The sequence below is a fragment of the Streptomyces sp. LaPpAH-108 genome (assembly GCF_000373625.1).
In the GTDB taxonomy this organism is placed as follows: domain Bacteria; phylum Actinomycetota; class Actinomycetes; order Streptomycetales; family Streptomycetaceae; genus Streptomyces.
Map to the genome: position 1 here is coordinate 852,000 of NZ_KB891993.1, position 55,556 is coordinate 907,555.

Below are 55,556 nucleotides of genomic sequence, written 5' to 3' on the forward strand. Positions count from 1 at the left end.
GCGCGCGGTTCGCGGACCTTGGCGCGGTCGGCACCCGCCCAGCGCAGCCACGCGTCCTGGACCACGTCCTCGGCGTCGGCGACACGGCCGAGCATCCGGTAGGCGACTCCCATGAGGAGGGGGCGGTTCTCTTCGAAGACGTCGGTCGCGGTGTCGGTGGTCACCGCCTCATCCCAGCCGACCCGTCCGCCGGTGTCCAGACGGTATCGCCCGACACGCCCCGGGAGCCCGTCCGGAATCGGCCGCTCCGCCACCGGGGCGGGCGCGTTCACGGCCCGGCGCGGGTACTACCCGCCGGTAGCCATTGCTGACAAGCTGTCCACCGCGTCCGTCAGCAGCCCACCCGAGGAGCATGTCATGTCCGCCACCGCCTCCTTCCCGGTCACCGGCCCGCACGGCACGGGAGATGTGACCGTCTCCTACGAGCGCGTGGGACGCGGCGAGCCACTGGTCCTGCTGCACGGCATCGGGCACCACCGGCAGGCGTGGAGCCCGGTGATCGACATCCTGGCCACCGAGCGCGAGGTCGTCGCGGTGGACCTGCCGGGCTTCGGCGCCTCCCCCGCCCTGCCGACCGGCCTGGACTACGACCTGCCGACGACCAACGCCGTGCTCGGCACGTTCTTCCGCGAACTGGGCCTGAGCCGCCCGCACGTGGCGGGCAACTCGCTCGGCGGGCTGCTCGCCCTGGAGCTGGGCAGTGCGCGGCTGGCGCGTTCGGTCACCGCGCTGTCCCCGGCCGGGTTCTGGACCGAGGCCGAGCGGCGCTACGCCTTCGCGGTGCTGCTCGCCATGCGGGGCATCGCACAGCGGCTCCCGCTGCCCCTGGTGGAGCGGCTGGCGGGCAACGCGGTGGGGCGTACGGCGCTGACCAGCACCATCTACGCCCGCCCCGCACGCCGTTCACCCGAGGCGGTGGTCGCGGAGACGCTGGCGCTGGCCGGGGCGAGCGGGTTCGAGGCGACGCTGCGCACCGGCACCACCGTGCGGTTCACCGACACGGTGCCCGGGACGCCCGTCACGGTGGCGTGGGGCACCCGGGACCGGCTGCTGCTGCGCAGGCAGGGGGTGCGCGCGAAGCAGATGATTCCGCACGCCCGCCTGGTGCGGCTGCCCGGCTGCGGGCACTGCCCGATGAACGACGACCCGGCGCTCGTGGCCCGTGTCCTGCTGGACGGCAGCCGCTGACCGCTCGCGTCCCGTACCCTCGGTAGTGCCGCGCACCGGCGTCATCCCCCGGAGCGCGGCACCTCTTCGCCGGGGTCAACTCGCCTGTAGGGTGAGCACGTTGCGTGGCTGATGGGGCGGCATACGGGGCGTCGCGGCGGATCACGGCCGTAGAAAATGCAATGAAATCGACCCAATCAGCCTTTACCCATCGGTCACAGAGCGTTCGTGATCACGCAACACCACTGCGTCACAGTGGCCGCATGACACCAGAGACTTCTCGGACGATGCGCTCCCGGCACGGGCGCCCGGTGCACCACTGGCGGCGCGATCTCGTGGAACTGGCCGCGCTGTTCACGGCCGTTGCCGTCGCGGACGCGGTGGCGAACCTGATCGGACACGGTCCCGACGGTCCGGCGCTCCTGGTGGTCTCGGCGATCGCGCTGGCCGCGACCGCCGGTTTCCACACCTGGTGGTCCCGGCGCCATGGACACGCACCCCCGGTCCCGGACAGCGATACCGGCGCCCGGTCCGCCGCCACGGTGCGGTCGGCCGGGCAGTCCGACGACGAGGGCTCCTCGGTCGACGGGCCCGTGGGCGGGCCGGGCGCGCTGTGGCGGATGCGGACGACGGTGCGGGACGAACCGGGCTCGCTGGCCGTGCTGTGCACGGCGCTGGCCGAGGCGCGGGTCGACATCCTGAGCCTCCAGACGCATCCGCTGGCCGACGGCACCGTGGACGAGTTCCTGCTGCGGGCGCCGGAGACGCTGACGGCCACCGAGCTGACCCGGACGGTCGCCCGGGCGGGCGGCTCCGCCACCTGGGTGGAGCGGGCCGACGCCCACGACCTGGTGGACGGCCCCACCCGGGTCCTCGGCCTGGCCACCCGCACCGCTCTCGACACCGCCGAACTGCCGCTCGCTCTGCGTCAGTTGCTGGGGCGGTGCACCGTACGTTCGCTGCCGGGCAGGCCGGTGGACGAGGACACGGTGCCCGTCGAAGGCGTCCTCGAGGACACGGTGATGCGGCTCCGGGCCCCGGGCGGCGGGGTGTTGAGCGTGGAGCGGCCGTATCTGCCGTTCACACCCACCGAGTTCGCGCGGGCGCGGGCGCTGGTGGAGCTGGACGGCAGGCTGGGTCCGCGCATTCCGCGCGGCCGTGACGTGCTGACGCTGCCCGAGGGCAACGACATCACCGTGCGCCGGGCGGACACCGGTGACCTGGAGGCCGCCCGCGCGATGCACGAGCGCTGCTCGCCGGGCACCCTCGCGCTGCGCTACCACGGCCCGGTCGTCGACGCCGACCGCTATCTCAACCATCTGCTCAGCCCCCGCTTCGGCCGCACCCTGGCCGCGCAGACCACCTCGGGACGCGTGGTGGGCCTCGGTCATCTGCTGTGGGACGGCGACGAGACCGAGGTCGCCCTGCTGGTCGAGGACGACTGGCAGCGGCGCGGCGTCGGTGCCGAACTCCTGGGCCGTCTGGTCGCGATGGCGGTGGAGGCGGGCTGCGAGAGCGTGTACGCCGTGACCCGCTCCTCCAACACCGGGATGGTCGCGGCGATGCGGGGTCTGGACCTGCCGCTCGACTACCAGGTCGAGGAGGGCACGCTCGTCATCACCGCCCGGCTGGACGCGGCCCAGGTCCCGGTGCCGGTGGCGCGGGAGGACGGCCGGGTACGGCTCGGCGGCGCGCCCGAGCACGGCTGAGCATGGCTGATCACGGCTGCTCGCTGCTGAGCACGGCCGATACGGACGTACGGCCCGAACGGCGCCTGGAGACAGGTCCGTTCGGGCCGTACGCCGTTCACCCCACCGCCTCGCTCAGCGGCACCGGCGTGCGGGCGACCGTCCCCAGCGCGCCGTCCAGATCCGCCCACAGGTCGTCCACGTCCTCCAGGCCGACCGAGAGCCGCAGCAGCCGGTCGCTCACCCCGGCGCCGCGCCGGTCGTCCGCGTCGACGATGCGGTGGCTGATGGACGCGGGGTGCTGGATGAGGGTGTCCACGCTGCCCAGGCTGACGGCCGGGGTGATCAGCCGGACGCGGGAGATCACCTCGTGCGGGTCGCCGTGCGTCTCGAAGGCGATCATCGCGCCGCCCAGGCGGGGATAGCGGACGCGGGCCACGCGCGGGTCGGCGGCGAGCCTGCGGGCCAGTTCGGCGGCGCTCGCGGAGGCGGCCCGTACCCGTACCGGCAGCGTGGCCAGGCCCCTGAGCAGCAGGTATCCGGCGAGCGGATGCAGCACCCCGCCGGTCGCGAAGCGGATCCGGCGCAGCTGTCCGGCGAACTCCTCGTCGCAGGCCACCACCCCGGCGAGCACGTCCCCGTGGCCGCCGAGGTACTTGGTGGCGCTGTGCAGCACCAGGCGGGCGCCGAGCTGGGCGGGGCGTTGCAGCACGGGGGTCGCGAAGGTGTTGTCGGCGAGCAGCGGGACCGTGCCGCAGGCGTGGGCGACGGCGCGCAGGTCGGTCTCGGCGAGGGTGGGGTTGGCCGGGGACTCGACCATCACCAGGCCGGTGTCGGGGCGCAGCGCGTCCGCGATGCCCGCCGGGTCGGTCCAGGTGACCTCGGTGCCGAGCAGTCCCGCGGTCAGCAGATGGTCGCTGCAGCCGTACAGCGGCCGTACCGCGACGACATGGCGCAGGCCCGCCGCGGAGCGGGCGAGCAGGACCGCGCTGAGGGCGGCCATGCCGCTGGCGAACGCCACGGCGGACTCGGTGCCTTCGAGCCGGGCGAGCGCGGTCTCGAAGCGGGCCGTGGTCGGGTTGCCCAGACGGCCGTAGACCGGCGGCCCCACGAGGTCGGCGCCGTCGGCGGCGAAGGCGTCGATGCGGGCCGCCTCGGCGCGGCTGTCGTAGGACGGATAGGTGGTGGACAGGTCGATGGGCGGGGTGTGCAGGCCCTGGCGGGCGAGGTCGTCGCGCCCGGCGTGCACGGCCTCGGTGGCCAGAGCGCGGGAAGCGGTGTCGTCGAAAGCGCCGTTGCTCGCTGAGTCCATGGCGCCAGGGTGAACACCGGCCGGGTTCAGGGGACCAACGGCCGTGTTACGTTCGGCACATGGCCGATTCCGTCGTACTGGACCCGGTGGATCTGCGGCTGTTGCGGCTGCTGCAGAACGACGCCCGGACCACGTACCGCGACCTCGCCGAGCAGGTCGGGGTGGCGCCGTCGACGTGTCTGGACCGGGTGGCGCGGCTGCGCCGTTCGGGGGTGATCCTCGGGCACGAGCTGCGCCTGGACCCGGCGAAGCTGGGGCGCGGCCTCCAGGCGCTGCTCTCGGTGCAAGTACGGCCGCACCGGCGGGAGTTGGTGGGGCCGTTCGTGGAACGGGTGCGGGCGCTGCCGGAGTCGCGGACGGTGTTCCATCTGACCGGCCCGGACGACTATCTGGTGCATGTGGCCGTGGCGGACATGGCCGATCTTCAGCGGCTGGTGCTCGACGAGTTCACCTCGCGGCGCGAAGTGGCCCGGGTGGAGACCCGGTTGATCTTCCAGCAGTGGGACTGCGGCCCCCTGCTCCCGCCCGGCGCACCGTGATCCGAAACAGGGTGACGTGGCACGTCGGGGCGGCGAGGATGGGCGCCATGTCTGAGACGAAGAGCGCACTGCCCCGTCAGGTCGCCGACGCGTACGTCGACGAACTCGTCGCCCTCGACCCGGTCACCGGCACCTACCTCGGTATCGCGGAAAGCTCCGGCAGGCTTCCCGACTACTCCCCCGCCGGCCATGCGGCCCTGGCACAGCTGGCGCGCACCACCCTCGCGCGCCTGGACGAGGCCGAGCGCCTGCCCGGTGCGGACAGCGACGCCGAGCGCCGCTGCGCCCGGCTGCTGCGCGAGCGGCTGACCGCCGAACTCGCCATGCACGACACCGAGGAGCACCTGCGCGCGGTCGGCAACATGCACACCCCGGGCCACTCGGTGCGGGACATCTTCACCGTGACCCCCGCCGAGACCGAGGAGGACTGGGCGGCGCTCGTGGAGCGGCTGCGCGCCGTCCCGGCCGCCTACGCGGGCTATCGCGCCTCGCTGGAGCTGGGCCTTGAGCGCAAGCTGTACGGGGCGCCCCGGCCGACCGCAACCTTCGTCGAGCAGCTCACCGAGTGGGCGGACACCGGTGAAGGCCGGGGCTGGTTCGAGGACTTCGCCGCCGCAGGACCCGAGGCGCTGCGCACCGAGCTGGATGAGGCGGCCCGCGCGGCGACCGCCTCGGTGGCCGCACTGCGCGACTGGGTGCGGGACGTGTACGCCCCGGCGATCGAGGGCGCCCCGGACGTGGTCGGCCGGGAGCGCTACGCCCGTATGTCCCGCTCGTTCAACGGCACCGATCTCGACCTGGACGAGGCGTACGCCTACGGCTGGGCGGAGTTCCACCGGCTGCGCGCCGAGATGGCCGAGGAGGCGGAGAAGATCCTGCCGGGTGCCGAGACGCCCTGGGTGGCGCTCGCGCACCTGGACGAGCACGGGCGGCACATCGAGGGGGTCGAGGAGACCCGGCAGTGGCTCCAGGACCTGATGGACCGGGCCATCGCGGACCTGGACGGCACGCACTTCGAACTGGCCGAGCCGGTACGGAGGGTGGAGTCGCGCATCGCCCCGCCCGGCAGCGCGGCGGCCCCCTACTACACCGAGCCGTCGGAGGACTTCTCCCGGCCGGGCCGCACCTGGCTGCCGACCATGGGCGCGACCCGGTTCCCGGTCTACGACCTGGTCTCCACCTGGTACCACGAGGGCGTGCCGGGCCACCATCTCCAGCTGGCGCAGTGGGCGTACGTGGCGGACAGCCTCTCGCGCTACCAGGCCACCGTCGGCATCGTGAGCGCCAACGCCGAGGGCTGGGCGCTGTACGCGGAGCGGCTGATGGACGAGCTGGGCTACCTCACGGACGCGGAACAGCGGCTCGGCTATCTGGACGCGCAGATGATGCGTGCGCTGCGGGTGATCGTCGACATCGGCATGCATCTGGAGCTGGAGATCCCGGCGGACTCGCCGTTCCACCCCGGTGAGCGGTGGACGCCGGAGCTGGCCGAGGAGTTCTTCCGCGCCCACAGCAGCCGTCCGGCGGACTACGTGGCCAGCGAGCTGACCCGGTATCTGACCATGCCGGGCCAGGCGATCGGTTACAAGCTCGGCGAGCGGATGTGGCTGCTCGGCCGGGAGCGGGCGCGTGAGCGGCACGGCGACTCCTTCGATCTGAAGGCGTGGCACATGGCGGCGCTGTCGCTGGGCTCGCTGGGCCTGGACGACCTGCTGGACGAGCTGTCCCGGCTCTGACCTCGCGGGCCGTACGGAGGCAGGCGCCGCGCTCGGCCGTACGGCCCTCTCCCGCTGGCGCGGTCCCGCGCACCGGCTGCTTGCTGGTGCGGGGGCCGTCGCTCGGGAGGTGGGCCGCTCATGCAGGTCAAGGGGCGCAGGGGGCCGGGCCGGGAGGTGCTGGAGACCCCGCGCGCGGCCGGTCTCGCCGGGGTGGTGTTCGCGCTGCTCCTCGCGGCGACGATCGTGCTGATGCGGCTCGGCATCCCCGAGGGCGCGGGCGCGGCGGCGGCGCGGGGGTTCACGGACCCGGGGCGGCGCGAGGCGGTCCGGACGGCGCTGGCGCTGATCCCGTTCGCGGGCATCTTCTTCCTGTGGTTCCTGGGCGCGGTGCGCGCCCATGTGGGTGAGGTCGAGGACCGGTTCCTCGCGACCGTGCTGCTCGGCAGCGGACTGGTCTTCACGGCGACCCTGTTCGGCGCGGCAGCGGCGGCCTCCGCCGTGCTGGCGGTCTCGCACCCGGCGGGCAGCACCCCGTCGCCGCAGACCTGGGACTTCGGACGGCACTTCGCGTACGGGCTGATGACCGAGTACGCGATGCGGATGGCGGCCGTCTTCGTGTCGTCGATGTCCGTGATCGGCAAGCGGCTGGGCGTCCTGCCGCGCTGGCTGGTCGTACTGAGTTCGCTGACCGCCCTCGCCCTGCTCTTCGTCTCCTCGAACGTGCCCTGGGCAGAGCTGGTCTTCCCCGCCTGGTCACTGGTGCTGAGCACGCACATCCTCGTGGTGAGCGGACGCCGGCGGGCCTCGGGCACCCCCTAGGGGAACGGTCACCCGATCGGCGGCTCCCGGCGCGCGGCCCGGTGCCCCCGGCTCCCATGCTGGCGGGCGGGGGACGACCGCCGTCCGGGACCGCGCGCCGCGCAAGGGGGCGGGCACACCGGACCTGCCACCGGAAAGGGCGGAGCGTCGATGAGGATCGTCGTCGATCTCAACAAGTGCCAGGGGTACGCCCAGTGCGCGTTCCTGGCCCCCGACGTCTTCACCATGCACGGCGACGAGGCGCTGCTCTACAACCCGCACGCCGCCGACGAGGAGCGGGACGCGGTCGCCCGGGCCGCCGCCGCCTGCCCGGTCAAGGCGATCACCGTGGAGGGGCTGTACCAGGGCGCCCCCGCGGAGGACGCGTGGGTCGCCGCCGGAGCCGCCCGGGAGCTGTCCGATGGCCGCTGACTACGTGGACCGGCTGCGCCGCGAGGGCCGCATCGTCATCGTCGGTGCCTCGCTGGCCGGGCTGCACGCGGCCGAGACGCTGCGCGAGGAGGGCTTCACCGGCGCGCTGACCCTGATCGGCGACGAGCCGTACGAGCCCTACGACCGGCCGCCGCTGTCGAAGGCGGTGCTGCTCGGCAAGGCGTCCCCGCAACACACCGAGCTGCCCCGGCGCCGGGACCTGGACGCCGAGTGGCGGCTCGGCGTCCCGGCGGCCGGGCTCGACCTCACCGGCAAGCGGGTGCTGCTCGCCGACGGCGAGGAGGTGCCGTACGACCGGCTGCTGATCGCGACCGGTGTGCGCGCCCGGCCCTGGCCCAAGGAGGAGGAGGCCGAGCTGGACGGCGTGTTCGTGCTGCGCACCCGGGACGACGCGACCGCGCTGTGCGACCGGCTGCTGGCCGGGGCCCGGCGGGTCATGGTGATCGGCGCCGGGTTCGCCGGGTCCGAAGTCGCCTCCGCCTGCCGGGAGATGGGCCTGCAGGTGACCGTCGCCGAACGCGCGGGCGCCCCGCTGGTGGGCGCGCTCGGCGGGGTGATCGGGGCCGTCGCCGCCGAACTCCACGAGGAGAACGGCGTGGACCTGCGCACCCACGTCACGGTGACCGCGCTGGAGGGCGACTCGATGGGCCGCGTGCGTGCGGTGCATCTGTCGGACGAGAGCGTGGTCGAGGCGGACGTGGTGGTCGTCTCGCTGGGCTCGCTGCGCAACACCGAGTGGCTGACCGGGTCCGGGCTCGGGGCGGGGCCGCGCGGCATCGCGAGCGACGCGGGCTGCCGTGCCTTCGACTTCCGGGGCATCGTCACCGACGACGTGTTCGTGGCCGGTGACGTGGCCCGCTCCCCGCATCCGCTGTTCGGCTACCAGTTCCTGTCCCTGGAGCACTGGGGCAACGCGGTCGCACAGGCGGAGACGGCCGCGCACAACATGATCTGCCAGCCGTACGACCGGCGGCCCCACCTGTGGATGCCCGCCTTCTGGTCCTCGCAGTTCGGGGTGAACATCAAGTCGGTGGGCGTGCCGCCCATGGGCGACCAGCTGATGATCACCCAGGGCTCGACGGCGGAGCGCCGGTTCGTCGGTGTCTACGGCTACAAGGGCCGGATCGTGGCCGCGGTGACCTTCGACAACGCGCGCTGGCTGGAGTACTACCAGCGGCAGATCGAGCAGGGCGCCCCCTTCCCGGCCGACTATCCGACGATGGACCGGCGTCCCGAGGGGCGGCGGGCGGTGCCGTCCGACTTCCCCGACCCCTCGCTGCCGACGCACGGCCCGACCGTGACCCTCAGCGGCTACTCCCCGGCCGACCGCCGCCTGGTCTTCACCCCCGGCCACCACTGACCGCCGCACGCCCCAAGGACCTGCCATGACGCGAGCCTCGCTGGTGCGCCAGATCACCGACTTCGCCAACCGCGCGAACCCCTACCCCCTCTACACGGAGCTGCGCCGCACCCCGGTGCTGCACGAGGAGGAGGACGGGCCGTACGTCATCAGCTCGTACTGGGACATCGAGAGTCTGCTGCACGATCCCCGGATCAGCTCCGACGCGGCCAATCTGGCGGCGGCGGGGGCCGACGAGCTGAACCTGGCGGAGACCACGGGACTGCCGCCGTCCTTCATCCGGCTGGACCCGCCGGAGCACGACCGGCTGCGGCGCATGACCAACAGCGCCTTCGGACCGCCGGACAAGCCGCGCCGCATCGACGACATGCGCCCCGAACTCCACGCGATCGTGAGCGAGTTGATCGACGGATTCGGCGACGCCCGGGAGGTCGACCTGGTGGACCAGTTCGCCTATCCCTTCCCGGTGACGGTGATCTGCCGGCTGCTCGGGGTGCCGCGCGAGGACGAGCCGCGCTTCCGGGCCTGGGTGGACCCGCTGGTGGCGAGCCTGGACCCGGACACCCGGCAGGGCGCGGACCCGGAGTTCGTGAAGTCCGCGCAGGAGGCCCGGATGCAGCTGGGCATGTATCTGGCCGGGCTTGTGGAGGAGCGCACCAAGGAGCCGCGCGACGACATGCTGTCCGACCTGGCCACCCACCGGGGCCCGGACGGCACCATGACGATGATGGAAGTGCTCAGCACCGCCGTGCTGCTGCTGATCGCGGGCCATGAGACCACGGTCAATCTGATCACCAACGGCATGCTGACCCTGCTGCGCCATCCCGAGTACCTGGACCGGCTGCGCGAGGACCCGGACCTGGCCCCCAACATCGTGGAGGAGTTGCTGCGGTACGAGCCGCCCGTGCAGCTCGTGCCACAGCGCACCTGTATCACCGACATCGAGGTGCGCGGGGTGCGGATCCCGGCGGGCTCGCGGATCTGGCTGATGCTGGCGGCGGGCAACCGCGACCCCGAGCGGTTCAAGGACCCCGACCGCTTCGACCCGGACCGGGGCGACATCCAGCACCTGGGCTTCGGCAGCGGCATCCACAGCTGCTTCGGCGCGCCGCTGGCCCGTCTGGAGGCCCAGATCGCGCTGGCCGAGCTGGCCCGGCGGCTCGAAGGACCCCGGCTGGTGGAGGACCCGCCGCCGTACCGGCCCAACGCGGTGCTGCGGGGGCCGCGCCATCTGTCCGTCACCTTCGAGGGCGTACGACCCTGAGCCGAGGGTGCCTCAAGCCCCGCGCAGTCGCAGCGTGGACCCCGATCTCCCCTTCACGACCTCCAGTTGGGCGTGGACCCGGCGCCGCAGGTCGGCCACATGGCTCACGATGCCGACACTGCGGTCGCGTTCGCGCAGGGAGTCAAGCACGTCCAGGACCTCGTCCAGGGTCTGGTCGTCCAGGCTGCCGAAGCCCTCGTCGATGAACAGGGTGTCCAGCCGGACCCCGCCCGCCTCGTCGGTGACCACGTCCGCGAGGCCGAGGGCGAGCGCGAGCGAGGCGAAGAAGGTCTCGCCGCCGGACAGGGTCGCCGTGTCCCGCTCACGTCCGGTCCAGGCGTCCACGACATGCAGCCCGAGCCCGCTGCGCCCGCGTCCGCTGCGGTCGTCGGAGTGGACGAGGGTGTAGCGCCCCGAGGACATCATCCGCAGCCGGGCGGTCGCGGCGGCGGCGACCTGTTCCAGGCGGGCGGCGAGGACGTACGACTCCAGGCGCATCCGGCGCTCGTTGTCGGCGGAGGTGCCCGCGGTGAGGGCGGCCAGCCGGGCCACCCGGTCGTGCTCCTCGCGCAGCGGGGCGATCCCGCGGGCGCCGTCCTCCGCGCGGGCGGAGAGCCGGTCCAGCTCGGCGGTGGCCCGCTGGGCGGCGTCGCGCGCGGAGGCGGCCTCGCGCATCCGGCGTTCCGCCCCGGCGGCGCGCTGTTCGGCGGCGGCCGTGTCGGCGGGCGGCTGCTGGGCGGCCCGCGCCGTCTCGGGCTCGGCGAGCGCGACGCGTACGGCGGCCTCCTCCGACTGCCAGGCGTCCAGGCGGTGTTGCAGCGCGCGATGGGCGGCGGGGTCGAGCAGGGCGTCGGCAGCGGCGGCCGGGGTGTCGAAGCCCGCTCGGTAGGCGGCGTCGGCCAGGCGGGCGTCGGCCTCCTTCAGACGGGTGGCGGCCTCGTCGGCGGCGCGGGCGGCATCGGCGGCACCGGTCAACAGGACGGCGCGGCGCTCCAGTTGGGCGGCCCGGTCGGCCACGCTGGCCGCGCCTCCGCGCGCCCGGGCCAACTCCTCTTCGAGGGCGGCCTGTTCGCGCTCCAGAGTCTCACGCCGGGTGACCCGGGAGGCGGTGCGCACGGCGGCGCCCTGACGTGCCTCCAGGCGCTGTTCGCGTTCGCGCTCGGCCTGGCGGAGTTCTTCCTGGGCGGCGTGCAGGGCCGAGGCGTTCCGGCGGGCCTGCTCGAACTCGCCCTCCAAATCGCGGAGTTCGGACGCGAGCCGGTCGGCGGGGGTGTCACCGGCCTCGGTGGTGAGGGCGGTCAGGGCGGTCCGGAGCTCCACCGTCCGGCGCTGGTCCTTCGCGTGCTCCTCCTCGGCCTTCTGATGCGTCTCGAAGGCACGCTGCTCCGCCTCGCGGTCCACATGCCCGGTGTCCTTGCGCGCCGGGGCGGGGTGCTCGGTGGCTCCGCAGACGGCGCAGGGTTCGCCTTCGGTGAGGTGGGCGGCGAGTTCGGCAGCGATGCCGTTCAGCCGCTGTTCCTTGAGGTCGAGCCAGTCTCCCCGCAGCTCACCCGCGCGCTGCCCCGAGTCCAGCACACTGCGGCGGGCGGCCTCCAGCTCCTGCGTCAGCGCGTCCCGCCGCCGCGCCGCGTCCAGCCGCCGCCGGGCGGGCTCACGCCGCGCGCCGAGCTGCTCCGCCCGCACGGCCGCCTCCCCGGCGGCGTCGATCCGCCCCTGGAGCCCGCTCCGCAGCGCCTCCCATCCGCTGAGCCACGCATCCGCCTCCCGCAGCGCGTGCTCGTCGTCCCGCTCCTCGCGGTCGAGCCCGGCGCGCTCGGCGAGCAGACGAGTGAGCCGTCCCTCGTCGCGCCGGGCGGAGTCGAGCCCGCCCAGCTCCTCGGCGGCGCGGCGGGCGGCTGCCGCGAGCCCGGTCGCGTCGGCCCCGGCGTGTTCGGTGGGCAGCGGTCGCCGGGCGTGTTCCTCGGCGCGGGTGGCCTGCCGGTGGGCCGTCTCGGCCTCCCGGCGCAGTTCGAGGGCGGGGGCGACGGACTCGGCCTTGCGACCGCGTTCCATGCGCTGCTGGGCCGCCCGGTGTTCGCCGGAGCGCTCCTCCAGGCGTGCGGCTCGCTGCCGGGCCTCGGTGAACCGGGCCTGCGCACGGGCGAGTTCGCGCGTCTCGCCCCACTCCCGCTGGGCGTCCGCGTGGTCGGACTCGGCTGCGGTCAGTCGGCAGTGGGCGACGGTGAGGCGTTCGCGGGTGGCGCTGCGGGCGACGGCGGCGGCCTCCAGGACGGCCGCCGCGAGCCCCGGGTCGCCGGGGGCGAGGTCGGGCAGCTCCATGGCGTCGCCCGCGGCCTGCTGCATCCGGTGGGCGTCGGCGAGCAGCGCGGTGTCGGCCTCGCGCACCCGTGCCTCGGTGGTCCGCCTGCGTTCCGCGAGCCGCTTCTCCACCTCCGCGAAGCGCCGGGTGTCGAAGAGGCGCCCGAGCAGCTTGCCGCGTGCCTCGGCGTCCGCGCGCAGGAAGCGGGCGAAGTCGCCCTGGGGCAGCAGGACAACCTGGCAGAACTGCTCGCGGCTCATCCCGAGCAGCTGGGTGATCTCCTCACCGATCTCCTGGTGCGAGCGGCTGAGGTCCTTCCAGGCGCCGCGCCCGGCGTCGTACTCGCGCAGCCAGGTCTGGGCCTTGTCGAGCGTGGTGCCGGTGCCGCGCTTCTTGGGCCGCTCCCACGGGGGCTGCCGGGTGATCTCCAACCGCCGTCCCGAGACGGTGAGTTCGAGGCGGACCTCGGTGCGCGTGCCCGGCTCGGCGTGGTCGCTGCGCAGGTGGGTGCCCTGGCCGTTCTGCCGGGCGCCGGGGACGGAGCCGTACAGGGCGTAGCAGACGGCGTCCAGGACGGAGGTCTTCCCGGCGCCGGTCGGGCCGTGCAGCAGGAAGAGTCCGGCGGCGGAGAGGGCGTCGAAGTCGACGCTCTGGGTGGCGCCGAAGGGGCCGAAGGCGGTGATGTCGAGTCGGTGCAGCCTCACCGGGCCACCTCCCGCACGGTGTCGTCGGCGCGTACGGCGTCGAAGGCGTCGCGCAGGACGGCCGTCTCGCGCGGGTCGGGTCCGGCGCCGCGCACATGGGCGACGAAGTCCTCGGCGATCTGCTGGTCGTCGCGTCCGGCGAGGCGGCGGGCGTAGGAGACGGCGGGGTCGTCGGGGGCGCGCTCGGGGTCGAAGACGAGGCTGAGGGTGTGCGGGAAGCGGGCGGCGATGCGGGCCATGGGGTCGGCGGGGCGGATCGCGTCGGTGAGGGTGGCCTCGACCCAGGCGCCCTCGTGGCGCTCCAGACTCGGGTCGGCCAGGAGGTCGTCCAGGGTGCCCCGGAGGCGGGCGAGCGGGCGCGGGGCCGGGCAGTCGAGGCGTTCGGCGGTGACCGTGCCGTCGGCGGCGAGGTCGACCAGCCACATGCTCTTGCGGTGACCGGCCTCGGAGAAGGAGTAGGCGAGCGGGGAGCCGGAGTAGCGGACGCGCTCGGTGAGGGTCTGGCAGCCGTGCAGATGGCCGAGGGCGACGTAGTCCACACCGTCGAAGACTCCGGCGGGTACGGCGGCCACTCCGCCGACGGTGATGTCCCGCTCGCTGTCGCTGGCCTGGCCGCCGGTGACGAAGGCGTGGGCGAGGACGACGGAGCGGGTGCCGGACGGGCGGGCGGCGAGGTCGGCGCGGACCCGGTCCATGGCGGCGGCGAGCACGGCCTCGTGTCCGGCCTTGGTGACACCGAACTCGTCCTTGACCAGGGCGGGTTCGAGGTAGGGCAGGCCGTAGAAGGCGACCTCTCCGTGGGCGTCGGCGAGGACGACCGGGGTGCCCGTGGCGGCGGGTTCGGTGCGCAGGTGGATGCCCGCGCGGTCGATGAGTCCGGCGCCGACGCCGAGGCGGCGGGCGGAGTCGTGGTTGCCGGAGATCATCACCGTGGGCACGCCGAGGTCGGCGAGGCGGTGCAGGGCGTCGTCGAACAGCTCGACGGCGGCGAGCGGCGGGACCGCGCGGTCGTACACGTCCCCCGACACGACCACGGCGTCCACGGCGTGCTCGCGCACGGCGTCGACGAGGTGGCCGATGAACTCGGCCTGCGCACCGAGCATGTTCACCCGGTGGAAGGACCGGCCGAGATGCCAGTCGGAGGTGTGCAGGAGTCTCATGGTTCCCGAGACTAACGGGAGGGTCGGACAACGGGCTCCGTCGCTTGCGTACCGACCGCCCCACACTTGCCCGTTATGCCCGTTTCATTCCAATTGCCGGGCGCTGTCGTCCGATTCCGTCCTTCAGGCGTCGCCGTAGGCTTCGCCGCCCAGCTCGAAGGCGGCCGTGCCCGCCGTCGCGTCCGCGAGCCAGCCCCGGAAGGCGGCCACGTCGGCGTCCGGGAGGGCGATCTCGATGGCGACCGCCTCGCCGTAGCGCACGTCACGCACCTCGCGGCCGGTGGAGCGCAGATCGTTCTGCACCTTGCCCGCGCGCTGGTGGTCGACGGTCACCGTGGCCAGGCGGTAGCGGCGCCGGGTGCGGGTGCCGACCGTGTCCAGGGCCTCGCCGACCGCGCCGCCGTAGGCCCGGATCAGACCGCCCGCGCCGAGCTTCACCCCGCCGTAGTAGCGGGTGACGACGGCGACGACGTACCGCATGTCGCGGCGCAGCAGCATCTGGAGCATGGGGAGCCCGGCGGTGCCGCCCGGTTCGCCGTCGTCGCTGGCCTTCTGCACGGAGGCGTCGGCGCCGATGACGTACGCCCAGCAGTTGTGCGTGGCGTCCGCGTGCTCCTTGCGGACGGCCGCGACGAACTCCTGCGCCTCCCGTTCGGTGGCGGCCGGGGCGAGCGCGCACAGGAAGCGGGAACGGTTGATCTCGGTCTCGTGCGTGCCCGCGCGGGCCACGGTGCGGTACTCGTCCTGCATCCCGCCAGCCTATGCGGAGCGCCGTCCTCCCCCGCCCCCGGTGTGCGGGGGAGGATGCGGGGCATACGCGCCGAGCGATCAGGCGGCCGGTGCACCGGTCGCCGTCCGAGGAGGCAGCACCGTATGACCCGCGTCCCCGTGCACCCCGACGCCACCGGCGCACCCGGACGGCACGGCGCGCTCGCCCGGTGCCGGGCGTGGTTCCTGGAGGGCCTGAGCGAGCAGACGGCCCGGCATCCGGGGCCGCACCGCACCCCGCGCCCGGGCCAGGAGGGGCACTCGTGGTGGCGGGTGATGTGCCTGACCGGCGTCGACTACTTCTCCACCCTCGGCTACCAGCCCGGCATCGCCGCCCTCGCGGCCGGGACGCTCTCCCCGCTGGCCACCCTGGTGCTGATCGCGCTGACCCTGTGCGGCGCGCTGCCGGTCTACCGCCGCGTCGCGCACGAGAGCCCGCACGGCGAGGGCTCCATCGCCATGCTGGAGCGGCTGATGTCCTGGTGGTCCGGGAAGATCCTGGTCCTGGTGCTGCTGGGGTTCGCGGCCACCGACTTCATGATCACCATCACGCTGTCCTCGGCGGACGCGGCGGCGCACGTGCTGGAGAACCCGTTCGCCCCGCACTGGATCGAGGGCGCCAACACGTGGATCACACTCGTCCTGATCGGACTGCTCGGCGCGGTCTTCCTCAAGGGCTTCACGGAGGCCATCGGGATCGCGGTCACCCTGGTGGCCACCTATCTCACGCTCAACGTGGTGGTGCTCGCCGCCTGCGCCTACGAGGTCCTGAGCCGCCCGGTGCGGATCTCCGACTGGACGCACGCGATGACCGCCGCGCACTCCTCGCCGCTCGCCATGGTCGGCGTCGCCCTGCTGGTCTTCCCCAAGCTCGCGCTCGGCATGTCCGGCTTCGAGACCGGTGTCGCGGTGATGCCGCAGATCAAGGGCGCCCCCACGGACACCTGGGAGAACCCGGCGGGACGCATCCGGGGCGCGCGCAAGCTGCTGACCACCGCCGCGCTGATCATGAGCTGTCTGCTGCTCCTGTCCAGCCTGGCGACGACGATCCTCATCCCGCAGGAGGACTTCAAGTCCGGCGGCCCCGCCAACGGCCGCGCCCTCGCCTATCTGGCCCACCGCTACCTGGGCGAGATCTTCGGCACGGTCTACGACCTCTCCACCATCACCATCCTGTGGTTCGCGGGCGCCTCCGCCATGGCGGGCCTGCTCAACCTCGTCCCGCGCTATCTCCCCCGCTACGGCATGGCCCCCGAGTGGACCCGTGCCGTACGCCCGCTGGTGCTGGTCTTCCTGGTCGCGGCCGTGCTGATCACCCTCTGGTTCCACGCGAGCGTGGACGCGCAGAGCGGCGCCTACGCCACCGGTGTGCTGGTCCTGATGCTGTCGGCGGCCTTCGCCTCCACGGTCGCGGTGCACCGGCGCCACCACCGGGCGGCCACGATCGGCTTCGGGCTGATCACCGCCGTGTTCGTGTACACCCTGGTCCTCAATGTGATCGAGCGGCCCGACGGCATCAAGATCGCGTCCATCTTCATCGTGGCGATCATGCTCACCTCCTTCGGCTCGCGGGTGCACCGCGCCTTCGAACTGCGCGCCACCGACGTGGTCTTCGACGAGGCCGCGCTGCGCATCATCGACGCCGCCGCCGAGCGCGGCCCGCTCCAGCTGATCGCCAACGAGCCGGACGAGCACAGCAAGCGGGCCTACCGCGCCAAGGAGCAGGAGCAGCGCGAGCACACCCGGCTGCCCAAGGGCGCCGACGTGATCTTCCTGGAGGTGTTCGTGCGCGACTCCTCCGACTTCACCGCGGAGATCACGGTGCACGGCGACGAGAAGCACGGGGTACGACGGCTGCGCGCGGACGGGCCCACGGTGCCCAACACCATCGCGGCCGTGCTGCTCGCGCTGCGCGACCGCACGGGGATGCCCCCGCACGTCTACTTCAACTGGACCGAGGGCAACCCGGTCAGCCATCTCATCCGCTTCCTGGTCTTCGGCAACGGCGAGTCGGCCCCGGTCACCCGCGAGGTCCTGCGCCGCGCGGAGCCGGACCAGGAGCGCAGGCCGTGGGTGCACGTGGGCTGAGGGGGCCTACGCCTTCTCCGGGCCCGGCGCCTTCTCCCCGCGCGGCACCGTGACCGAGGTCAGCCGGGCCGCACCGGGGACGAGCGCCGCCCACTCTGGCCCCTCCCAGTCCAGCACCGCGATCGCCGACGTGGGGAACTTGGCCCGCACCCGCTCCAGGGCGTCGCCCTCCGCCTCCCCCGCGAGCCCCGTGATCAGCCCCTCAAGGCCGGGGCTGTGCCCGATCAGCAGCAGGGTCCGCACCTCGGGCGGTGTCTCGCGCACGACCTCGAGGAGGCGGCCCCAGGGCGCCTCGTAGATCCGCCGGTCGAAGCGGACCGGAGGCGCCCCGGTCCACGCGGCGGCGGCCAGCTCCCAGGTACGACGGGCCCGTACGGCGGTGGAGCACAGGGCGAGGTCGGGCAGGCCGAGGCCGGGTGACGCGAGCGCGCGTCCGGCGGCGGGGGCGTCGCGCAGACCGCGCGGGCCGAGCGGGCGGTCGTGGTCCGCGACGCCCTCGGGCCAGGCGGACTTGGCGTGCCGCAGCACGACCAGACGCCGTGCCGGTCCGCTCACGCCGTGCCGCCCAGGCCGCTCGCGAGATCGAGGGCGAGAAGCCGGTCGGCGTACATGTACGTCTCGAAACGGGCGCCGTCGGGCACTCCGGGCGCCTGGGCGACCTCGCGCAGCACGGTCAGCACGCCCGGCAGATCGAGGTCGTCCTCCCAGGCCGCGCGCAGCCGCGTCCGCACCTCGTCCGGCACGGGACGCGAGGGCTGCCGTGCCCAGCCCGCCACGTCCGCGCGCCACCGGGCGACGGTCCGCGCGGCCTCGTCCAGCGTCGCGCGGTCCAGCGGGACCGGTTCGGTGCGCGGGACGGAGAGCAGGGCGAGGCGGAGGGCGTCGGGGTCCTCCAGCAGCTCGGGCAGCGGTTCTTCGGCGCTCCCCGTCCACTCCGCCGGGGCCACGGCGAGCACCGGTCCGGTGCCGGGCGCGGGCACGTCCCGTCTGAGGACGTGCACGGTCTGCGCCTCGCCGAGTCCGGAGGCCAGGTCGCGGCTGTCCTCGAAGGGGCGGATGCCGAGGGTGGTCCCGGCGGTGCGCAGCTCGGCCTGGTCGCGGGGCGCGCTGAGCAGGGTCCACAGCGGGGTGCCCGCCAGTTCCAGGGCGCGCACGAGGAGGTCGGCGGCGAGCAGGACCCGTAGCGCGGTCAGGTCCAGGCCGGGCACATGGGCCTCGACACGGGTCAGCCCGCGGCGGGCGGGGGTGGGGGTGACGGGCTCGCCGGTCCGGGCGTCGAGGATGCGCAGCACGCAGCGAGCGTAGGCGTGCGCACGCCCGAACGCAGCACCTTGCGCCGATTTGGCCCACGTCGGGGCCGGATGAGGGGTCCACTCGGGTTCCGGGCGGGGGCCGGTGGGGGAATCGGCGCGCGCGGGGCGTTGTTCGAGCCCACGGCACCCATCCCGCCGAGACCCGAGGAGGCCGCCGTGTACGGCGACGAGGCGACGATCCGCAGCATCCTGACCGAGCTGGGCGACACCTGGGCGGTGGTCGGGTTGTCCAGCAACCGGGACCGGGCCGCGTACGGCGTGGCACAGGTGCTCCAGCGGTTCGGCAAGCGGATCGTGCCGGTGCACCCGAAGGCCGAGACCGTGCACGGCGAGCGGGGGTACGCCTCGCTCGCGGACATCCCCTTCGAGGTGGACGTGGTGGACGTGTTCGTCAACAGCGAGCTGGCCGGGGCGGTCGCGGACGAGGCGGTGGCCAAGGGCGCGCGGGCGGTGTGGTTCCAGCTGGGCGTGGTGGACGAGGCGGCGTACGAGCGGACGCGGGTGGCGGGGCTGAGCATGGTGATGGACGCGTGCCCGGCGATCGAGATCCCCCGGCTGGGCCGCTGAACCCGGCGGGCCGCCCCGCACCCCCGGCGCGGGCCCCGCGAGTCCGGCACAGGTCCCGCGCATCCGGCGCGGGTCTCTCACCTGCGCATTCTATGCAGGTGACAGGTGCATGTTTGGCCGTTCGCGACCACAATGTCCCCGTGGGCGCGGCGCGTCCAGGCGCCGCCCGGCGGAAGGGGACCGATGTGAGCCACCGTCACTCCCACCATGCGGGCCCGCTCCACCGGCTCGCCCATCTCCTCACCCCGCACTCCCACGCCACCGCCGACCGGACCGACTCCGCCCTGGAGTCCTCGGCGCGCGGGCTACGGGCGCTGTGGGTGTCGCTGGCCGTGCTCGGCGCGACCGCGCTGGCGCAGGCGGTGGTGGTGGTCGCCTCCGGGTCGGTGGCGCTGCTCGGGGACACCGTGCACAACGCGGCGGACGCGCTGACGGCCCTGCCGCTCGGCATCGCGTTCCTGCTCGGGCGCCGGGCGGCGACCCGGCGGTTCACCTACGGGTACGGGCGGGCGGAGGACCTGGCCGGTCTGGTGATCGTGCTGACCATCGCCGCCTCGGCCGTGTTCACCGCCTGGGCGGCGATGGACCGGCTGCTCGACCCGCGTCCGGTGGAGCATCTGCCCGCCGTCGCGGGGGCCGCGCTGGTGGGCTTCCTGGGCAACGAGTGGGTGGCCCGGTACCGGGTGCGGGTGGGCCGGGAGATCGGCTCGGCCGCGCTGGTGGCGGACGGCCTGCACGCCCGCACCGACGGCTTCGCCTCCCTGGCCGTACTGCTCGGCGCCGGGGGCGCGGCGCTCGGCTGGAGCGCCGCGGACCCGCTGGTCGGACTCGCCATCACGGCCGCGATCGCCCTCGTCCTGCGGGACGCGGCCCGCGAGGTGCTGCGCCGGATGCTGGACGCGGTCGATCCGGAGCTGGTCGACCGGGCCGAGCGCGCGGCGCGGAAGGTGCCGGGCGTGCGCGGGGTGGGCGAGCTGCGGATGCGCTGGATCGGCCACCGGCTCCGCGCCGAACTGGCCGTCCTGGTGGACGGCGAGGCCACCGCGCGCGAGGCCCACGCGGTCGCCGTGGCGGCCGAACACGCCCTGCTGCACGCCGTACCCGGGCTCACCGCCGCCCTGGTGCACGCCGATCCGGCACCGGTGGAGGGCGAGAGCGACCCGCATCTGCCGCTGGCCCACCACGCACCGGTCTGACCCAGGACCGGCTCAGCCGATGCCGAGTCCTTCGATCACCACGGCCCCGGGCAGCTGCGCGAACACCTCGCCGGGCACGAGGAGTTTGCCCTGCCTGCGCCCGCTGCCGACGAGGACGTACGGCAGCTCCACGACGGCGGAGTCCACCAACAGCGGCCAGCTGTCCGGCAGTCCGATCGGGGTGATGCCGCCGTACTCCATGCCGCTCTCGCCGGTCGCCGTGTCCATCGGGGCGAACGACGCCTTGCGGGCGCCGAGTTGGCGGCGCACCACGCCGTTGACATCGGCCTTGGTGGTGGAGAGCACCAGACACGCGGCGAGCGTGGTCTCCCCGCCCCGCTTGCCCGCGACCACCACGCAGTTGGCCGAGCGTTCCATCAGGTCGGCGCCGTAGTGCTCCACGAAGACGGCGGTGTCCGCCCAGCGCGGGTCGGTGTCCACGTAGACGATCCGGTCGGCCGGGGTCTTGCCCTGCCAGTCGCGCAGGGCGGCGGCGACGGGCGCGGTCAGCCGGTCGAGGGCGTCAGGGGCCGGGAGGGCGGTGTCGAAGTTTCCGATGGGGGCGCGCATGGCGGCACGCTAACAGGCCCCGCAGGGGCCGCTCAGCGCACGGGCGGGACGGAGACGGTCATGACCATCTCCATGGGCACGTCGCCCTCGTTGCCGTACGTGTGCGGGGTGTTGGCCTCGAAGGTGGCGCTCGCCCCGGCCGGGACGCGGTGGGGGGTGCCGTCCACGGTGAGGGTCAGCTCGCCCGAGGTGACGTGGACCAGTTCGACCGTGCCGGTGGGGTGCGGGTCGGAGGGGCTGCTCTCGCCGGGCATCAGCCGCCAGTCCCACAGCTCCAGCGGTCCCGGCGCCTCGGTGCCGGTGAGCAGGCGGCTGTAGCTGCCCGTGTCCGTGTGCCACAGGCGGACGGCCTGCTCGGCGGGGACGACCCGGACGCGTGGCCCGCGCTCGTAGTCGAGCAGGGTGGGCACGCTCACGCCGAGCGCGTCCCCGATCTTGACGACCGTGCCGATGCTGGGGTTGGTGCGGGCCTGCTCGATCTGGATCAGCATGCCCCGGCTGACCCCGGCGCGGGCGGCAAGCGTGTCCAGGGTGAAGCCGCGCTCGGTGCGCCAGCGTCTGACGTTGCGCGCCAGGGACTGGGTCAGCAGGTCGAGGTCCGACACATCACGTCCAACGGGTCCAGCAGGTTCGGCAGGGGCACGTGCGGGGGCGGTACGGGGGCCGGGCATACGGTGCGCTGCACCCCGTCGTACACCGCACTGTACTGCGGACGGTCGACGGACAGCAGCGCGATACGGCACCGGACGCCGGGGTCAGCCCTCCGCGTCCAGCCGGGCCAGCCGCTCGATCTGCTCCTCGTCCAGCTCGGCCAGCGCCCGGAACTGCGCCGGGGTCGACCCGTCCGGTGGCGGCACGGGGGCCGGGGTGCGCAGCGGGGGCTGCCAGCCCTCCTCCGGGGTCCAGCGGCGGACGACCCGGGCGGGGGCGCCCGCGACCACCGCGTGGTCGGGGACCGTGCCGCGCACCACCGCACCGGCCGCGACGACCACGTTCCGGCCGATCCGCGCGCCCGGCAGGATCACCGCGTTGGTGCCGATCCAGCAGCCGGGGCCGATCTCCACCGGCTCCATCCGGGGCCACTGCCGTCCGATGGGCTCGTGGGGGTCGTCGTAGGAGTGGTTGGTGGAGGTGACGTAGACGTACGGGCCGAAGTAGCAGTCGCGGCCGATGGTGACCGAGGTGTCCGCGATGACGTGGCTGCCGCGGCCGAGGACCACGCCGTCCCCGATGTTCAGGATCGGCTCCGGCCCGAGATCGAGGTCGGGCATGAGTCCGGCGGTGAGGGTGACCTGCTCGGCGATGATGCAGTAGGCGCCGAGCCGGATCCAGGGTTCGCCGAAGACGGTGCCGAGCGGGAAGGCGAGCCGGGTGCCCTCGCCGATCGCGCCGAAGCGGAGGCGGCCGGGGTGCTCGGCGCTCACGGAGCCGGTGCGCCGCGCCCACTCCCAGACCGCGTGGACGGCCCGCTGGGCGAGGCCCTTCCGCCAGGAAGAGAAGGTGTTCTGGGACTTCGGCACGCGCTCACGTTACTCACCGGTCGCCTCCGGCGAGGGGCCGTACCGCTGTGATCTTCACCCCATACGACAGTCCCCTACGACCGGAGGGGGCATGCACTAGCGTGCGCGGGTACGCGACCGCGACGACTCGAAGAAGAGACGGTGGACTCGGATGACGCACCAGCCCTTGATCGTGGGCATCGGCGGCAGGGAGCCGAAGATCGACCCGGACGCCTTCGTGGCCCCCACGGCCTCGGTGATCGGTGACGTGACGCTCGGCGCGGGGGCGAGCGTCTGGTACGGCGCGGTGGTGCGCGGCGACGTCGAGCGGATCGCCGTCGCCGCGGACGCCAACGTCCAGGACAACGTCACCCTGCACGCCGACCCCGGCTTCCCGCTGACGATCGGCGAACGCGTCTCCATCGGCCACAACGCCGTGGTGCACGGCGCGACCGTCGAGGACGACTGCCTGATCGGCATGGGCGCGACGGTCCTGAACGGCGCGGTGATCGGCGCGGGTTCCCTGGTGGCGGCCCAGGCACTGGTCCCCCAGGGCATGGTGGTCCCGCCGGGCTCACTGGTGGCGGGGGTGCCCGCGAAGGTCCGCCGGGAACTGTCGGAGGAGGAGCGCCAGGGCGTCACGCTGAACGGCACGCTGTACGCGGACCTGGCGAAGACGCACCGGGCGGTGCACGAGTGAGGTGCCGGGCGCCTCGCGGGTGACGGCCGTACGGGGGCGGGCCCGCGCGGAGCCGGGCCGCGCGGGGGTCAGTCCCCCGCGCCCACCGGCTCCGCCTCCGGGGTCTCCTCGGTGGCGGACTCGTTCCGCCGGGCCCGGCGTCTGACGATCAGCATCGAGCCGATGCCGAGGGCGAGGGCCACCGCGAGGCCCACGTACGAGAAGCGCTTGAGCCAGTCCTCGGCGACGATGCCGACGTAGTGGACGACGGCGGTGGTGCCGCCCGCCCAGACGATGCCGCCGAGGACGTTGGCGATGAGGAACTTCCAGTAGGGCATCTTGAGCACGCCCGCGAGGGGCCCGGCGAAGATGCGCAGCAGGGCGATGAAGCGGCCGAAGAAGACGGCCCACATGCCCCACTTCTCGAAAGACCGCTCGGCGGTGGCCACATGGGCCTCGCTGAAGTGTCTCGGAAGTTTCTTGGCGAGCCAGGCCAGCAGCGGACGGCCGCCCTTGCGGCCGATCGCGTAGCCGATGGAGTCACCGATGACGGCACCGGCCGTGGCGCACGCGCCGAGCACGAACGGGTCGATGCCGGAGTGGCTGGAGGACATGAGCGCGGCCGAGACGAGGACGATCTCGCCGGGCAGCGGGATGCCCAGGCTCTCCAGGCCGATCACCAGAGCCACCACGGCGTAGACGGCGAGCGGGGGCACCGAGTCGAGCCATTCCTGGACGTGCACCGCCGGTTCCTCCCAGTCGCCGTCCCTGAGCGCGGGGGCCACGCCTGTTTCAGGGGTTCTCCGGGAAGGCTACCCGGTCGGCGAGGGCGGACGGCCTGCCTCCACCCGCTCGGGGGCGTGACCCCCGCCATGCGGGGCGCGGGGCGCGACTCGGGGGCGGGCTGCACGGCTCAGGGGCGCGTGCCCGCCGAGGCCGCGCCCCCTGAGTCCGTCCCTGACCGGTCAGCCGTTCGGCCGCAGGGTCCAGACGACCGTCATCTCGCCGGAGACGGAACCGTCCTCGCGCTCGATGGTGATGGCCACCGGGAACTCCGGCCGCCGGCCCGCGTCGAGATCCGCGACGACCTCGGCCGCCGGACGGCCCAGGGTGGCGGTCGCGGTGACCGGGCCGAGAGCCAGCTTCTTGTAGTCGATCTCGGCGCGCACCGCGAGCGGCACCGCGCGCGAGAGCTGCTCGCCGAAAGCCGTCAGCACGATGGCACCGCTCGCGGACTCGGCCAGGGTGAACATCGCACCGGCGTGCGGGCCGCCGAGGTGGTTGTGGTACTCGGACTGGTCCGGCAGCCGGAGCACCGCGCGCTCGGGCGTGACCTCGATGAACTCCAGGTTCAGGGTCCGCACCATCGGCACCGCGGCGGCCAGCATGTCGCCCATGGAGGCGCTCTCAACTGTCATGTCCGTGATGTTACCGACGGGTAGCCAGCCTGGCCAGTCCGAATCATGTCCATGGCGCATTAGGGTTGCTGGCCATGTGGCCAGGAGAGCAGCCGCCAGGGGGCGCGCAGAACCCGCAGCACAACCCGTACCAGCAGCCGGGTTACCAGCAGCCGAATCCGTACCAGCAGCCCGGCTACCAGCAGTACCCGCAGGGCAGCCCCTACGGGCAGCAGCCGCAGTGGGGTGCGCCCCAGCCGCCGCAGCCGCCGAAGGGCGGCGGGAACCGGACCAAGGTCGTCGCGATCGTCGCGGCCACCGCCGTGGTCGTCGCGGCGGCCGTGACCGGCTATCTGGTCCTCGGCAAGACGAGCCACGACGAGGCCCGTGACGGCAAGGGCGGCAAGACCGCGCGGCCGACCACGTCCGCCCCGTCCACGAGCGCGTCCACCCCGGACGACAACCCGCGCGGGGCCGACAGCGCCGTGAAGCCGGTGATCGCGGGCTGGAAGCCCGTCGTCAACCCCAAGTTCGGCACCGCCTTCGACGTGCCGCAGGACTGGCAGCTGGAGTCCGTGGACACCTCCTACTTCATGGAGGACCGCGCCGACGACGACAAGCTGATCACCTCCGTGTCGGCCCCGGCCGTCTACAAGTCCAAGTGGTGCACCTCGGACAGCGACCGGGACGGCCGCAGCGACGACACCTCGCTGGCGGTCGCGGGCACCCGGGGCGAGAACGGCGCGAAGACCACGGCCCAGGCGGCGGTCGCGCGCGTGCCCTGGTACGTCTACGGCGGCTACACCCAGCCCGACAAGAAGAGCATCACCTTCGACAAGAAGGCCAAGCACTACGTCACCAAGTCGGGCGTCGAGGGCGACTACGCGTGGGCGCGGTCGGACAAGACCCCGCAGAAGGGCAAGTGCGCGAGCGACGGCCAGGCCATCTCGTTCGCGTTCAAGAACGCGGCGGACGACATCGTGTCGTTCGACCTCTACGGCGCCAAGGGCGTCAAGGGCGAGGTCGACACCGCGACGATCATGAAGATCCTCAGCTCGGTGCGGCTGCACGGGCAGCCGACGGGAGGCTGAGCCGGGCGCTCACCGCGCGGGCGGGCGGCGGGACTTCGTCGGCGGGAAATCCGGCTTGGCAGGTGCGACGGCCAGGGGCGATAGTCGCCGGGTGACCTCAAGACCGGACCCCGCCGCCCAGGAATCGCCCGCCGCCGAGCCCGCCGATCGCCCCGCCGTCCCGCGCACGGGATCGAGACCGGGGTCAGGGTCGGGGTCGGCGTCAGGGTCCGGCTCGGGGGTCGGCTCAGGGACCGGGTCCGGGTCCGGGCCGGGCTCAGGGTCGTCCCCTACGGGCCGCAACTACCGGCTGCTGACGGCCGCGGCCGTCGTCACCGCGCTCGGTTCCAACGCCTCGTTCATCGCGGCGGCGTTCGCGGTCCTGGACGCGGGCGGCGACAGCTCGGACGTGGGTCTGGTCGCCGCTTCCCGCACCCTGCCGCTGGTGGTGTTCCTGCTGGTGGGCGGCGCGGTGGCGGACCGGCTGCCCCGGCACCGGGTGATGGTCGCCGCCAACGCCCTCAACTTCCTCTCCCAGGGCGCCTTCGCGCTGCTCGTCCTGACCGGCGAGGCCCGGCTGTGGCAGATGATGCTGCTCACCGCGCTCGGCGGCACCGGGCAGGCGTTCTTCAGCCCGGCCGCCGAGGGGATGCTGATGTCCTCGGTGGACGGCGAGCAGGCGGGGCGGGCGTTCGCCCTGTTCCGCATGGCCACCCAGGGCGCGGCGCTGGGCGGTGCCGCACTCGGCGGCGCGCTCGTGGCCGCCATCGGCCCCGGCTGGGTGCTCGCGCTGGACGCGGTGGCCTTCGCGGTCGCCGGGTCGCTGCGCGCGTTCCTCGACGTGAGCCATGTCCCGGCACGCGCGCCGGGCGGTGGTCTGCTGTCCGATCTCCGGGAGGGCTGGCGGGAGTTCATCGGGCGGCCCTGGCTGTGGGGCGTGGTCGCGCAGTTCTCCCTCGCCAACGCGGTGGTCGGCGCGGCCGACGCCGTCTACGGCCCGGTCGTCGCCCGCGACAGCCTGGGCGGCGCGGCCCCCTGGGGCCTGGCGCTCGGCGCCTTCGGCGCGGGCACGGCGGTGGGCGCCCTGCTGATGACCCGCTGGAAACCGCGCCGTCTGCTCTTCACCGGCACCCTCTGTGTCTTCCCGCTCGCCCTCCCCTCGGCCGCGCTGGCCGTCCCGGTGCCGGTGGAAGTGCTCTACGCGGTCATGTTCTTCGCCGGTGCCACGGTGGAGGTCTTCGGCGTCTCCTGGATGACCGCCCTCCACCAGGAGATCCCCGAGGACAAACTCTCCCGCGTCTCGGCCTACGACTGGTTCGGCTCGGTCGCCCTGATGCCCCTGGCCACAGCCCTGGCGGGCCCGGTCGAGTCCGCGGTCGGTCTGACCGCCGCCCTCTGGGGCAGCTCGGCCCTGGTCGTCCTCGTCACCGCCCTCGTCCTCCTGGTCCCGGAGGTGCGCACCCTGACCCGGCGGACGGCCCGGGTGACCACCGTCGACCTCTGAGAGAGCCGCCCGGTCCGAGGAAGCCGTCCGGTCCCACGGCGCCGTCCGCCCTGGCGGGCCCGCCCGGCTCAGCCGATGCCGAACGCCCCGTCCGGCGGCTCGGGGGACGGTACGGCCTCGCCGTCCTCCACCGGGCGGGCCGCGCCGGTGAACTTCCGCAGCGCGGGGCCGTGTTCGACGCGGGCGGGGAACACGTCAGCGGCGGTACGGCGGGCCAACGCGGCCAGGTCCAGGGGGCGGTGGGAGGCGAGGAGGATGGCGTTGCCGAAACGGCGACCGCGCAGCACGCCCGGTTCCGCGATGAGTGCCAGCTCCTCGAACAGGGCGCCGAAGGTGGCCAGTTGGGAGCGGAGGAAGGTGAAGGGCGTGCCGTCCGCGAGGTTCGCCAGATAGACGCCGTCCGGCCGCAGCACCCGCTCGGCCTCGGCCGCGTAGCCGAGCGAGGTGAGGTGGGCGGGGACGCGGGAGCCGCCGAAGACGTCCGCGACCAGGACGTCCGCGCTGTCGTCCGGGGCGGCCTCCAGCCAGCTGCGGGCGTCGGCGGTGTGCACCGCGATGCCCGAGCCCGGCGGCAGCGGAAGGTGCTCGGCGACCAGTTCCGCCAGGCCCCGGTCGGCCTCCACCACGTCCTGCCGGGAGCCGGGCCGGGTGACGGACACGTACCGGGGCAGGGTCAGCGCGCCGCCACCGAGGTGCAGCACGTCCAGCGGGCGGCCGTCCTCGGCGGCCACGTCGAGCGCGTGCCCGAGGCGGCGCGCGTACTCGAACTCCAGATGCGCGGGGTCGTCCAGGTCGACGTACGACTGGGGCGCCCCGTCCACGGTGAGCAGCCAGGCCCGCTCCCGGTCCACGTCGGGCATCAGCTTGGCGGTGCCGTGGTCGACGGTCCTGGTCACGGGTATGGCTTCGGTCACGGGACCATTGTCCCCCGGCGCGCGGGTGCCCTCGTGTGCGCGGGGACGGCCGCCCGTCCCCGCGCACACCCGCGCTCACTCCACCGAGGTCACCGTCCCGGCGCCGACCGTCCGGCCGCCCTCGCGGACGGCGAAGCCGAGCCCCGGCTCCAGCGGGACCTCGCGGCCCAGCTCGACGGTCATCTCCACCGTGTCACCGGGCCGCGCGACCGCCGTCTCGCCCAGGTCGATGTCCCCGACCACGTCGGCGGTGCGGAGGTAGAACTGCGGCCGGTAGCCGGTCGTGACCGGGGTCGTCCGGCCGCCCTCGCGCGCCGAGAGGACGTACACCCGGGCCGTGAAGCGCCGTCCGGGCGTCACGCTGCCCGGCGCCGCCACCACGTGCCCGCGCCGGACCGCGTCGCGGGGCACCCCGCGCAGCAGCAGCGCCACGTTGTCCCCGGCCTGCGCCTCGTCCATCGGCTTGCCGAAGGTCTCCAGACCGGTGACGACGCTCTCCACCTCCGCGCCGAGCACCGCCACCCGGTCCCCGACCCGCACCCTCCCGCGCTCGACGGCACCCGTGACGACGGTGCCGCGCCCGGTGATGGTCAGCACGTTCTCCACCGGGAGCAGGAACGGCGCGTCCAGATACCGCTCCGGCATCGGCACATAGGTGTCCACCGCGTCGAGCAGCGCCTCGATGGACGCCGTCCACCGCGGGTCGCCCTCAAGGGCCTTGAGCCCGGAGACGCGTACGACGGGTACGGCGTCGCCCGCGTAGCCCTGTGCGGTGAGCAGTTCGCGGACCTCCAGCTCGACCAGGTCGGTCAGCTCCTCGTCGCCCGCGTCGGCCTTGTTGAGCGCGACCACGATGTGGTCGACGCCCACCTGCCGGGCGAGCAGCACGTGTTCGGCGGTCTGCGGCATGATCCCGTCGAGCGCGGAGACGACGAGGATCGCACCGTCGAGCTGGGCGGCGCCGGTGATCATGTTCTTGACGAAGTCCGCGTGGCCCGGCATGTCCACGTGGGCGTAGTGTCGGGTGTCGGTCTCGTACTCGACGTGCGCGATGTTGATGGTGATGCCGCGCGCGGCCTCCTCCGGCGCCCGGTCGATGCGGTCGAACGGCACGAAGGTGCCGGTGCCGCGCTCGGCCAGGACCTTGGTGATGGCGGCGGTCAGGGTGGTCTTGCCGTGGTCGACGTGGCCCATGGTGCCGATGTTGAGGTGCGGCTTGGTGCGCACGTATGCCGTCTTGGGCATGGGAAGTCCTCGTGGTGGTGATGCGTGAGGCGCGGGAACGCGCCGGACCCCGGTGACTCTCCGACCCTCCCCCTGCGGGGTCCGCCGGACGATCCGGAGAGGGTCAGCTTCGGGCGCCGTCGGCAGCGGCCACGAGGAACGGGACGGCAGCCTTCGGTGCATCCGCGAGCGCGGATGCTGCGAGAAGGAAGGCGTACCGGAACATGACGCAGATCATTGCGGACGCGTCGCCCCACGTCGAACGGTTTTTCCCGGACGGGTCGGCCTCCGACGGCCGCCTTCCGTACACCGATCACACCCCCGCGTCGGTTAGGGTCACCGGATGCCCGCTGCCACCAACCGCTCTGGGGGCACCGCCATGGCCACACCCCGGGCCACCGTCGCCGAACCGGCGCTCACGGTCACCGAACCAGCGCTCGCCGCCTCCCCGGTTGTTCCCGAACCAGCCCTCGTGCGCCGGGGATTCGCCGCGCGCGGAGCCGCCGTCCTCCTCTCTCCTTACGCACGCCTGGCGTTGCTGCTGCTCCTGCTCGGGGGCGGCGCCGGATGCGTGCTCGCCTTCGCGCCGCAGCAGCTGCTGACGCGGCAACTGCCGCCGGGGCTCGGCATGGTGACAGCAGCCACCGTGTTCGCGGTGGGGTACGGCCTGTGCACGGTGGCGTTCGTACCGCGCCCTCTGCTGAACCTGGCCGCGGGCGCGCTGTTCGGCTCCCCGCTGGGGCTGACCTCGGCGCTCGCGGGCACGGTGTTCGGGGCGGGGCTGGCGTTCGTGCTGGGCCGGGCGCTGGGGCAGGACGCGCTGCGTCCGCTGCTGCGGGGGCGCTGGCTGCGGGCGGCGGACGGGCAGTTGAGCCGCCACGGGTTCCGGTCGATGCTGGCGGCGCGGCTCTTCCCGGGGGTGCCGTTCTGGGCGGCGAACTACTGCGCCGCCGTCTCCCGGATGCGGCTCACCCCGTTCCTGCTCGCCACTGCACTGGGCTCCATCCCGAACACGGCCGCCTACGCCGTCGCGGGCGCCCGCGCCTCGGCGCCGACCTCACCGGCCTTTCTGATCGCGATGGCCTGCATCGCCGTACCGGCGCTGGCGGGGACATGGGTGGCGTGGCGCAAAAGGCATCATCTGAACGGCAGTTGAACAGCGACTGGACGGCGGCTGGACGGCGCGTGCTCCTACAGAACCGGCGGCGGGCCGACGGCCTGGATGACCATCCCATGACCAACCCCCGATGATTGCTTTGCCGTAGGGGCCCGCTACGCTGCCCCCGTCACATGATCACGTCTGTCTTTCCGAGCGCTTGGACCTCCTGCCGCCATGTCTTGGTTTGAATCCCTCGTCCTGGGACTCGTCCAGGGGCTCACCGAGTTCCTGCCCGTGTCCTCCAGCGCCCATCTGCGGCTGACCGCGGCCTTCTCGGGCTGGAAGGACCCCGGCGCGGCCTTCACGGCGATCACCCAGATCGGCACGGAGGCGGCGGTGCTGATCTACTTCCGCAAGGACATCGGGCGGATCGTGTCGGCATGGTTCCGCTCGCTGTTCGACAAGGCGGCGCGGGGGACGCACGACGCACGGATGGGCTGGCTGGTGATCGTCGGCTCGATCCCGATCGGTGTGCTCGGACTGACGCTGAAGGACCAGATCGAGGGGCCGTTCCGTGATCTCCGGATCACGGCGACGATGCTGATCGTGGTCGGCGTCCTGATAGGCATCGCCGACCGGCTCGCGGCCCGCGACGAGTCCGGCGCCCGCCACCGCTCCCCCAAGCAGCGCAAGACCCTGGAGAACCTGAGCGTCCGCGACGGCCTGATCTTCGGCCTCTGCCAGGCATGCGCGCTGATCCCCGGCGTCTCCCGCTCCGGCGCCACCATCAGCGGCGGCCTCTTCATGGGCTACCGCCGCGAAGCCGCCGCCCGCTACTCCTTCCTCCTCGCCATCCCCGCGGTCCTCGCCTCCGGCGTCTTCGAGGTGAAGCACTCGCTGGGCGAGGGCGGGGACGTGTCGTGGGGGCCGACCCTGTTCGCGACAGTGATCGCGTTCGCCTCCGGATACGCGGTGATCGCCTGGTTCATGAAGTGGATCTCCAACAAGAGCTTCATGCCCTTTGTCTGGTACCGCATCGCCCTCGGCATCGTGATCATCGTCCTGGTGAGCATGGGCGTACTGAGCCCGCACGCGGCGGAGTCGGCGGGCTGACCCGGGCGCGGATGCCGCGGCCCCTCGGAACTCCCTTGCGTCAGGCGGTGAAGCCGCCGTCGACATGGATCGAGGCTCCGGTGATGTACGCCCCGTCCGCGCTCGCCAAGTGGGCGACGGTGGCCGCGATCTCGGCCGGTTCCGCGTAGCGGCCCACCGCCGTGAAACCGGTGATCGTCTCGGCGTCGGGCCTGTCGACGGGGTTGGTGTCGGTGTCCGTGGGGCCGGGATGCACCAGATTGACGGTGACTCCCCGCGGACCGAGTTCCCGGGCCAGCCCCTTGGTCATCCCGGTCAGCGCCGTCTTGCTCATCGAGTACAGCGCCAGTCCGGGGAAGACCGCGCGCTCGCCGACATTGCTCCCGATGCTGATGATGCGGCCACCCCGCTCCATGTGACGCACGGCCGCCTTGGACGCCACGAACGGCGCCCGCACGTTCACCGCGAGCGTGCGGTCGATCTCCGCCGGTCCCAGATCCTCCAGCGGGCCGACGAGGAAGACACCCGCGTTGTTGACCAGGATGTCGAGCCTGCCGAACAGCGCGGCGGCCTCGTCCACGGCGGCGGTCAGCTCCTCGGGAACCGCACTGTCGGCCTGGACAGCCAGTCCCCGCCGCCCCTGACCCTTGATCCCCTCCACCACCTCAGCGGCACGGTCCGCACCGCTCTCATACGTCAGGACCACATCGGCCCCCTCCTCCGCCAACCGCAACGCCACAGCCGCACCAATACCCCGGCTGCCACCCGTGACCAGAGCCACGTTTCCCTCAAGTCGATTCATGCCATCGAGCATCCCGAGCACGAGCCCCCAAAGCTCGCGGCAATCCGACCTGACGTTCCCCGCTCCCGACCGGACTGTCGTAGCTCCCTGACGGCCCCGAATCAGTCACCCACCCGGCAGAGCATGATCATTGCCGTTGACCCCGACTCCATCCCCCGTACACAATCTGCGGGCCCGCGACGCCCGCGGGCTCACGGGGAGGGGCGCCCATGTGTGAGAAATGTGATCAGCGGGAGACCTTGACCGCGCTCGCGGGAAATCCCGCCGCGCCGGTCGACGTACTGGCCAGGATGCTGTCCGAGGAGGCCAAGGAGGCCTGGGGCAGGCTTGTTTGGCGGGAGTTGCCGGACGAGGTGGTGGACGCCATAGTCGCGGATGGCGATCACCGGCTGCGGGAGAGGTTCGCCGAGAGCCCCTCGGCGGCGGAACACCGCGTCCGGCTCGTGGACGACGCCGACCCCCGTGTCCGCCTCGCGCTCGCCGCCGGGCCCCACTGGTTCCGCGTCGCCGAGGAACCGCTGCCCCTGTCCGCCCAGCGGCGCCTGCTCGCCGATCCGGACCCGGAGGTCCGCCGCAACGCGGCCTACAGCCGGCTGACCGCCCCGAGCCTGGTCGCCGCACTGGCCGACCACCCGGACGCGGAGCTGCGCCGGATGGCCTGCGGCCAGTGGCACCTGCTCGGCGAGGACACGCGGAGCCGTCTGCTCGACGACGCGGAGGGCGACGTACGCCTGGCGGCCATGATGCGGGCCTGCCACGAGGACGCGGACCGCACGGACCTCCTTCTCGAGGCCGGGCTCAGCTACCTCCCCCGGTGCGAAGTGATCCGGTACGGCGCCATGAGCGCGGCGACCGCCGAACGGCTCGCGGCGAGCCCGGAGGTGGAGGACAGACGGGCGCTGGCGGCCAACCCCGGCCTTCCCACCGAGATCGTCAGGACGTTGGCGAGCGATGCCGAGCACCGCGTCCGGCTGGAGGTGTCGGCACGCCCCGAACTCACCGAGGCCGAGCGGGCCGCCATCGACATCACCATCGAGCCGTCCGACCGGCTCCGTCCCCTGGAGTGGGTGCGCCACTGCACCGATCCCGACGCCCTGCGCCGGTGCGCCAGGTCCTCCCACACCTGGCTGCGCCGCAGCGCCGCCGTCAGCGAGCACCTGCCCGCCGACGCCGTCGACCTGCTCGCCGAGGACGACGACTACGCCGTGCGGCTCCTGCTGTGCGAGAACCAGCCCACCGTCGACGGCGAGGTGGTGCTCCGGACGTACCTGGACTGCGAGGTCATCACCAAGGGCGCCCTCCTCAATCACCCGAACTTCCCCCGCACCGGCAACGCCCGACGCTTCGCCGACGACCCGGACCCCGACCGGCGCCGCCTCGTGGGCCTCGACCCCGAAGCCCCCGCCGACACCATGGCCCGACTGCTCACCGACCCCGACAAGAGCGTGCGCACCATGGCGGCGGCACACCCCGCCCTCCCCGTGGACCTCGTCCTCCAGAGCCTCCAGGACCCGGAGACCGCCCCCTACGCCCTCGGCAACCCCGGCCTCCCCGTGGAGGTCATGCACCGGTGTCTGGACGAGCTGGGCGTCCCGCGCTGAACAGGACCCGGCGGGCACCCCGGGCCCCTGTCCTGGATCACCCCCCGCGTCGCACACTGGAAGCAAGCCCGAGGAGTGGGGAGACTCCGGATGAGCAGCGGTGCGTGGGATGCCGGGTGGTGGGTCGAGGGGCCGTGGCGGCGCTCCGGTGTCGCCGTGGTCGCGGGGGCGCTGCCCGTGCTCGCGTTTCCGGGGCCCGCGTGGTGGTGGCTGGCGTACGTCGCGCTCGTGCCGTGGATACTGCTGGCGCGGTCGGCGCCGACTGCGCGCAGGGCGGCGTACGACGGCTGGTGCGGCGGGTTCGGGTTTCTGCTGGCGGTGCACAACTGGCTGTTGCCGAGCCTGCATGTGTTCATCTTCCTGATCGCCGCGCTGCTCGGGGTGCTGTGGGCGCCGTGGGGATGGCTGGTGCGCAGGCTGCTGGGCGGGCTGCCCTCGCCGGGGCGGTGCGCGGCGGCGATGGCGGTGCTGCCGTCGGCGTGGCTGGTGGTGGAGCTGGTCAGGTCCTGGCAGGGGCTCGGCGGGCCGTGGGGGATGCTCGGGGCGAGTCAGTGGCAGGTGGAGCCCGCGCTGCGGCTCGCCTCCGTCGGCGGGGTCTGGCTGCTGAGCTGGCTGGTGGTGGCCGTCAATGTCGCGGTCGCCGCGCTGATCGCGGTGCGCGCGGCCCGGCTGCCCGCCGCCGCCTCGCTGCTGGCCACCGCCGCGGCGACCTCGGCCGCGTGGGCGTGGGCGCCGCGCCCGGCGACGGAGGGGACGGCCCGGATCGCCGTCGTACAGCCCGGTGTCGTGGGGGGTCCGCGCAGCGTGGAGGACCGTTTCGACCGTGAGGAGACGCTGACCCGGCGCCTGGCCGGGCAGGACGTGGACCTGATCGTGTGGGGCGAGAGCAGCGTCGGGCGCGATCTCGCCGCCCGTCCGGATCTCGCCCGTCGGCTCGCCGCCCTGTCCCGGCTGACCGGCGCCGACCTGCTGGTGAACGTGGACGCCCGCCGCGCCGACCGCCCCGGTGTCTACAAGAGTTCGGTCCTGATCGGCCCGGACGGCCCGACCGGCGAGCGGTACGACAAGATGCGGCTGGTCCCCTTCGGGGAGTACATACCGGCCCGCTCCCTGCTCGGCTGGGCCACCTCGGTGGGCAAGGCGGCGGGCGAGGACCGGCACCGGGGCACCGAGCAGGTCGTGATGGACGCCGGACACGGGCTGCGGATCGGCCCGCTGGTGTGCTTCGAGACCGCGTTCCCGGACATGAGCCGCCACCTCGTGGACGACGGCGCGGGCGTGCTGCTCGGCCAGTCCTCCACCTCGACCTTCCAGGGCAGCTGGGCCCCGGAGCAGCACGCCTCGCTGGCCGCGCTGCGGGCCGCCGAGACCGGCCGCCCGATGGTGCACGCCACCCTGACCGGGGTGAGCGCCGTCTACGGCCCGGACGGCCAAAGCCTCGGCCCCTGGCTCGGCACGCACGCCGACACCGCCCACGTCTACGACGTACCGCTCGCGCGCGGTGTCACCCCGTACGTCCGGCACGGCGACTGGGCGGTGCGCGGCGCGCTCCTGGTGCTGGCCTCGCTGGGCGCGGTGGAGGGCGTGCGGACGCTCAGGCCGCGCCGGACGGGTCCTGAACCGCTCGTACGACCCGCTCGCACAGTTCGTGGGTGGCCAGCGCGTCCCCGGCACTGAGCACGTTGCCCGCGCGGACGGCGTCGAGGAAGGTGCGGACCGCCTGCTCGATGCCGCGCTGCCGGGAGACCGGCACCCAGTCGCCGCGCCGCCGCAGGGTCGGCTGGCCCTTGTGGTCGATGACCTCGGCGAGGTTGACGACCTGGCGCTTGGTGTCCTGCCCGGAGACCTCCAGGATCTCCTCGGCGGAACCGCTGAGCCGGTTCATGATCCCGAGCGCGGTGAAGCCGTCCCCGGCGAGCTGGAGCACCACGTGGTGCAGCAGCCCGTTCTCGGAGCGGGAGCGCACGGTGATGTCGTCGACCGGGCCCGGCACCAGAAAACGCAGGGTGTCCACGACGTGGATGAAGTCGTCCAGGACCATCGAGCGGGGCTCCTCGGGCAGCCCGACCCGGTTCTTCTGGAGGATGATCAGCTCGCGCGGGTGCTCCAGGCACTGCGCGTACGCGGGGGCGTACCGGCGGTTGAAGCCGACGAACAGGGAGACGCCCCGCTCCTCGGCGAGCGCCACCAGCCGCTCGGCGTCGGCGAGTTCATAGGCGAGCGGCTTGTCCACGTAGGTGGGCACGCCCGCTTCGAGGAGGCGGGTGACGATCTCGGGGTGGACGGCGGTGGGCGCGTGCACGAAGGCGGCGTCGAGACCCGCGTCCAGGAGGGAGTCCAGGCTCTCGTGCCGCCGCTCCTCGGGCAGGTGCAGCGAGTCCGCCACGGCCGTCAGAGTGGCGGGGGTGCGGGTCTGGAGGTGGAGGTCGACCCCGGGCAGTGCGCCGAGCACCGGAAGGTAGGCCTTCCGCGCGATGTCCCCGAGTCCGATGCAGCCGACCTTCACATGCTCTCCTAGTGGCGGTACTCCGTGTGTTCCTCTGGGGAAGGATACGGCGGCTGCCAGTTCGCGACGGTGTCGAAGCCGCGCAGCAGCAGGGTCGGGACGGCCTTGGAGGCGAGGGCGAGCGCGTTGTCGCGCAGGGCGCAGGTGATGCGGCCGTCGGCCAGGTTGAGCCGGGCCGCCTGGACGGACCGGCGCGCGATGCCGGTGGCGCGCGGAAGCCGTTCGGCGGTGTACGCGGCCAGGTCGGGGGCGTGGTGGGCGGCTTGGCGGGCGGCTCGATGGGCGAGGACCACGGCGTCCTCGATGGCCTGGTTGGCCCCCTGCCCGAGCATGGGCGGCATGGCGTGCGCGGCGTCGCCGAGGAGCGCGGTACGGCCGAGGTGGTAGGCGGGCAGGGGCCGCGCGAGGTGGTACACGTCGTGCCGGAGCACGTCCTCGGGGCGGGCGGCGGCGAGGATGTCGGGGACCGGCTGGTGCCAGGTCCCGAACTGCCGCCGAAGTTCGCTGAGTTCGTCGTCCGGGGCGTGCTGTCCGGGGGGCGCGGCGGTGGCCGCGTACGCGTAGACCCGGCCGTCCTTGAGCGGATGGGTGCCCCAGAGGCGGCCCCGGCCCCAGGTCTCATGGGAGGCGAACTCCGCCCCTGGCAACGGGATCAGCAGGCGCCAGGTGGTGAAGCCGGTGTACGCGGCGCCGGGGTGGTCGGGGAACAGGGCTTGGCGGACACGGGAGTTGACGCCGTCGGCGCCGACGACCAGCTCGGCTTCCCACTCCTCGTCGCCGACGGCCACTCGGGCGGTCCTCTCAGCACTGCCGGGGTCGACGAGGTGTGCGGGGGCCGCCGTTCTGACGGCACCCGACGGCAGCAGCGCGGCCAGCCGGTCGACCAGCGTCGCGCGCGGCAGCAGGACCAGCGGACCGCCGAAGCGTGCGGCCATGGCCTCGGCGTCGGACCGGGACAGCCAGCGTCCGCTCGGCGCGCGCAGCCCCCCGTCGCCCTGCCAGGCGGCCAGGTCACGGATCTCGTCCCCGAGGCCGAGGACGTCGAGGGCGCGCAGGCCGTTGGGGGCGAGCGAGAGGGCGGCGCCGACCGGCTCCAGCGAGGGGGCCCGCTCCAGGACGGTGACCTGCCAGCCGCGCCGGTGCAGGGCGGCAGCGGCGGCGAGACCGCCGATCCCGCCGCCGACGACGAGTGCGCGCGTGCGTTCCGCCATGACTCCTCCGGTTGACTCCACCTGCGACTACACCTGTAGTACACGGCCGACCTTACTACATCCGTAGTACCCCGGTGCGGCGCGGGTAGGGTCGACCCATGCCCGTGAGCACCCCGAACCGCGCCGCCCTGGTCGCCGACACCGCCATCACCCTGCTCGCCGAGCGCGGGATGCGCGGGCTGACCCACCGGGCCGTGGACGAGGCGGCCGGGCTGCCGCAGGGCTCCACGTCGAACGTGGCCCGCACCCGCCAGGCGCTCCTCGAACTCGTCGTACGACGGCACGCCGAGCGCGAGACGGGGATGCTGGCCGAGGGCGAGCTGCCGGACCCCGCCGGTGGCCCCGAGTCCCTGGCCGACGCTCTCGCACTGGCGGTCCACCGGCTGCTCACCGAGGGCCGCGCCCTGCTGGTGGCCCGCTACGAACTCGCCCTGGAGGCCACCCGCCGCCCCGAGCTGCGCGCCTTCTACGACGCGACGGGCGCCGCCTTCAAGGAGCGGCTGGGCGCCCTGCTCACCGCCGTGGGCTCGCCCGACCCGGCCCGGCATGTGCTGTCGCTGCTGGCCTGGATGGACGGCCTGATGTTCGCGTGCACGGCGGGCTCGTTCAGCCGCGAGGTGCCGGGGCTGGAAGAAGTCCGGGCGGATCTACGGGAGTTGCTGACGGGGATGCTGCGCGGCTGAGGCCCGGGGCGGCGGGCGGAAATCCCCTGTCGCCGCCGGGACTCGGCTGCGAGGATGCCGATCATGACTGCTGAGAGCCAGGCCCCCGCCGAGACCCCCGCCCCTGCCGAGAACGACGCCCCCGCCGACCGCCCCTCCCCCGCCCTGGACGCCGGGGAACGCGCCATGCTGGAGGGCTGGCTCGAGTACCACCGCCGGACCCTCGCCTGGAAGTGCGAGGACCTGACCGACGAACAGCTGCGCACCGCGTCCGTGCCGCCGTCCGACCTGTCGCTGATGGGCCTGGTGCGGCACATGGCCGACGTGGAGCGGGCCTGGTTCCGCAAGGTGCTGGCCGGAGACGACCAGGGGTGGATCTACTGGAGCGACGAGGACCCGGACGGCGACCTCCACCTCACCGAGGCGGACACCTGGAAGGACGCGTACGCCGTCTGGCAGGCCGAGATCGAGGCCGCCCGGAGCGACGCGGCCCGCTTCGAGCTGGACGACCTCTCGCTCGGCAAGCGCCGCCCCCACGACGAGCGGCGCTACAGCCTCCGCTGGATCTACACCCACATGATCGAGGAGTACGCCCGCCACAACGGCCACGCCGACCTGCTGCGCGAACGGATCGACGGCCGCACCGGCGAGTGAGCGTCAGCCTCGGTACGCGTATGTCCTCCCTGCGGGCGACGGGATCACTCCTGCGAGTGGATCACCCGTGCGTAGCTGATGCCAAGGCGGCGGCCCGGCCAGCAGAGTTGCCCGAGTGCATCGACCGACGACCACCGCAGCGCTCTGGGTCACCGTGGCCGTCTCGGCCCTCACCGCCTGCGTGACCGTGCGGGGCCCGGCGCCCCTCGCTCCCCGCCCGGCGGCGGGCACGGCGACCCCCCGCCCGGTGCAGGCCCCGGCCCGAGAGGCCCTGGCCCGCATGGGGCCGTCCCCGGACGACCCGAAGCACCCGGCCTCGTCCCCGCGGCCGTCCACTCCCCCACCGGCACCCCCGGCCGCGCACCCCACCCCCACCGGCCAGGCCCCGGGCCATGCCGCACCCCCGGCCCCCGCGCCCCGGTCCCGCCCGACCATCAAGGCACCGGACATCTGCGCCCTCGGCCGCAAGTACGGCGGCTGGCAGAAGGACAGCCCGGCATCGGTGATCTGCGGGCGGGCGTACGGGCGCTGAGGGGCGGGGTGGGTGCCGCTCGCACAATGCCGGGCGCGGGGCGGGTGGCCCCTCGCGCGACGCCGGGCGTGGGCCGGGCGCTGGCTGCCGGTCGCCGGTAGCCGGTCGCCCCAGCAGGCACCGGTGCCCCCTGCGCCGCCCCGCGACCGGCCCGGCGCTTCGCCCGACCGGCCCGGGGCTCCCGCCCGCGCACCCGCGCGATCGCGCCCCGCTATCCCACCGGCCGCTGGCGCGGCGGGCCGAACCCCTCGCCGTCCCCCAGCCGCAGCTCCAGGCGGCTGATCGCCGCGCGCACCCCCGCGCCGTAGCCGTCGTCCGCGAGGGAGTCGGCGGCGTGGCGGGCGCGGTGGAGGTGGGTGCGGGCGGCGTCGGAGCGGCCGAGCTTGAGGTAGTCGGCGGCGAGGTTGAGGTGGAGGGAGGGGTAGAAGCCCCGGACCGGCGAGGGGTCGGCGCCGGTCAGCTCCTGGGCGGCCGACAACGCCCGTAGATCCCAGGCGAGTTCGGCGTCGGGGTCGTCCTGGGTGTCGGCGAGGTAGTGGGCCAGGGTGCAGCGGTGGAGCGGGTCACCGGCCTCGGCCGTCTCGGCCCACAGCTCCAGGAGGCGGCGCCTGGCCTCCTCGCGGTCGCCGCCGTGGTGCAGCATCACGACCTGCCCGATCCGGGTGAGCAGGGCATCCGGCGCCGCCTGCTCCTGCCGCTCCGCCACCGCGCCCTCCGAGCCGTCACCCCGGGCCGCCGTCCGGCCCGCCTGCCCCGACGCTAGCCGCAGCCGGTGGAGATGCCGGGCAGGCGGCCCCGTACACCGGGGTGACACACCCGAACCAGCACCCCCACAAACCCCCTACAGGCCCCCTCAGCCCGCCAGGTCCGGAATCCGCCAGTCGATCGCCTCGTGCCCCTGCTTCTCGATCGCCTCGTTGATCTGGGTGAACGGGCGGGAGCCGAAGAACCGCTTGGCGGACAGCGGCGAGGGGTGCGCGCCCTTGACCACGACATGGCGGCTCTCGTCGATCAGGGGAAGCTTCTTCTGCGCGTAGTTGCCCCACAGGACGAAGACCGCCGGGTCGGGCCGCGCGTCCACGGCACGGATCACCGCGTCGGTGAACTTCTCCCAGCCCTTGCCCTTGTGCGAGTTGGCCTCGCCCGCGCGCACCGTCAGCACCGCGTTCAGCAGCAGCACGCCCTGCTCGGCCCACGGCATCAGATAGCCGTTGTCCGGGACCGGGAGGTCCAGCTCCTCGCGCATCTCCTTGTAGATGTTCCGCAGCGAGGGCGGCGTCTTCACGCCGGGCCGCACCGAGAAGCACAGGCCGTGCCCCTGGCCCTCGCCGTGGTACGGGTCCTGGCCGAGGACGAGGACCTTGACCTTGTCGTACGGCGTCGCCTCGAGCGCCGCGAAGACCTCCTCGCGCGGGGGGTAGACCGGGCCCTTCGCCCGCTCCTCCTCGACGAACTCGGTCAGCTCCTTGAAGTAGGGCTTCTCCAGCTCGTCGCCCAGAACCCCGCGCCAGGACTCGGGCAGCATGGCGATGTCGGTCACGTCAACGTCCTCACGATGTGCGGTCACTTCCAGGTCTCAGAACCTACAGGCGACCACTGACAACCAGCACGCGAGGCTGTCGCAGGCCCCCGCTCACCAGCTGGTCTTCCGGTACAGCTCCCACATCGTCATGATCGTGGAGGGGTCGAGCGCCCGCTCCCCGCCGGAGATGTCCCCGCTGGCCGCGACGTACTGCCGTCCCTGCCACAGCGGCAGCAGCCGCGCGTCGTCCGCGATCTCCTGCTGCGCCTCGCCCATGTCCTTGACCACCTCGGCGCGGTCGCGCATCGCGCGTGAGCGGGGCAGCAGGACCGAGGTGATCTTCTTGGCGGGGTAGGGCGTGCCGAGCGCGTTGTTCTCGCCGACGAACGGCGTGATGAAGTTGTCCGGGTCGGGGAAGTCCGGGAACCAGCCGCGCCCGAACACCGGGTACTCCCCCTTCTGGTACCCGGCCACATAGCTCTTCCAGGGCCGCGCCTTCAGGGTGATCGTGAACAGCCCCGAGGCGTCGAGCTGCCGCTTCAGCTCCTGGAACATCAGCGCCGTCTCGGAGCCGTAGCGGTCGCTGGTGTACCAGAGGGTGAGCGGGACGCGCTGGTCGATGCCCGCGCCGGTGAGGATCTTGCGGGCCTTGGCGGTGCTCGGGTCGCCGAAGGTGTCGAAGAACGGCGTGGTGTGCCCGACCAGGCCCTTGGGGACCATGGAGTACAGCGGGTCCACGGTGTCCTTGTACACCCGGTGCGCGATGGCCCCCCGGTCGACGACCTGGGCGACGGCCCGGCGTACGGCGTCCTTCCGGGCCCAGGGGTCCTTGGGGTTGAAGACGAGGTAGCTGATGTCGGTCCCGGCGCCGTCGATCAGCTGGAGGTCGGTGCGGTCCTGCTTCTCCAGGGTGACGATGTCACCGGCGGCCAGACCCCGGTAGGTGACGTCGATCCGCTTGTCGCGCAGCGCCTGGACCATGGAGCGGGAGTCCTGGAAGTAGCGGATGGTCACCGCGTCGTTGAGCCGCTTGGCATAGCCGTCGTAGCGGTCGTTGCGGACCAGGACGGCCTCCTTGCCCTCGTCGTAGGACTGGAGGCGGTAGGGGCCCGAGCCGTGGACGTCGCCCTTGTCGCGCAGGGAGTTGGCGGGGTAGTCGCGCGGGTCCACGATCGACATGGCCGGGGTGGCCAGCACGAACGGGAAGGTGGCGTCCGGCTTCTTGAGGTGGAAGATCACGTCACGGTCGCCGGAGGTGTCCACCCGGTCCAGGCTGCCGAGCAGCCCGGCGGGGCCGCCCGGGGCGTTGATGACCCGGATGCGGTTGATCGACGCCTGTACAGCCTGGGCGTTGAGCGGGTGGCCGTCGGAGAACTTCATGCCCGGGCGCAGTCGGCAGTGGTAGGTACGGCCGCCCGAGTCGGAGAAGCCGCAGCTCTGGGCGGCGTCGGGCTGGGGGGTGGTGGCGCCGGTGGGGTAGGCGAGAAGCGTCTGGTAGACGTTGCGGAACAGTTCCCAGGAGCCGTCCCAGGACCCGGCCGGGTCCAGGGTGCTGGGGGCGCTGGTGGTGCCGACGACGATCGGGCCGTCGTCGGTCCGGGCGCTTCCGGGGAGCAGGGCGCAGCCGGACACCAGGCTGATGGACGCGACCGCCGCGACTCTTCGAAGGAATCGGTTCCGCTTGAACACGCGCACGCTCCTCGATCCGCCGTACCAAGGTCGGCAGACCATACCGCAGCATTACGCCTCCTGAACCTCCCCTGAAACAGCCGTTGTTGACGGATCGAACGGTGACAACGTCGTCATGGCGGCAACCGGTCGCCGTACGGCGCTCCGGGCGCCGTTCCGCTGGGGAACGGCGCCCGGAGGAGACGGCCGGTCAGGGGCCGGACGGCCCCCGGGGGCGGGTCAGCCCACCCCGGCGTTGAGGAAGATGCCGCCGTCCACGACGAGCGTCTGGCCGGTGACCCAGTCGGACTGCTCGGAGGTGAGGAAGGCGGCGGCCCCGCCGATGTCGGAGGGCACGCCCAGGCGGCCGAGCGGGTAGGAGGCGGCGGCCTCCGCCTCGCGGCCCTCGTACAGCGCCTCGGCGAACTTGGTCTTCACCACGGCCGGGGCGATCGCGTTGACCCGCACCTTGGGCGCGAACTCGTGCGCCAGCTGCTGGGTCAGGTTGATCATGGCGGCCTTGCTGACGCCGTACGCGCCGATGAACGGCGAGGGCGCGAGGCCCGCGACGGAGGCGATGTTGACGATCGCGCCGCCGTGCTCGCGCTGCCAGGCGTGCCAGGTCTTCTGGGCGAAGCCGAGCGCCGAGATGACGTTGGTCTCGAACACCTTGCGGGCGACGTTCAGGTCGACGTCCGCGATGGGGCCGAAGACCGGGTTGGTGCCCGCGTTGTTGACCAGGAAGTCGATGCGGCCGAAGGCTTCCATGGTGCGCTCGACGACCGTGCTCTGGTGGTCGAGGTCGTGCGCCTTGCCCGCGACGCCGATGACGCGCTCGGCGCCGAGCCGTTCGACGGCCTCCTTCAGCGCCTCCTCGTTGCGCCCAGTGATGCACACGCGGTCGCCGCGCGCTATCAGGGCCTCCGCGACGCCGTAGCCGATGCCCCGGCTCGCGCCCGTGATGAGCGCGACCTTGCCGGAGAGCTCCGGGAGTTCAGTCATGTCCGTGATCCTCAGATTCCCGAGTGACTAGGTTCTTCAGCTGCCCGGGCGACTAGTCGAGCGGTCCGCCGGCGACGTACAGCACCTGGCCGGAGACGAACCCGGCCGCCTCGCCGGTGAAGAAGGCGATGGCGTTGGCGATGTCCTCGGGCTCGCCGACGCGCTGGACCGGGATCTGGGTGGCGGCGGCCTTCTTGAAGTCGTCGAAGCCCATGCCGACGCGCTCGGCGGTGGCCTTGGTCATCTCGGTGGCGATGAAGCCGGGGGCGACGGCGTTGGCGGTGATGCCGAACTTGCCCAGCTCGATGGCGAGGGTCTTGGTGAAGCCCTGCAGACCCGCCTTGGCGGCCGAGTAGTTGGCCTGGCCGCGGTTGCCCAGCGCGGAGGACGAGGAGAGGTTGACGATCCGGCCGAAGCCCGCGTCGACCATGTGCTTCTGGACGGCCTTGGTCATGAGGAACGAGCCGCGCAGGTGCACGTTGAGCACGGTGTCCCAGTCGGACGCGCTCATCTTGAACAGCAGGTTGTCGCGCAGCACACCGGCGTTGTTGACGAGGATCGTGGGCGCGCCCAGCTCCTCCACGACCCGGGCGATCGCGGCCTCGACCTGCGCCTCGTCGGAGACGTCGGCGCCGACCGCGATGGCCTTGCCGCCCGCCGAGGTGATCTTCTCGACGGTGTCCTTGCCCGCGGCCTCGTCCAGGTCGACCACGGCGACGGCGTGACCCTCGGCGGCCAGGCGTACGGCGGTGGCGGCGCCGATCCCTCGTGCCGCGCCGGTGACTACCGCGACCCGCTGTTCAGTGGTGGACATTGCTGCTTCTCCTCGCCCTTGAGAGAACCCGAGTGGCCCCTTGACAGGACCCGAGTGCGGTGAGCGACCGCTTAGTACCTTCCGCACCCGTGACGCTAGAAGCCCTGGCACCCGGTGTCAACGGGACACCGGGTGGTGTGATCCATTACCTGACCAGGAGGTCGAGCAGCCGTTCGGTCTCGGCCACCGGGTCGGCGGTCAGGCCGGTGTGCACCGAGCCCGGCTGGACGACGGCGGAGCGGGGCGCGATCAGCCAGCGGAAGCGCCGCCCGGCGTCGTCGCCCGCTGCCTGACCGGCGCCCTCGCCGCCCGCGCAGATCCGCTCGACGGCACCGAGCGCGGCCCGGATCCCGGCCACGTCGGCCTCGGGGTCGAGCGCGAGCAGCCGGGCCTCGTCCAGGTGGGTGCGGGCGCCGACGTAGTCGTGGGCGCGGCAGTAGACGATGACTCCGGCGTTGATCCGCTCGCCGCGCTCGACACGGGGGACGACCCGGATCAGGGCGTACTCGTACACATCGCGGTCGCCGCCCTGGCCCGTGCGGGTGATGTGGCGCTCGACCACATGTCCGGCCATGTGAATGTGGTGCTCGCTCACTTGCTCTCCTGGAGGCCGTTGATGCGCTCGTGGGCGGAGACCGCCCGGGCGAGCAGGGGCCGGGCGTAGGCGCGGCGCAGGTCGTCCGGTGTACCGAAGCCGGGCTCGCCGGTCAGCCACGCGTCGGGGATCTCGGCGGTGACCTCGGCGAGCAGGTCCTCGGTGACCCGCGGGGCCAGCTCGGCGGCAGCGGCGGCGACGTCCGGGGCGAAGCGGGCCAGCGCGTGGTCGGAGGCGTCGTAGGGGCGGGCGGCCGAGGTGTCGGCGGAGGGCCAGTTGTGGTGCCAGATCATGGTGGCGCCGTGGTCGATGAGCCACAACTGCCCTTGGTGCACGAGGAGGTTGGGGTTGCGCCAGGAGCGGTCCACGTTGTTGATCAGCGCGTCGAACCAGACGATCCGGCCCGCCTCCTCGGACGTCACCGGGAAGGCGAGCGGGTCGTAGCCGAGGGCGCCGGAGAGGAAGTCCATGCCGAGGTTGGCGCCCCCGCTGGACCGCAGCAGCTCCTGCACCTGCCGGTCGGGCTCACCGAGGCCGAGGACGGGGTCCAGGTCGAGCGTCACGAGCCGGGGCACCCGGAACCCGAGCCGCCGGGCCAGCTCACCGCAGACGACCTCGGCCACGAGCGTCTTGCGCCCCTGTCCCGCGCCGGTGAACTTCATGACGTACGCCCGGAGATCGTCCCCCTCGACGAGGCCTGGCAGTGAGCCGCCCTCACGCAGGGGCGTGATGTACCGGGTGGCGGTGACTTCGGTCAGCATTTGCCCAGGCTATAACGCGGATTGTCCCCGGATTCCGGTGCGCCGCCGCCTCGCCGCCTCTCCCGTACACCCCTGCCGCGCCTACGATCGGCCCCGCACCGTCCCGTTCGCCGCACGCCGTCCCGTACGACCGTCAGGAGAGCCATGGACACCGCGCCCGCGGGGCCCCCGCACCGTCTGGACCCCGCCGGAGGCTGCCCGCACGCCGACAACGCCCGGCTGCTGGCCCTCGGCCCGGTGGCGGCCGTGGAACTGCCGGGCGGCGTCGAGGGGATGGCCGTACTGGGGCACGAGGCGCTGAAGGAGTTCCTTCAGCATCCCGAAGTCGCCAAGGACGCACGGCACTTCGCGGCGCTGCGGGAGGGGCGGATCGAGCCGGGCTGGCCGTTGCTGACCTTCGCCACCGTGCGCGGGATGACCACGGCGGACGGGGAGGACCACCGGCGGCTGCGTTCCCTGGTCGCGCGGGCCTTCACACCCCGGCGGGTCGAAGCACTGCGCCCGCGTGTCGTGGCGCTGACCGACGCCCTGCTGGACGATCTGGCGGTGGCCGCCGAGGCGGGCGCGGGCGTGGCCGATCTGCGACGGCACTTCGCGCTGCCGCTGCCCCTGGGGGTGATCGGTGAACTCCTGGGCGTGGACGAGAAGTTCCGCGACCGGCTGCACCGGCTGAGCAACGCGGTGACGGGGACCGACATCGGCCCCGAGGCGGTGCTCGCCGCGAACCGCGAACTCGTGGGCGTGCTCGGGGAGATCGCCGCCGACAAGGCCGCGCGTCCCGGCGACGACCTGACCAGCGCCCTCATCGCCGCCCGCGACGAGGGCGGCGACCGGCTGGGCCACGAGGAGCTGATCGGCACGCTGGTGCTGCTGATCGTCGCCGGGCACGAGACCACCCTGAACCTGATCACCAACGCGGTGCGCGCCCTGTGCGGCCACCCCGGCCAGCTCGCCCTGGTGCGCGCGGGCGGGGCGAGCTGGGCCGACGTGGTGGAGGAGACCCTGCGCTGGGACGCGCCGGTGAGCTACTTCCCGTTCCGCTATCCGGTACGGGATCTCCAGGTCGGCGGCACCGTGATCCCGGCGGGCACCCCGGTCCTCGCGGGCTACTCCGCCGCCGGACGCGACACGGCGGCGCACGGCCCGGACGCCGACCGCTTCGACCTCACCCGTGCGTCCCGCCCCGGCGCCGTACGTCATCTGTCCCTCGGCCACGGCGCCCACTTCTGCCTCGGCGCCCCGCTCGCCCGCCTCGAAGCGACCGTGGCCCTTGAGCGCCTGTTCACCCGCTTCCCGGACCTCGAACTCGCCGCCGCCGAAGCCGACTTGCGCCGCCACCCCAGCTTCGTCGGCAACACGGTGCACGCGCTCCCCGTCCGGCCCGCCCCGAGCGCTCGACCTCGAACGGACTGACCTCCGCCGGGTCTTACGCCCTCCTCATACCCGAGCGGTGAGGATCGGGTCACGTGGCTGAACGGGTGGTGCCGGTGGACCGTACCCCTGGGCAGCTCACGTACGACCACCCCGGCGGAAGGGAACAACCCCATGACCAGCGCATCGTCCCAGCCCGTAGCGAATCCCGCCCGGCGTACCGTGATGGCGGCGGCCGGTGCCGCCGGGCTCACCGTGGCGCTGGCGGCCTGTGGCTCGGACGGCGGTTCGGACACCGTCGGCAGCGGCGCGGCCGGTACCGCGCTCGGCAAGACCTCGGACATCCCCGAGGGCGGCGGCAAGATCTTCAAGGACGAGGGCGTGGTGGTGACCCAGCCGTCGGCCGGGACGTACAAGGCGTTCTCCGCGAAGTGCACCCACCAGGGCTGTGCGGTGGGCAGCGTGAGCGACGGGGTGATCGTGTGCCCGTGCCACAACAGCCACTTCTCGGTGGAGGACGGCAGCGTGAAACAGGGGCCCGCGACACAGGGGCTGCCCGCGAAAAAGATCAACGTGTCCGGCGACACGATCGAGTTGGCCTGATCACGCTCCACCGGGCCGTGTTCCTTTTTCTGGCGCCGTGTCAGAAGATCGGCGGCACGGGGGTGTTCTCGGCACGGGGGTGTCTCGTGGACAACTGGGGAGAAGAGGGGGCCGTATGACCGTCACCGAGCAGCGCCGGGGCCGGAAGATCATGATGACGCCGGGCGAGCTGGACGCGTTCCTGACCGTCCAGCGCACCTGCCGGGTCGCGACCGTCGCGGCGGACGGCACCCCGCACGTGAGCGCGCTGTGGTTCGTCTGGGACGGCACCTCGCTGTGGCTCTACTCCGTGGTGCGCAGCAGGCGTTGGGCCCAGCTGAGCCGTGACCACCGGGTCGCGGTGGTGGTCGACGCGGGCGAGGAGTACGACCAGTTGCGCGGGGCCGAGCTGTCCGGGCGGGTGGAGTTCGTGGGCGAGGTGCCGCGCACGGGCGAGCTGTGTGCCGAACTCGACGCGGTGGAGACGCTGTTCGCCCGCAAGAACTTCGGCCTGGACGAGATGCCGCACGACGGGCGGCACGCCTGGGCCCGGCTCACCCCGGAGAAGATCGTCTCCTGGGACTTCCGGAAGCTGGGCAAGGCGTAGAGTCACCCCGGCCTCAGCCGAGCTGCCGGGCCGCCGTCCGCAGCGCCTCGACCGCCGCACGGATCGAGGGACGGCGGTCCGCGTCCGCTCGCCAGACCACGTAGACATGCCTGCGCACCCGCTGCTTGAGCGGGACCAGGACCACGCCCGGCGGCACCGGGTCGCGCCCCAGCAAGGGTGCGATACACACCCCCAACCCTGCGGCGACCAGCGCGAGTTGGGTGTGGGTCTCGCCCGCCCGGTGGCCGACCAGGGGCTCGACCCCCTTGGAGCGCAGGGTGAAGATCAGCCACTCGTGGCAGAACTCGCCCTCGCCCCAGGTGATCCACTCGTCCTCGGCGAACTCGGCGAGGTCCACCTCGTCACGGTCCGCGAGCGGATGCCCGGCGGGGAGCGCGACCTCCGCCGGGTCGTCCAGCAGGGGCGCCTTGACCAGGCCGTCCGGCACCGGCATCGGCTTGTTGTACCAGTCGAGCACCACCGCGAGGTCGAGATCACCGCGGACGACCCCGGCGACACCCTGCTCCGGCTCCAGTTCGCTGGAGCGCACCCGCAGTCCCGGGTGCAGGGCCCGCAGTCCGGCGAGCGCGGCCGGGAAGAGCCCCCGGGCGGCGGTGGGAAACGCGGAGAGCCGCAGCTCGCCGACGACCTGCCCCCGGTGCGCCTCCAGGTCCGACTGGGCCAGCTCCACCTGGGAGAGGATGCGCGCGGCGTGCTCGGAGAGCAGTCGCCCCGCGTCCGTGAGCCGGACCCCGCGCCCGTTCTTGGCGAGCAGCCGCTGCCCCACCTCCCGCTCCAACTTGCCCAGTTGCTGGGACACGGCGGAGGTGGTGACGTGCAGCGCGTCGGCGGCGGCGCTGACCGAGCCGTGCCGGGCGAGGGCGTCCAGGGTGCGCAGGCGCTCCAGATTCAACATGTAAGCGATCCTAAGAGATACCGGGTGCCAATTCTCGATTGTGCTACGAAGTTGCTGCCCGCATCTTTGATGGCATGAGCACGGTCTCCCCTTCCCGCACGGCGACACCCGCGTCCGCGTCCGCCACCACGTCCGCCGCCACGTCCGCCCCGGCGTCCACCCCGGCCGCCGCCACCCCACGCCCCCGCACCGACTGGCGGCTGCGCTTCGGCGTGCTGTCCCTGATCTGGGGCTTCAGCTTCCTCCTCATCAAGGTCGGCACGACCTCCTACGCCCCGTTCCAAGTCACCCTCGGCAGGCTGGTGTTCGGCACGGCCGTGCTCGCGGCGGCGATGGCCGTCAAGCGCGAGCGGCTGCCGCGCGGGGCCCGCGTCTGGGGGCACATGGCGGTCGCCGCGTTCTTCCTGAACGCCGCGCCCTTCTCCCTCTTCGCCTACGCGGAGCTGACCGTCCCCTCCACCCTGGCCGGCATCTGCAACGCCACCTCGCCGCTGTGGGGCATGGTCCTCTCCCTGGTCGCGCTCTCCGAGGACCGCCCGAGCCGGGTGCGCTTCGCGGGGCTCGGCCTCGGTTTCCTCGGGGTGCTGACGGTCCTCGGCGCCTGGCAGGGCTTCCACGGCATCGACGCCACGGGCACCGCGATGGCCCTGCTGGCCTCGCTCTGCTACCCGGTCGGCTGGATCTACGTCCGCCGCACCCTGTCGGGCACGGGCAACTCGCATCTCGCCATGACCGGGGCCCAGTTGTTCCTGGCGACCATCCAACTGGCCGTCGTAACCCCCCTGTTCACCTCGCTTCCGACGCGCTTCGCGCTCGTCCCGCTGCTCGCGGTGGCCGCGCTCGGCGCCCTCGGTACGGGGGTCGCGGTGCTCATCCAGTACGGGCTCGTCGCCGAAGTCGGGCCCACCACCGCACAGATGGTGACCTACTTCATCCCGGTCATCGCCACGGCGGCGGGCGTGGCGATCCTCGGGGAGTCGATCGCGTGGACCACTCCGGTGGGCGCCGTGATCGTCATCGCGGGGGCCGCGCTCACCCAGGTGCGGCGCAAGAGCTGACCGACGGGCCCGCCGCACGAGCCGGGGCGGAAACCGGTGCGCCCCGCGTCACCCGTAGGACCGCGCCGGTGACGGCCGTACCGCCGCCGCCACGGCGTCCGCCAGCGGCTCGATGTCCGCCTCCGTGAGCGGCGAGACGGTGATCCGGACGCCGGGCGGGGTGTCGAGCCGGAAGCGGGCGCCGGGCGCGACCGCCCAGCCGGACTGGAGGAGCCGCGCGACGGCACCCGTCTCGTCCGGGACCGGCACCCACACGTTCATGCCGCTGCGGCCGTACGCGATGACCCCGCGCCGGGCGAGCGCGTCGGTCAGCGCCGCGCGGCGCGCGCCGTAGGACCGTGCCACCGAGCCGTCCACCGCGCCGTCGGCCCACAGCCGGGCGACCGCGCGCTGGAGCAGCAGGCTCACCCAGCCGGGCCCGAGCCGCTGCCGTCCGCGCACCAGGTCGACGGTGCGGGCGTCCCCGGTGAGGACGGCGACGCGCAGATCGGGGCCGTAGTTCTTGGAGACCGAGCGGACGAAGGCCCAGTGCGCGGTGGCCCCCGCGAGTGGATGCGGCGCGAGGTCGACGAAGCCGTGGCCGTGGTCGTCCTCGATCAGCAGCACGTCCGGGTGCGCGCGCAGTACGGCCCGCAGCGCCCGCGCCCGCGACGCGCTCACCGAGGCACCGGTGGGGTTCTGGGCGCGGACGGTGACGATCAGCGCGCGGGCCCCGGCCGCGAGGGCGGCGCGCAGGTCCTCCACCCGGGGCCCCTCGTCGTCCACGCCGACCGGTACGGCGCGCAGTCCGAGCGCCGGGACCAGGTCCAGGACGCTGCCCCAGCCGGGGTCCTCCACCGCGACCGCGTCGCCGGGCCTGAGGTGGGCCGCGAGGACCCGTTCGACGGCGTCGAGGGAGCCGGAGGTGACGGTGAGCGGGCCCTCGGGCACGCCGTCGGCGTCGAGTCCGGCGCGGGCGATGCGCGCGAGGCCGGGGTCGACCGGTTCGGTGCCGTAGAGGACGGGGGCGCGGTCCGCGCGGTCGGCCGCGTCGGCGAAGGCCGGGCCGAGCGGGGGCAGCAGGGCCGGGTCGGGGTTGCCGGTGGACAGGTCCCGCACCCCGGGCGGCACCTCCACGCGCAGCTCGTCGCGCCCGGTCGTGGCGGGCCTGGGCCGCACCCGGCTGCCCCGGCGCCCGGCGGTCTCGATCACTCCGCGCTCGCGCAGGGTGCGATAGGCAGCCGCGACGGTATTGGGATTCACTCCGAGCCGGGACGCCAACTCCCTGAGCGGAGGCAGCACTTGGCCCGGCCGCAGCTCACCGCCGCTCACCGCGCGCTCGACACTGGCCGCGATCTCCGCTGCGCCACGCCCTTCGATCCGATACTCTCCTAGCACAAAGCAGATTATGCACTAGTGCAATAACAGAGTCCAGGGAGGGACCGCCATGCAGGGGACCGAGGAGAAGCCCGCCGCCTACACGCCGACCGACCGCACCGTGCCCACCCGGTCCGCCGAGCGGGCGGCGTACGACAAGGAACTGGTGCACGCGATCCTCGACGAGGGATACGTCTGCCACCTCGGCTTCGTCCGCGACGGCGCCCCGGTGGTGCTGCCGACGCTGTACTGCCGCGTCGGCGAGCGCCTGTACGCCCATGGCTCCACCGGTTCGCGCCCGCTGCGGATGACCGCCGCGGAGGACCCCGGCCTGCCGGTCTGCCTCACGGTCACCCACGTCGACGGCCTGGTCCTGGCCCGCTCCGCCTTCCACCACTCGATCAACTACCGCTCGGTCGTGGTCCACGGCATCGCCCGCCAGGTCACCGACCCCGACGAGCGCGCGCTGGCCCTGGACGCCCTCGTGGACCAGGTCGTCCCCGGCCGCTCGGCCGACTCGCGCCCCGCGAACAAGAAGGAACTCGCCGCCACCGCGGTGATCCGCATCGACCTCGCCGAGGTCTCGGCCAAGCTCCGCACGGGCGACGCCAACGACGAGCCCGAAGACCTCTCCCTCCCGCACTGGACGGGCGTGGTCCCCCTCCGCAAGGGTTACGAAGTCCCGGTGCCCAACGGCGACTTGGCGCCGGAGATCGAACTCCCGGACTACCTGGCCAAGTTGGCGGAGCCGACGACGGAGACGGTCTAGCCGCGCCGGGGCCGGGGCGGCTCAGCCCCGGCCGGTCGTACGACGCGCGGCGCCGGTGGGGCCGCGGCGCGCGACTGCGCCAGGACGACCGCCCCGATCACGGCGACCGCGCCGAGCAGTTGGAGCGGGCGCAGGGTCTCGTCGAGGACGAGATAACCGAGGACCGTCGCGCACAGCGGGGAGGCGAACGAAAGGAACGACACGGCGAGGGCGGGCAGCCGCGCCACCCCTCGGAACCACAGCGCGTAGGCGACCAGGGCGCCGATGACGCCGAGGTAGGCGAAGCCGCCGAGGTTGCTCCAGGTGAGGCGGTCCGGCAGACCCTCGTACGCAAGAGTGAAGGGCGTCAACACCAGCCCGCCCACGGCGAGTTGCCAGCCGGTGAAAGCCAGCAGGCCCACACCGTCGGGGCGGCCCCACTTCTTGGTGAGCACCAGTCCGGACGCCATGGACAGCGCGCCGAGGAGCCCGGCCGCGATGCCGATGCCGTCGAGACCCGCCCCCGGTTGCAGCACCAGCAGGCCGACACCCGCCGCGCCGAGGAGGCAGGACACCAGATGCCGCGCCCGTATCCGGTCGTTCAGCAACAGCGAACTCAGCACCAGCACGATCATCGGCTGGGCGGACATCACGAGGGCGGCGACCCCGCCCGGCAGGTGATAGGCGGCGAGGAAGAGGAGAGAGAAGAACGCGCCGATGTTCAGCACGCCGAGCACGACGGCCCGCCACCACCAGCTGCCCTTCGGCAGCGTCCTGGTGACCAGCAGCAGGATCAGCCCCGCGGGCAACGCCCGCAGCGTGGACGCCAGCAGCGGCCGGTCGGGCGGCAGGAACTCGGTGGTGACGACATAGGTGGAGCCCCACACCGCCGGGGCGAGAGCGGTGACGGCCGAGGTCACCGCGCCGCGCCGACCGCTCACTTCGCCTCTCCGGGGACCTGGTCACGACGCCCGGCACGGGCCCCGTGCGGGGTCGAGCCGTAGGTCTCCCGGTGGACCGTCAGGGAACGGTCCCGGCGGCCGGGATGCAGCCGGGTCTCGGCCGGACGGCCGAGCGGCAGGAGCAGGGCGATATGGAGATCGTCGCGGTCCGAGATGCCGATGGCCTTCTTGACCTCCGTCTCGTCCCAGCCGTTCATGGGGCTGGTGGCGAGCCCTGCGGCGTGCGCGGCGATCATCAGGAAGGACGCGGCGATCATGGCGTCCTTCACCGCGTACTCGCGCTCGAGACCCCGGCGGCGCGGGTCCGTGTAGAAGGCGCGCACATCGGCGGGCGAGGCCGCGGCGAACGGCTCCGGCCACGCTCCTCCGCACCGCGCCCGCTCCCAGATGTCGTCGCGGTCCTCACTCCAGGCGCCGGACTCGGCGACGAAGACCAGCGTCACCGGGGCCTCCCGGGGATGCGGCTGCCCGCTCGTGGCCTCGGCGAGCGCCGCGCGGCCCGGCTCGTCGGTGACGACGACTATGGACCGGGCCTGGAGGTTGAAGCTCGACGGCGCCTCCAGCGCCAGATCGACCAACTCCTGGAGCAGAGCGGGCGGTACGGGGTCCGGCCGATAGTGACGGATGCTGCGACGTGAGCGGATGACGCGGGACACGACGGCGCGCTCCGGCGGAGACGACTTCACGACCGAATACCTCACTTCGACGTCGAACTGTCTGGCGTCGAGAAACTACGCCGTCACCTAGGATGGCGTCAAACACTTCGATGTCGAACTGAACTGGTCCGGCGAAAGCAAGGATGAGGTGACCACATGCGGGACGCCGTCGACGGCTTCCTCGGTCAATGGGCCGACCAGCGCGCGGACTTGGACCTCGACGCGATGGGCACGATCGGCCGCGTACTGCGCCTGTCCCGGCTCGTCAGCGCGCACTTGAAGGAGTACTTCGCACAACACGGCATCGAGACCTGGGAGTTCGATGTGCTCGCCACGCTCCGCCGTGGTGGCCGGCCGCTCACGGCCAAGGAACTGGCCGCGAGCGTCATGATCGGCTCGGCGGCCCTGACCAACCGGGTCGACCGGCTCGTCGCCCGGGGCCTCGTCACCCGCGAGCCGGTCCCCGGCGACCGGCGCAGCCTGCACATCGACCTGACCGAGGAGGGGCGGGAGCTGGTCGACGCGACCGTGGAAGGACATGTCCGCAACCAGCGCGAGATCCTCTCGGGCCTGGCCCCGGAGGACGCCGACGAGTTCAACCGGCTGCTGCGCGCCCTGCTGGTCTCCCTCGGGGACGAGGCCCGCTGACACGGTCCACCCGCTCGGGGCCGGGCCGTGCCTGCGGGCCACCGCGGCTCTACGCGGCCACCGACACCCGGCCTCCGGCGGCACGCGCCTCCCCCACCGCGAGCGCCGCGACCGCGCCGAGCATCAGCAGCGTGCCCGCGACCGTCGCCGTCGTCAGATGCTCGCCCAGCAGTCCGACGGCGAGCACGGCGGCCGTCACCGGCTCCAGGAGCATGATCACGGAGACGGTGGCGGAGCGTACGGCGGCGGCTCCCGCGAAGTAGAGGGCGTAGGCGAGGGCCGTGGGGACGGAGGCGAGGTAGGCGAGCAGGGCTAGGAGCCGCAGGGGGTGCCCGGTGTGCGGGAACAGCCCCTCGGCGAGGGCGAACGGCAGCAGGCACAGGGTGGTGACCGCGAAGGCGCCGACCGTGGTGGCGCCCGCGTCACCCACTCCCGTACGGCCCCACCAGCGGGTCAGCAGGGTCATCGCGCTGTAGCCCGCGGCCGAGCCGAGCGCGCAGAGCACGCCTGCCGGGCGGACGGTGTTGCCCGAGCCGCCTAGGGTGAGCACGGCGAGCCCGGCGAGCGCGCCGACGACCGCGAGGAGACCTCCGGCGCCCAGCCGCTCCCCGAGCAGGAACCGGGCGCCGAGCGCGATGAGCACGGGACCGGCGCCGAGGGTCACGACCGTGGCGACGGCGAGGCCGGTGGCCTCCACGGCGGCGAAGTAGGCGGTCTGGAAGACGGCCAGGCCGACGCCGGTGGCCAGCGCCTGCCGGAGCAGGGCGGCGCGGTCGCGCGGGGCGGCGGCCGGAGAGCGGCGCCCACGGCGCGGCAACCGGCCCGCGGCCAGCAGGACAAGTCCCGCCGCGCAGCGCCAGAAGGACAGGGCGAAGGGGCC

Annotated in this window: 56 protein-coding genes (2 of these 56 cut by a window edge); 27 read left to right on the top strand and 29 right to left on the bottom strand. The window is 73.3% G+C overall.

Going from position 1 to position 55,556, the window contains the following annotated elements; translation table 11 throughout:
• Positions 1 to 164 carry the 5' end (the start) of an RNA polymerase sigma-70 factor gene (locus tag B079_RS0115255; RefSeq protein WP_026248722.1) on the bottom strand. The gene continues 727 nt to the left of window position 1, outside the view, so only the first 164 of its 891 coding nucleotides appear in the window; it begins with the start codon at positions 162 to 164; its stop codon lies off the left edge, out of view.
• Positions 165 to 357: 193 nt separating this feature from the next.
• Here B079_RS0115255 and B079_RS0115260 point away from each other — a divergent pair, with 193 nt between their 5' ends.
• On the top strand, positions 358 to 1,188 hold the full coding sequence (locus tag B079_RS0115260; RefSeq protein WP_018546695.1) for an alpha/beta fold hydrolase: 831 nt from the start codon (positions 358 to 360) through the stop codon (positions 1,186 to 1,188).
• A gap of 242 nt (positions 1,189 to 1,430) precedes the next feature.
• A complete protein-coding gene (locus B079_RS32120; RefSeq protein WP_199779911.1) occupies positions 1,431 to 2,876 on the top strand; it encodes a GNAT family N-acetyltransferase in 1,446 nt (481 codons plus the stop codon).
• 97 nt (positions 2,877 to 2,973) lie between these two features.
• Here the strand turns inward: B079_RS32120 and B079_RS0115270 are convergent, their stop codons facing one another.
• A complete protein-coding gene (locus B079_RS0115270; RefSeq protein WP_018546697.1) occupies positions 2,974 to 4,167 on the bottom strand; it encodes a trans-sulfuration enzyme family protein in 1,194 nt (397 codons plus the stop codon).
• Positions 4,168 to 4,226: 59 nt separating this feature from the next.
• Here B079_RS0115270 and B079_RS0115275 point away from each other — a divergent pair, with 59 nt between their 5' ends.
• The 6 genes from B079_RS0115275 (at position 4,227) to B079_RS0115300 (ending at position 10,299) form a co-directional block, all read left to right on the top strand.
• A complete protein-coding gene (locus B079_RS0115275) occupies positions 4,227 to 4,706 on the top strand; it encodes an Lrp/AsnC family transcriptional regulator (protein WP_018546698.1) in 480 nt (159 codons plus the stop codon).
• A 47-nt stretch (positions 4,707 to 4,753) separates the two neighbouring features.
• Positions 4,754 to 6,442, top strand: coding sequence for a DUF885 domain-containing protein (locus B079_RS0115280; protein ID WP_018546699.1), 1,689 nt, complete (start codon positions 4,754 to 4,756; stop codon positions 6,440 to 6,442).
• A gap of 120 nt (positions 6,443 to 6,562) precedes the next feature.
• A complete protein-coding gene (locus tag B079_RS0115285; protein WP_018546700.1) occupies positions 6,563 to 7,243 on the top strand; it encodes a hypothetical protein in 681 nt (226 codons plus the stop codon).
• A 150-nt stretch (positions 7,244 to 7,393) separates the two neighbouring features.
• Positions 7,394 to 7,654 (top strand): ferredoxin, encoded by a 261-nt coding sequence (locus B079_RS0115290; RefSeq protein WP_018546701.1) that lies wholly within the window; start codon positions 7,394 to 7,396, stop codon positions 7,652 to 7,654.
• Positions 7,644 to 9,035 (top strand): NAD(P)/FAD-dependent oxidoreductase, encoded by a 1,392-nt coding sequence (locus B079_RS0115295; RefSeq protein ID WP_018546702.1) that lies wholly within the window; start codon positions 7,644 to 7,646, stop codon positions 9,033 to 9,035. Before B079_RS0115290 ends, B079_RS0115295 begins: the two co-directional genes overlap by 11 nt.
• Before the next feature lie 25 nt (positions 9,036 to 9,060).
• Positions 9,061 to 10,299: a cytochrome P450 gene (locus B079_RS0115300; protein WP_018546703.1), complete on the top strand. Its 1,239-nt coding sequence runs from the start codon at positions 9,061 to 9,063 to the stop codon at positions 10,297 to 10,299.
• 12 nt (positions 10,300 to 10,311) lie between these two features.
• Here the strand turns inward: B079_RS0115300 and B079_RS0115305 are convergent, their stop codons facing one another.
• From B079_RS0115305 to B079_RS0115315, 3 genes are all read right to left on the bottom strand, one after another.
• Positions 10,312 to 13,302, bottom strand: a complete 2,991-nt coding sequence (locus B079_RS0115305) for an AAA family ATPase (RefSeq protein ID WP_018546704.1) — start codon at positions 13,300 to 13,302, stop codon at positions 10,312 to 10,314.
• Positions 13,299 to 14,462, bottom strand: coding sequence for an exonuclease SbcCD subunit D (locus B079_RS0115310; protein WP_018546705.1), 1,164 nt, complete (start codon positions 14,460 to 14,462; stop codon positions 13,299 to 13,301). Before B079_RS0115310 ends, B079_RS0115305 begins: the two co-directional genes overlap by 4 nt.
• A 123-nt stretch (positions 14,463 to 14,585) precedes the next feature.
• Positions 14,586 to 15,212 (bottom strand): YigZ family protein, encoded by a 627-nt coding sequence (locus B079_RS0115315; RefSeq protein ID WP_018546706.1) that lies wholly within the window; start codon positions 15,210 to 15,212, stop codon positions 14,586 to 14,588.
• 123 nt (positions 15,213 to 15,335) lie between these two features.
• On the opposite strand from B079_RS0115315, the gene B079_RS0115320 reads away from it, so the two are divergent.
• Positions 15,336 to 17,318, top strand: coding sequence for a hypothetical protein (locus B079_RS0115320; protein WP_018546707.1), 1,983 nt, complete (start codon positions 15,336 to 15,338; stop codon positions 17,316 to 17,318).
• Positions 17,319 to 17,324: 6 nt separating this feature from the next.
• On the opposite strand, the gene B079_RS0115325 is transcribed toward B079_RS0115320, so the two are convergent.
• Complete coding sequence (locus tag B079_RS0115325; protein ID WP_026248723.1) at positions 17,325 to 17,873, bottom strand: SixA phosphatase family protein; 549 nt, start codon at positions 17,871 to 17,873, stop codon at positions 17,325 to 17,327.
• Entirely contained in the window at positions 17,870 to 18,610 is a 741-nt protein-coding gene (locus tag B079_RS0115330) for a hypothetical protein (protein WP_018546709.1), read from the bottom strand. Before B079_RS0115330 ends, B079_RS0115325 begins: the two co-directional genes overlap by 4 nt.
• 177 nt (positions 18,611 to 18,787) lie before the next feature.
• On the opposite strand from B079_RS0115330, the gene B079_RS0115335 reads away from it, so the two are divergent.
• Together B079_RS0115335 and B079_RS0115340 are read left to right on the top strand one after the other, a co-directional pair.
• A complete protein-coding gene (locus tag B079_RS0115335; RefSeq protein WP_018546710.1) occupies positions 18,788 to 19,198 on the top strand; it encodes a CoA-binding protein in 411 nt (136 codons plus the stop codon).
• A 185-nt stretch (positions 19,199 to 19,383) separates the two neighbouring features.
• On the top strand, positions 19,384 to 20,394 hold the full coding sequence (locus tag B079_RS0115340; RefSeq protein WP_018546711.1) for a cation diffusion facilitator family transporter: 1,011 nt from the start codon (positions 19,384 to 19,386) through the stop codon (positions 20,392 to 20,394).
• A gap of 12 nt (positions 20,395 to 20,406) precedes the next feature.
• On the opposite strand, the gene B079_RS0115345 is transcribed toward B079_RS0115340, so the two are convergent.
• The 3 genes from B079_RS0115345 to B079_RS0115355 all read right to left on the bottom strand — a co-directional run bounded on the left by B079_RS0115345 (position 20,407) and on the right by B079_RS0115355 (position 22,484).
• Positions 20,407 to 20,964: a YbaK/EbsC family protein gene (locus tag B079_RS0115345; protein ID WP_018546712.1), complete on the bottom strand. Its 558-nt coding sequence runs from the start codon at positions 20,962 to 20,964 to the stop codon at positions 20,407 to 20,409.
• Positions 20,965 to 20,996: 32 nt separating this feature from the next.
• Positions 20,997 to 21,569: an XRE family transcriptional regulator gene (locus B079_RS0115350; RefSeq protein WP_018546713.1), complete on the bottom strand. Its 573-nt coding sequence runs from the start codon at positions 21,567 to 21,569 to the stop codon at positions 20,997 to 20,999.
• 150 nt (positions 21,570 to 21,719) lie between these two features.
• Positions 21,720 to 22,484: an acyltransferase gene (locus tag B079_RS0115355; protein WP_018546714.1), complete on the bottom strand. Its 765-nt coding sequence runs from the start codon at positions 22,482 to 22,484 to the stop codon at positions 21,720 to 21,722.
• A 151-nt stretch (positions 22,485 to 22,635) separates the two neighbouring features.
• Between B079_RS0115355 and B079_RS0115360 the strand changes: the two genes are divergently transcribed.
• Entirely contained in the window at positions 22,636 to 23,163 is a 528-nt protein-coding gene (locus B079_RS0115360; protein ID WP_018546715.1) for a gamma carbonic anhydrase family protein, read from the top strand.
• A 68-nt stretch (positions 23,164 to 23,231) separates the two neighbouring features.
• Here B079_RS0115360 and B079_RS0115365 read toward each other — a convergent pair whose 3' ends face one another.
• On the bottom strand, positions 23,232 to 23,885 hold the full coding sequence (locus B079_RS0115365) for a DedA family protein (RefSeq protein ID WP_026248724.1): 654 nt from the start codon (positions 23,883 to 23,885) through the stop codon (positions 23,232 to 23,234).
• A gap of 222 nt (positions 23,886 to 24,107) precedes the next feature.
• Complete coding sequence (locus B079_RS0115370) at positions 24,108 to 24,560, bottom strand: DUF4442 domain-containing protein (RefSeq protein WP_026248725.1); 453 nt, start codon at positions 24,558 to 24,560, stop codon at positions 24,108 to 24,110.
• A 74-nt stretch (positions 24,561 to 24,634) separates the two neighbouring features.
• On the opposite strand from B079_RS0115370, the gene B079_RS0115375 reads away from it, so the two are divergent.
• Both B079_RS0115375 and B079_RS32125 read left to right on the top strand, forming a co-directional pair.
• Entirely contained in the window at positions 24,635 to 25,630 is a 996-nt protein-coding gene (locus tag B079_RS0115375) for a hypothetical protein (protein WP_018546718.1), read from the top strand.
• A gap of 289 nt (positions 25,631 to 25,919) precedes the next feature.
• Positions 25,920 to 27,113: an MFS transporter gene (locus B079_RS32125; protein ID WP_078495961.1), complete on the top strand. Its 1,194-nt coding sequence runs from the start codon at positions 25,920 to 25,922 to the stop codon at positions 27,111 to 27,113.
• Positions 27,114 to 27,181: 68 nt separating this feature from the next.
• Here B079_RS32125 and B079_RS0115385 read toward each other — a convergent pair whose 3' ends face one another.
• Both B079_RS0115385 and tuf read right to left on the bottom strand, forming a co-directional pair.
• Positions 27,182 to 28,027 carry a spermidine synthase gene (locus B079_RS0115385; RefSeq protein ID WP_018546721.1) on the bottom strand — a complete coding sequence of 282 codons (846 nt, stop codon included), beginning with the start codon at positions 28,025 to 28,027 and terminating at the stop codon, positions 27,182 to 27,184.
• A 75-nt stretch (positions 28,028 to 28,102) separates the two neighbouring features.
• The gene (gene tuf / locus B079_RS0115390; RefSeq protein WP_018546722.1) at positions 28,103 to 29,272 is read right to left on the bottom strand and encodes an elongation factor Tu; all 1,170 of its coding nucleotides are present in this window, start codon (positions 29,270 to 29,272) and stop codon (positions 28,103 to 28,105) included.
• A gap of 322 nt (positions 29,273 to 29,594) precedes the next feature.
• Here tuf and B079_RS0115400 point away from each other — a divergent pair, with 322 nt between their 5' ends.
• Both B079_RS0115400 and B079_RS0115405 read left to right on the top strand, forming a co-directional pair.
• On the top strand, positions 29,595 to 30,407 hold the full coding sequence (locus B079_RS0115400; RefSeq protein ID WP_026248726.1) for a TVP38/TMEM64 family protein: 813 nt from the start codon (positions 29,595 to 29,597) through the stop codon (positions 30,405 to 30,407).
• Positions 30,408 to 30,584: 177 nt separating this feature from the next.
• Positions 30,585 to 31,463, top strand: coding sequence for an undecaprenyl-diphosphate phosphatase (locus B079_RS0115405; protein ID WP_018546725.1), 879 nt, complete (start codon positions 30,585 to 30,587; stop codon positions 31,461 to 31,463).
• Positions 31,464 to 31,503: 40 nt separating this feature from the next.
• Here B079_RS0115405 and B079_RS0115410 read toward each other — a convergent pair whose 3' ends face one another.
• Entirely contained in the window at positions 31,504 to 32,244 is a 741-nt protein-coding gene (locus B079_RS0115410; RefSeq protein WP_037801627.1) for a 3-oxoacyl-ACP reductase family protein, read from the bottom strand.
• Positions 32,245 to 32,453: 209 nt separating this feature from the next.
• On the opposite strand from B079_RS0115410, the gene B079_RS0115415 reads away from it, so the two are divergent.
• Positions 32,454 to 33,845 (top strand): HEAT repeat domain-containing protein, encoded by a 1,392-nt coding sequence (locus B079_RS0115415; protein ID WP_026248728.1) that lies wholly within the window; start codon positions 32,454 to 32,456, stop codon positions 33,843 to 33,845.
• A 90-nt stretch (positions 33,846 to 33,935) separates the two neighbouring features.
• A complete protein-coding gene (gene lnt / locus B079_RS0115420; RefSeq protein ID WP_018546728.1) occupies positions 33,936 to 35,522 on the top strand; it encodes an apolipoprotein N-acyltransferase in 1,587 nt (528 codons plus the stop codon).
• Here lnt and B079_RS0115425 read toward each other — a convergent pair.
• Both B079_RS0115425 and B079_RS36315 read right to left on the bottom strand, forming a co-directional pair.
• A complete protein-coding gene (locus B079_RS0115425) occupies positions 35,440 to 36,351 on the bottom strand; it encodes a Gfo/Idh/MocA family protein (RefSeq protein ID WP_018546729.1) in 912 nt (303 codons plus the stop codon). The genes lnt and B079_RS0115425 overlap by 83 nt on opposite strands.
• Before the next feature lie 8 nt (positions 36,352 to 36,359).
• Complete coding sequence (locus B079_RS36315; protein ID WP_018546730.1) at positions 36,360 to 37,562, bottom strand: FAD-dependent monooxygenase; 1,203 nt, start codon at positions 37,560 to 37,562, stop codon at positions 36,360 to 36,362.
• Between the two features lie 98 nt (positions 37,563 to 37,660).
• Here B079_RS36315 and B079_RS0115435 point away from each other — a divergent pair, with 98 nt between their 5' ends.
• The 3 genes from B079_RS0115435 (at position 37,661) to B079_RS0115445 (ending at position 39,410) form a co-directional block, all read left to right on the top strand.
• The gene (locus tag B079_RS0115435; RefSeq protein WP_018546731.1) at positions 37,661 to 38,245 is read left to right on the top strand and encodes a TetR/AcrR family transcriptional regulator; all 585 of its coding nucleotides are present in this window, start codon (positions 37,661 to 37,663) and stop codon (positions 38,243 to 38,245) included.
• A 165-nt stretch (positions 38,246 to 38,410) separates the two neighbouring features.
• Complete coding sequence (locus tag B079_RS0115440) at positions 38,411 to 38,878, top strand: DinB family protein (protein ID WP_051095154.1); 468 nt, start codon at positions 38,411 to 38,413, stop codon at positions 38,876 to 38,878.
• A 115-nt stretch (positions 38,879 to 38,993) separates the two neighbouring features.
• Complete coding sequence (locus B079_RS0115445) at positions 38,994 to 39,410, top strand: hypothetical protein (RefSeq protein WP_018546733.1); 417 nt, start codon at positions 38,994 to 38,996, stop codon at positions 39,408 to 39,410.
• Between the two features lie 211 nt (positions 39,411 to 39,621).
• Here B079_RS0115445 and B079_RS0115450 read toward each other — a convergent pair whose 3' ends face one another.
• The 7 genes from B079_RS0115450 to B079_RS0115480 all read right to left on the bottom strand — a co-directional run bounded on the left by B079_RS0115450 (position 39,622) and on the right by B079_RS0115480 (position 45,772).
• A complete protein-coding gene (locus B079_RS0115450; protein ID WP_018546734.1) occupies positions 39,622 to 40,116 on the bottom strand; it encodes a hypothetical protein in 495 nt (164 codons plus the stop codon).
• A 147-nt stretch (positions 40,117 to 40,263) separates the two neighbouring features.
• Positions 40,264 to 40,950, bottom strand: a complete 687-nt coding sequence (locus B079_RS0115455) for a uracil-DNA glycosylase (protein WP_018546735.1) — start codon at positions 40,948 to 40,950, stop codon at positions 40,264 to 40,266.
• A gap of 93 nt (positions 40,951 to 41,043) precedes the next feature.
• Complete coding sequence (locus B079_RS0115460) at positions 41,044 to 42,621, bottom strand: ABC transporter substrate-binding protein (protein ID WP_018546736.1); 1,578 nt, start codon at positions 42,619 to 42,621, stop codon at positions 41,044 to 41,046.
• A gap of 219 nt (positions 42,622 to 42,840) precedes the next feature.
• Entirely contained in the window at positions 42,841 to 43,602 is a 762-nt protein-coding gene (locus tag B079_RS0115465) for an SDR family oxidoreductase (RefSeq protein WP_018546737.1), read from the bottom strand.
• A 52-nt stretch (positions 43,603 to 43,654) separates the two neighbouring features.
• On the bottom strand, positions 43,655 to 44,416 hold the full coding sequence (gene fabG / locus B079_RS0115470; RefSeq protein ID WP_018546738.1) for a 3-oxoacyl-ACP reductase FabG: 762 nt from the start codon (positions 44,414 to 44,416) through the stop codon (positions 43,655 to 43,657).
• A 145-nt stretch (positions 44,417 to 44,561) separates the two neighbouring features.
• Positions 44,562 to 45,011, bottom strand: coding sequence for a DUF3037 domain-containing protein (locus B079_RS0115475; RefSeq protein ID WP_026248730.1), 450 nt, complete (start codon positions 45,009 to 45,011; stop codon positions 44,562 to 44,564).
• Positions 45,008 to 45,772, bottom strand: coding sequence for a HipA family kinase (locus B079_RS0115480; protein WP_018546740.1), 765 nt, complete (start codon positions 45,770 to 45,772; stop codon positions 45,008 to 45,010). Before B079_RS0115480 ends, B079_RS0115475 begins: the two co-directional genes overlap by 4 nt.
• A gap of 144 nt (positions 45,773 to 45,916) precedes the next feature.
• Between B079_RS0115480 and B079_RS0115485 the strand changes: the two genes are divergently transcribed.
• The 3 genes from B079_RS0115485 to B079_RS0115495 all read left to right on the top strand — a co-directional run bounded on the left by B079_RS0115485 (position 45,917) and on the right by B079_RS0115495 (position 48,332).
• Entirely contained in the window at positions 45,917 to 47,185 is a 1,269-nt protein-coding gene (locus B079_RS0115485) for a cytochrome P450 family protein (RefSeq protein WP_018546741.1), read from the top strand.
• A 132-nt stretch (positions 47,186 to 47,317) separates the two neighbouring features.
• On the top strand, positions 47,318 to 47,746 hold the full coding sequence (locus tag B079_RS0115490) for a Rieske (2Fe-2S) protein (RefSeq protein WP_018546742.1): 429 nt from the start codon (positions 47,318 to 47,320) through the stop codon (positions 47,744 to 47,746).
• 115 nt (positions 47,747 to 47,861) lie between these two features.
• Positions 47,862 to 48,332, top strand: coding sequence for a pyridoxamine 5'-phosphate oxidase family protein (locus B079_RS0115495; RefSeq protein ID WP_018546743.1), 471 nt, complete (start codon positions 47,862 to 47,864; stop codon positions 48,330 to 48,332).
• Between the two features lie 13 nt (positions 48,333 to 48,345).
• On the opposite strand, the gene B079_RS0115500 is transcribed toward B079_RS0115495, so the two are convergent.
• Positions 48,346 to 49,248, bottom strand: a complete 903-nt coding sequence (locus B079_RS0115500) for a LysR family transcriptional regulator (RefSeq protein WP_018546744.1) — start codon at positions 49,246 to 49,248, stop codon at positions 48,346 to 48,348.
• A gap of 74 nt (positions 49,249 to 49,322) precedes the next feature.
• Between B079_RS0115500 and B079_RS0115505 the strand changes: the two genes are divergently transcribed.
• Positions 49,323 to 50,306 carry an EamA family transporter gene (locus tag B079_RS0115505; protein ID WP_018546745.1) on the top strand — a complete coding sequence of 328 codons (984 nt, stop codon included), beginning with the start codon at positions 49,323 to 49,325 and terminating at the stop codon, positions 50,304 to 50,306.
• 48 nt (positions 50,307 to 50,354) lie between these two features.
• Here B079_RS0115505 and B079_RS0115510 read toward each other — a convergent pair whose 3' ends face one another.
• Positions 50,355 to 51,683: an aminotransferase class I/II-fold pyridoxal phosphate-dependent enzyme gene (locus tag B079_RS0115510; RefSeq protein WP_078495943.1), complete on the bottom strand. Its 1,329-nt coding sequence runs from the start codon at positions 51,681 to 51,683 to the stop codon at positions 50,355 to 50,357.
• 49 nt (positions 51,684 to 51,732) lie between these two features.
• Between B079_RS0115510 and B079_RS0115515 the strand changes: the two genes are divergently transcribed.
• Complete coding sequence (locus B079_RS0115515) at positions 51,733 to 52,431, top strand: pyridoxamine 5'-phosphate oxidase family protein (protein WP_018546747.1); 699 nt, start codon at positions 51,733 to 51,735, stop codon at positions 52,429 to 52,431.
• Here B079_RS0115515 and B079_RS0115520 read toward each other — a convergent pair.
• Together B079_RS0115520 and B079_RS0115525 are read right to left on the bottom strand one after the other, a co-directional pair.
• Positions 52,428 to 53,351, bottom strand: coding sequence for an EamA family transporter (locus B079_RS0115520; RefSeq protein ID WP_018546748.1), 924 nt, complete (start codon positions 53,349 to 53,351; stop codon positions 52,428 to 52,430). The two genes, B079_RS0115515 and B079_RS0115520, sit on opposite strands and share 4 nt — an antisense overlap.
• Entirely contained in the window at positions 53,348 to 54,058 is a 711-nt protein-coding gene (locus tag B079_RS0115525; protein WP_018546749.1) for a nitroreductase family protein, read from the bottom strand. Before B079_RS0115525 ends, B079_RS0115520 begins: the two co-directional genes overlap by 4 nt.
• Before the next feature lie 126 nt (positions 54,059 to 54,184).
• Here B079_RS0115525 and B079_RS0115530 point away from each other — a divergent pair, with 126 nt between their 5' ends.
• Positions 54,185 to 54,676 (top strand): MarR family winged helix-turn-helix transcriptional regulator, encoded by a 492-nt coding sequence (locus B079_RS0115530; RefSeq protein ID WP_018546750.1) that lies wholly within the window; start codon positions 54,185 to 54,187, stop codon positions 54,674 to 54,676.
• A 49-nt stretch (positions 54,677 to 54,725) separates the two neighbouring features.
• Here B079_RS0115530 and B079_RS0115535 read toward each other — a convergent pair whose 3' ends face one another.
• Positions 54,726 to 55,556: the 3' portion of a DMT family transporter gene (locus B079_RS0115535; RefSeq protein ID WP_018546751.1), read on the bottom strand. 120 nt of this gene lie beyond the right edge of the window; only the last 831 of its 951 coding nucleotides appear in the window; its start codon lies beyond the right edge, outside the window — the gene reads right to left on this strand; the stop codon is at positions 54,726 to 54,728.

Coding starts and splice junctions, on each gene's coding strand:
- B079_RS0115260 (WP_018546695.1), top strand. CDS start 358: ATGTCCGCCACCGCCTCCTTCCCGGTCACCGGCCCGCACGGCACGGGA.
- B079_RS32120 (WP_199779911.1), top strand. CDS start 1,431: ATGACACCAGAGACTTCTCGGACGATGCGCTCCCGGCACGGGCGCCCG.
- B079_RS0115270 (WP_018546697.1), bottom strand. CDS start 4,167: ATGGACTCAGCGAGCAACGGCGCTTTCGACGACACCGCTTCCCGCGCT.
- B079_RS0115275 (WP_018546698.1), top strand. CDS start 4,227: ATGGCCGATTCCGTCGTACTGGACCCGGTGGATCTGCGGCTGTTGCGG.
- B079_RS0115280 (WP_018546699.1), top strand. CDS start 4,754: ATGTCTGAGACGAAGAGCGCACTGCCCCGTCAGGTCGCCGACGCGTAC.
- B079_RS0115285 (WP_018546700.1), top strand. CDS start 6,563: ATGCAGGTCAAGGGGCGCAGGGGGCCGGGCCGGGAGGTGCTGGAGACC.
- B079_RS0115290 (WP_018546701.1), top strand. CDS start 7,394: ATGAGGATCGTCGTCGATCTCAACAAGTGCCAGGGGTACGCCCAGTGC.
- B079_RS0115295 (WP_018546702.1), top strand. CDS start 7,644: ATGGCCGCTGACTACGTGGACCGGCTGCGCCGCGAGGGCCGCATCGTC.
- B079_RS0115300 (WP_018546703.1), top strand. CDS start 9,061: ATGACGCGAGCCTCGCTGGTGCGCCAGATCACCGACTTCGCCAACCGC.
- B079_RS0115310 (WP_018546705.1), bottom strand. CDS start 14,462: ATGAGACTCCTGCACACCTCCGACTGGCATCTCGGCCGGTCCTTCCAC.
- B079_RS0115315 (WP_018546706.1), bottom strand. CDS start 15,212: ATGCAGGACGAGTACCGCACCGTGGCCCGCGCGGGCACGCACGAGACC.
- B079_RS0115320 (WP_018546707.1), top strand. CDS start 15,336: ATGACCCGCGTCCCCGTGCACCCCGACGCCACCGGCGCACCCGGACGG.
- B079_RS0115345 (WP_018546712.1), bottom strand. CDS start 20,964: ATGCGCGCCCCCATCGGAAACTTCGACACCGCCCTCCCGGCCCCTGAC.
- B079_RS0115360 (WP_018546715.1), top strand. CDS start 22,636: ATGACGCACCAGCCCTTGATCGTGGGCATCGGCGGCAGGGAGCCGAAG.
- B079_RS0115370 (WP_026248725.1), bottom strand. CDS start 24,560: ATGACAGTTGAGAGCGCCTCCATGGGCGACATGCTGGCCGCCGCGGTG.
- B079_RS0115375 (WP_018546718.1), top strand. CDS start 24,635: ATGTGGCCAGGAGAGCAGCCGCCAGGGGGCGCGCAGAACCCGCAGCAC.
- tuf (WP_018546722.1), bottom strand. CDS start 29,272: ATGCCCAAGACGGCATACGTGCGCACCAAGCCGCACCTCAACATCGGC.
- B079_RS0115400 (WP_026248726.1), top strand. CDS start 29,595: ATGCCCGCTGCCACCAACCGCTCTGGGGGCACCGCCATGGCCACACCC.
- B079_RS0115405 (WP_018546725.1), top strand. CDS start 30,585: ATGTCTTGGTTTGAATCCCTCGTCCTGGGACTCGTCCAGGGGCTCACC.
- B079_RS0115410 (WP_037801627.1), bottom strand. CDS start 32,244: ATGAATCGACTTGAGGGAAACGTGGCTCTGGTCACGGGTGGCAGCCGG.
- B079_RS0115415 (WP_026248728.1), top strand. CDS start 32,454: ATGTGTGAGAAATGTGATCAGCGGGAGACCTTGACCGCGCTCGCGGGA.
- lnt (WP_018546728.1), top strand. CDS start 33,936: ATGAGCAGCGGTGCGTGGGATGCCGGGTGGTGGGTCGAGGGGCCGTGG.
- B079_RS36315 (WP_018546730.1), bottom strand. CDS start 37,562: ATGGCGGAACGCACGCGCGCACTCGTCGTCGGCGGCGGGATCGGCGGT.
- B079_RS0115435 (WP_018546731.1), top strand. CDS start 37,661: ATGCCCGTGAGCACCCCGAACCGCGCCGCCCTGGTCGCCGACACCGCC.
- B079_RS0115440 (WP_051095154.1), top strand. CDS start 38,411: ATGCTGGAGGGCTGGCTCGAGTACCACCGCCGGACCCTCGCCTGGAAG.
- B079_RS0115465 (WP_018546737.1), bottom strand. CDS start 43,602: ATGACTGAACTCCCGGAGCTCTCCGGCAAGGTCGCGCTCATCACGGGC.
- fabG (WP_018546738.1), bottom strand. CDS start 44,416: ATGTCCACCACTGAACAGCGGGTCGCGGTAGTCACCGGCGCGGCACGA.
- B079_RS0115480 (WP_018546740.1), bottom strand. CDS start 45,772: ATGCTGACCGAAGTCACCGCCACCCGGTACATCACGCCCCTGCGTGAG.
- B079_RS0115485 (WP_018546741.1), top strand. CDS start 45,917: ATGGACACCGCGCCCGCGGGGCCCCCGCACCGTCTGGACCCCGCCGGA.
- B079_RS0115490 (WP_018546742.1), top strand. CDS start 47,318: ATGACCAGCGCATCGTCCCAGCCCGTAGCGAATCCCGCCCGGCGTACC.
- B079_RS0115495 (WP_018546743.1), top strand. CDS start 47,862: ATGACCGTCACCGAGCAGCGCCGGGGCCGGAAGATCATGATGACGCCG.
- B079_RS0115500 (WP_018546744.1), bottom strand. CDS start 49,248: ATGTTGAATCTGGAGCGCCTGCGCACCCTGGACGCCCTCGCCCGGCAC.
- B079_RS0115505 (WP_018546745.1), top strand. CDS start 49,323: ATGAGCACGGTCTCCCCTTCCCGCACGGCGACACCCGCGTCCGCGTCC.
- B079_RS0115515 (WP_018546747.1), top strand. CDS start 51,733: ATGCAGGGGACCGAGGAGAAGCCCGCCGCCTACACGCCGACCGACCGC.
- B079_RS0115530 (WP_018546750.1), top strand. CDS start 54,185: ATGCGGGACGCCGTCGACGGCTTCCTCGGTCAATGGGCCGACCAGCGC.